Origin of the sequence: Streptomyces sp. NPDC008150 (genome assembly GCF_042956945.1) — a bacterium.
Classification (GTDB): Bacteria; Actinomycetota; Actinomycetes; order Streptomycetales; family Streptomycetaceae; genus Streptomyces.
Map to the genome: position 1 here is coordinate 1 of NZ_JBIBHJ010000022.1, position 57249 is coordinate 57249.

Consider the following 57249-nt stretch of genomic DNA (forward strand, 5'->3'; position numbering starts at 1 on the left):
ACGCAACTCCGCCTCACCGAGAACCGTTTCGGTACCCGAACCGGCGTCGAAACCGGCCCCGCTGCTGGTGCCCTGCTGCTCTGCCTGGGACATGGATCTGATGCCTCCGCATCTCGTCGGGTTCGGCGACCCGCCAGGGAGGCGGCACGACCGTCGGACGGCACCTCGCGACGCGCCGCCTGCGCGGTACGGGTCCCCCGGAACGGCCGGGCCGCACGTGCGTGATGCGGCCCGGCCGTACGGGTGTCGCGAAGAGGCCGCCGTCCGGTACCAGCGTGTCGGCGGGGACGGGGAGGCGACAGGGACCGCAGGTCCCCGGGGAGGGGCCGTTCGGCCCAACGAGGAGGCGCGGCGGGCCGGTTGACCGGTCAGTCGGCGAAGGTGCCGGTCAGCCGCTGCGGGGTGATCCTGACGACCACGCGCACCACCTCGGGGGGCAGTTCCCGGTACTCCTGCCCGGCTCCGGGCCCTTCGTACTGTTCGGCCAGTGCGACGGCGAGCTCGCGGCCGGGGTCCTCCGCGACCGTCGCGGTGCCGCGCACCTCCACGTACCGGAGCGGGTCGGCAGGGTCGTAGACCGTCAGGCTGACCCGCGCGTCGCGCTCCACGTTGCGGATCTTGCGGCGGCCGGCCGCCGAGGAGAGCACCAGATCGTCACCGTCCAGGGCGACCCAGACGACCGAGGTCTGCGGACTGCCGTCGGGGTTGGTGGTGGCCAGAACGGCGGGATTCGCATCGTCGAGGAGCTTGCGGGCTGCGTCGTTCAACCGAATCGTCACGCCCGCGACCCTAGCCAGGCCGGACACGGACGTCGACCCGCGGAACCGGCCCGCGGCAGACCGCGGGCAGGGGATCGCGCGGTGGACGCCATCACCGGCACCACGGCTCCCGGCGCCGCGTCCGCCGCCGCCGCCGCTCGGGACACTCCCGGTCGGATCAGGGCCGGTCGGCCCTGGTGGGGCGGGGGCCCGGCGCGCGATGATCGACCCCGGGGGCGGCCGGGACCGTCCCGGCCTCCGGAGAAGGACAAGGGACCGCCATGACCACCGGGACACGCACCTCCACGGCTCGGGAACCGATCCGTGTCTTCCTGCTGGACGACCACGAGGTCGTCCGGCGCGGTCTCTCGGACCTCCTGGACTCCGAGGACGACATCTCCGTCGTCGGCGACGCCGCCAACGTCGAACAGGCCCTCGTACGGGCTCCCGCGGTGCGCCCCGACGTGGCGGTCCTCGACGTGCGCCTGCCGGACGGCGACGGCATCACCGTGTGCCGGGAACTGCGCGACCGCATACCGGGCCTGGCCGTGCTGATGCTGACCTCCTTCGACGACGAGGACGCCCTCCTCGACGCGATCATGGCCGGTGCGTCCGGCTACGTGCTCAAGCAGATCAAGGGGTCCGACCTCGTCTCGGCGGTACGCACGGTCGCGTCCGGGCAGTCGATGCTGGACCCCGCGACCACCGCGCGGCTGATGCGCTCCCTGCGCACCGAGCCCGCCGAACCCCCGGCGGAGGCACCCGAGTTGGCGGGGCTGTCGCCCCGGGAGCGGGAGATCCTGGTCCTGATCGGGGACGGTCTCACCAACCGCGAGATCGGCAGCAGGCTGTACCTGTCGGAGAAGACGGTCAAGAACCACATCTCCCGGCTGCTGGCCAAGCTCGGCGTCCAGCGGCGGGTGCAGGCCGCGGTGATCGCCACGCACCTGGACCTGCCCGGACCGACGTCCACGGACCGTCCGGCACGTTGACCCGCGCGGTACGGCCGGCGGGGAGTCCCGCGCGCCGCGCCCGCCCTACCTACCCTCGTGCTTCACCGGCACCCGCCACACCAGGGTGGTGCCGCCGCCGTCGCGGTCGGCCCTGTCGAGCACGTCGAGGCCGCCGCCGAGCCGCTCGGCCCGCTCCGCCATGTTGCGCAGGCCGCTGCGCCGGCCCCCGGGCGGGACGCCGCAGCCGTCGTCCGACACCGTGAGCCGTACCTCGCGGCCGTCGGTCTCCAGCACGACGTCGGCGCGCCCGGCTCCGGCGTGCCGGGCGATGTTGGTGAGGGCCTCGGACAGCACCGCGATCACGTCGTCGCCGACCCGGCGGGGAACGTCGGTGTCGACAAGTCCCTCCATCCGCACGCTCGGTGCGAAGCCCAGCACGGACGCCGCCTCGCCGGCCAGCCGTACGACGCGGGCCCGCAGTCCGCCTCCCGGTGCTCCGTCGCGGGCGCGCAGGCCGAAGATGGTCGACCTGATGATCTTGATCGTCTCGTCCAGGTCGTCCACCGCGCGCTCCACGCGCTCGGCCGCCTCCTGGTGCTCGATGAAGCGGCCCGCGCTCTGGAGTGTCATGCCGGTCGCGAAGAGCCGTTGAATGGCCAGGTCGTGCAGGTCGCGGGCGATCCGGTCCCGGTCTTCGAGGACCGCGATCTGCTCGGCGTCCTTGCGCCGCTCGGCCAGTTCCATCGCGATGGCGGCCTGCGCGGCGAACCCCTGGAGCGGCTCGATCTCCTTGTGCGTGAACTCCGGACGGCCGGCGGCGCGCACGAGCAGCACGACACCGCGCGCCCCTTCCCCCGTGCCGATGGGCACGGCCACGGCCGCGCCGAGTCCGTCGACGCGGGGCGCCGACGTCGACGCCCGTTCGTCCGCGCCTACGTCCGCACTCGTGACGGGGACGCCCCCGGAGAACGCTTGGCCCACGAAACTCCCGGCCACGGGCAGGACGAGCCCGCGGCACACCTCGGCGCCCTCCCCCGCGGCGAGTTCCACCCGCAGTGTCCCGGTGTCCTCCAGCGGCACGGCGACCACGGCGAGGGCGGCACCGGTGATGTTCCCGGTCCATTCCGCGATCAGGCCGAGCGCTCGGGCGCCCTCGTCGCCGGACATCAGGCTGTGGGTGAGTTCCGCGTTGGCGCGCAGCCACCGTTCCCGCAGCCGGGACTCCTCGTACAGGCGGGCGTTGTCGATCGCCACGCCCGCGGCGACCGCCAGGGTGGACAGCACCGACTCGTCCTCCTCGTCGAACCGCGCCCCGCCCGCCTTCTCCGTGAGGTACAGGTTGCCGAAGACCTGGTCCCGGATGCGGATGGGGACGCCGAGAAAGGTGTTCATCGGCGGGTGGTGGGGCGGGAAGCCGTACGAGGCGGGATGGTCGGAGATCTTCGACAGCCGCAGCGGCTCGGGCTCGCCGATCAGCAGACCCAGGATGCCGTGTCCCTCGGGGTAGGGGCCGATCCGCGCGATCTGCTCGTCGCCGACGCCGATCGTGTGGAACGCGGACAGCCGCCTGCCGTCCGGCCCGATCACCCCCAGGGCCGCGTACCGCGCGTCGACCAGTACGGCCGCCGCCTCCACGATGCTGTGCAGGGCCTGTTCCAGGTCGAGTTCACGGCCGACGGCGAGCACCGCCTCCAGCAGACTGTGCACCCGGTCGCGGGTGCCGCGCGCCGCGTCGAGCCTGGCCTGCACCTCGGCCAGCAACTCGTCGAGCCTCAGTTGCGGCAGACGTACGCGCGCGTCCCCGGCCTGTTCGTCGCGCTCCACCGGTCGGTCCTCCACGTCATGCCGCACACCTGTGCGCCTCGGGCCGTGCGCCCGCGCGCCCCGGCCGACGGTCCCGGCCGGGGCAACGGTATCGCCCCGGGTCCGGCCGTGAGGAGCGCGGGGCGGGCCGGGGGCGCGGGACAACAGCCGTCACCGCCGCTGTCACGTCGGGCGTTCGACACCCAACGCCCCTTTCCCGCCGACGAGTTGGCAGCCGGTGACCAGCTCGGGCTCGATCCGGACGAGGACCTCCCGCGGCCGGGGCGCCCCCGACGCGGGACCGGTACGGGCCGGCCGCTCCCGTTCCGTCGCGTCCCGCACGACGGTCGCCCGGCCGGTGACGACGACGCTCCATCCGGAGTGGTCGGCGACGTCGATCTCGTCCGCCTCGAAGGCGACCACGACGCCGTCGATGGCGACGACCAGCTCCGATGTCGCCGACGTGCGCAGCAGCACCGCGCCGTCGCGGTCCACCCCGAAGCCGACCGGCAGCACGGCCGGCAGGGCGCCGCGGGTGTACACGACCCGGCCGACGGACACCCGCGCCAGCAGACGCAGACAGTCCGGCGGCGCGAGCTCACGGAATCCGTCGTTCCCGTACATCGGTGTCGGCGGCCCGTTCAGGCGTGCGGGACGACCGCGACCGGCGCGACCGCGTGGTGCAGGACGGCGTGCGCGACAGGGCCGACGCGCGGTCCCACCGGGTGGCGCCCGACCCTGCGGCCCACGACGACGAGCGAGGCGTCCCGCGACGCGTCGGCCAGATGCTGCCCCGCCGACCCGCACCGCGCCTCCCCGATCACGTCGACGGTCGGGAACTTCTCGCGCCACGGCGCCAGTTGGGCATCGAGTTCGGCCGCCTGCGCGGTGGACAGATCCTGCCCGATCCCGGCGTAGAGCGCGTACGCGTAGGAGGGCGGCGGGTTCCAGCCGTGCACGACCCGCAGGGACGCCCCGCGCAGTTCGGCCGCCCGGAACGCGAAGGAGACGAGTTCCCCGGCCGGGTCGGCGCCGGGCAGGCCGAGGACCACCGGCCGCGGCACGGCGCCCCCGGCCGGAGTGACCGCCGCGGCGGTGACGTCGGCCGCGGGGCCGCTCGTCCCGGTCGCCGCCGCGTCGCCGCGGCCGGTCTCGGCCGCCCGGCCCCCGGCCCGGACCAGCACCACGGGAACGGGTGCGCGGGCGACGACGGCCAGGCCGACGGAACCGACCAGGTAGCCGCCGAGGCCGCTGAGGCCGCGCGAGCCGAGGGCCAACAGCTCGGCGTCGCGGGCGAGTTCGGCGAGGACGTCGGCGGGCCTGCCGGAGACCAGGTCGGCGTCGATCCGCACGCCGGGGTGCCACCGCTGGATCTCGGCGGCGGCCTCGCCGTGCACGCGCTCGCTCCACTGCCGGTCCGTCTCGTGGCCGTGGAGCGGCGCGTGGGACACGGGGCCGGGCGCCGCCTCCCACACGTGGACCAGCCTCAGTGTCAGGCCGCGCAGTCCCGCCTCGCGCGCGGCCCACTCCGCCGCGGCCCGGCTCTCGGCCGTGCCGTCGAGGCCGGCAATGACGGTGCGGTTCATGATCTCCACCTCCGGTGGGTTGCTGTGTCTGGAGCGTCGCGGCCGGCGGATCCCGGGGGCAGGGGCCGCAGGTCCCCCGCCTGGGCCCGACCGGCCCAACCCGCGCGCCGCGCGCGGCGGTCGGCCGGGTCAGTGCAGCCAGACGTGGTCGCGGACCAGCGGGAGCCGGGTCCAGAACCGCCCGAGGCCCCAGGTCGCCCCGGCACCCACCGCCGCCAGCACGATCAGCACCAGCGCGTACACGAGGTGGTAGTCGGCGAACGGATTGCTGGACATGCTCGGGGCGCCGTCCGACAGGTGCTTCGCCGGCGGCCACTCGGCCAGCCACATCATGGCCATCAGCACGGTCCCGGCGAGTGCGGCGGGCCACAGGGCGACGCCCGCCGTCACGGCGAGTCCGACCCCCAGCAGTCCGAGCATGAACAGCCAGTCCGTCCAGCCCGCCCCCGCCCAGTCGTGGAAGGTGGACTCCATCGGCCCCGCGGCGACCGAGCCGAGAAAGCCCTTCGCGGGCGAGCCGCCGTCGACCCATCCCCTGCCCGACGCGGTCGAGTAGCCGAGGCCGAAGGTCTTGTCGAGGAACGCCCAGAGGAACACGAAGCCGGTGACCAGCCGCAGCGACGCGAACAGGGCGGCCGGTACGGCGCGGAGGGAAGTGTCCGCGGCGTCCCGTGCCGGTTCCTCCGGAGCGGACGTGGAGGTGTCCCGGTTTCCGCCCGCGGACGGCGGGCGGAAGCCCGAACGGTCGCGAGGGTGCTCGTGCAGGGTCATGACGGTGATCCCTTCGAGAGGCCGACGGTGCTGCCGGGCCACTGCCCGGCACGCATCACTCTGGCCGCGCACGCCCGCCGCCGGACGATGCCGAAGGGTCACTCCCGGGTGGGCCGAACGTCCCTTCCTCCGGGGCGGGTCGGGCCCGGCCGGGGCCGGGCGGCCCATGGCCCGCGACGGCACGGCGGCACAGCCTGGGAGAGCCACCGGCCGAGAGGCGGGGGCACTCCGGAAGCCGACGCGGCCGTGGCCGCCGGCACGAACCTCAGGTCATCCCCTGGAGGACGACGATGATCGCTCCCCCCGCCCCGAGCATGCTCAGGGCACTGCCCGCCAAGCACCGGGAACGGCTCGTGCGGGTCGCGCGCGAGGTGTCCTTCCCGCAGGGAACACGCCTCTTCGAGGAGGGCCGGCACGCGGACCGGTTCTGGGTCGTGCGCACCGGCACGGTCCAGCTCGACATGCGTGTCCCGGGGCGCCGGGCGGCCGTCGTCGAGACTCTCGGCCACAACGAACTCGTCGGCTGGTCGTGGCTGTTCGCGCCGCACCGCTGGCACATGGGCGCCGAGGCGACGTCTCCGGTACGGGCCTACGAGTTCGACGCCACGGCGGTGGCGGCCCTGTGCCGGGACGACCCGGAGCTGGGCCTCGACGTCGCCCGCTGGGTCGGCGAGGTGCTCGCCCACCGCCTGCGCTCGGCCCGCAGCCGGCTGCTCGACCTGTACGCGCCGTACGGGAGCGGGGACCCGCGCTGACGGACGCGGGCGTGAACGACGGCGAGCGGGGTCCGGCGGGAAGTCCTCCGGTCCGCGGACCGGGCACTTCCCGCCGGACCCCGCTCGGCCCGGATCCCGTCTACAGCCTGCCGGCTCCGGTCTCAGCCACCGCTCTTGCGACGGAAGGAACGCTGGCTGGCGGCCGGTCCGTGCGTACCGCGGACCTTCGAGGCGGAGCTGTTGGCGACCTGGTCGGCGGCGGCGGCCTGCGCACCGCGCTTGCGGTCCAGCGCCTCGCGGAACTTGCGCTTCAGGTCGTACTGGCCGTCCTCGTCCGGCGTGAGAGCGGTGCTCTCGCCGTCGGTGCGGTCCGGCGAGAGAGCGGTGCTCTCGGCGTCGACCTGCTCCGAACCTTCGGGTGCGGGAGTCTCTGCGGTCATGGTGACCTCCTGGGTTCGGGCTGTGGAGACCCCAGCTTGTCACGCCGGACGCCCTCCCAGGCACCCGCGTCCACGGACAGGGGCACGCCCGCACGCGCGGGCGACCGGCGGTGCGTTGCCCGCCGTGCTTCACGACCCCGGTCCGGCGCTCACCGGTCGAGGCTCAGCGCTCCGGGCCGTTCACCCGGATCAGGGTCTGCTGACCGTTGGCGACGAGTTTCCGCGCTCCGTCGGCCTGCACGGCGAACACCTCCAACTGGGCGACGGAGAGGGTGCGTCCGGCCTTGAGGACGGTCCCGACGGCCTCGACGTGGTCGCCGGTCGCGGGCGCCAGCAGATTGATCTTGTACTCGACGGTGAGCACCTCGGTGTTCTCGGGGAACAGCGTGTAGGCCGCGTAACCGCCCGCGCTGTCCGCGACGGCGGTGGTGGCGCCGGCGTGGAAGTAGCCGTGCTGCTGGGTGACTTCGGGCCGTGCGGGAAGCACGATGTGCACGCGGCCGGGCTCGATCCGGGTGATCCGCGCCCCGAGATGACGCATCAGCCCCTGCCGGTCGAAACTGTCCTGGATGCGTTTGCGCGTCGCGGGGTCGGCGGCGGTATCGGCAGGTTCCTGCGGCGTCAGGTCCGTCACGTGCACTCCGTAGATAGTCGGGCCGCCCGTCTCGGGCGGGCCGGGCACTCCGGCAGAGGAAGCCCGACCGCCGTCGATCATCATGGCACCGGACGCACGGAAACGGGCCCCCGGGCCGCGCGGCGTCAAGTGTGCGCGATCCGGTCGGCCGGCGGAGCGTGCTCGGTGCCGCCACCGGGTTCCCGCTGCCCGTCGGGGACGTCAACAGGGCTTCGGTGGCGGCGCGTTGAGACGCTGTCCGCTCCCCGGCCGATCAGGCCCGGCCCGCCGGGTCCCGTCGGCCCGGCTCGTTGCGCGCGCGCCCCGGCGCGACGGGGCCGCGCCGCAGCGGGGCGCCGCCCCGGGACGGCGACCGGTCGCGGCCCACGAGGCCGAACAGGAAGCCCGCCGGGATGCTGATCAGCCCCGGCGTCTGGAGCGGGAGCCAGTGGAAGTCGCGGTCGGGGAAGATCGCGATGGGCGAGCCGGAGACGGCGGTGGAACCGGCGAGCAGCAGCACGATCAGCGGCAGGGTCCCGTAGACGGTCCAGCGCGTCCCCGTGGCGGTGTGGCCGGGCAGGAAGAGCGCGTAGAGCAGGACCGGGGCGAGCACCGAGGCCGCGACGGTGAAGGACAGGGAGATGAGGGTCAGCCTGCCGCGGTCCTGGAGCAGCACCGCCAGGGCGACGGCCACCGCCCCCACCACGACGATGCCGGCGCGGGCCCGGCGGATCTCGCCCCCGGGCGTCCGGCCCGCGCCCCCGTGCGCGGGCCGGGTGCCGAAGTCGCGGGCGAGGCTGGAGGCGGCGGCGAGGGTGATGCCCGCGACGGCGGCGAGGGTGGTCGCGAAGACGGCGCAGGCGACGGTCGCGAAGAGCATGCTGTGCCGGGCTCCCCCGGCGGCCGGGTCGAGTGCCCCGGTCACCATCAGCAGGGCGGTGGCCCCGCTGGGGTCGGCGGCCCGGACCAGGTCGCGGCCGAGCAGGGCGCAGGCGCCGAGCCCCGCCACGACCACGGTCGCGCACACCAGCGCGACCGGGCCCACCGCCCAGCCGACGACGCGGCGGGCGGTGCGGGCGTCGCGCAGCGGGTGCAGGCGCATGGTGAGGTGGGGCAGGCAGGCGGCGCCCAGCAGCAGGGTCGCCTCGAAGCTGATCAGGTCGAGCCGTCCCGCGAGCGAGTGCCCGAAGTGCAGTCCGGGCGACGTGTAGTCGGCGCCCGCGCCCGAGTGGTCCCGGGCCGCCGAGAAGAGGGCCGCGGGTGACCAGCCGTAGCGGGCGAGGACGAGCCCGGCCAGCAGCAGCATCGCGGCCAGGACGACGCCGACCTTGAGGATCTGCACGTACCCGGTGCCGCGCATCCCGCCGAAGGCGGCGTAGCAGACCATCAGGGTGCCGCCGGCGACGGTGCACGCGGTGAGCGCGCCGTCGGGGAGGCCGAACATCGCGGCCATGACCCGGCCGGCGGTGGTGAGCTGCACCAGCAGCAGGGGCGTGAGCACGACGAGGGTGGCGACACCCAGGGCCCGGCGGACGGTCAGGTCGCCCAGCCGGTCGGCGAGGAAGTCCCCCAGGGTGAACACCCCGCTGTGGCGCAGTTGTTGGCCCATGAGGCGCATGAACAGGTACAGCGAGACGACGGTGGCCGCGGCGAAGAGGACACCGTCGGTCCCGTCGAGCGCGACCGCGCCCGTGGTGCTGAGCAGTGTCGCCGCGGAGAGGTAGTCGCCCGCGATGGCGATCCCTCCGCCGACCGGGCCGAACGCGGCGCTGCCGCCGGCGTAGAAGTGCTCGGGGTCGTCCACGTCCGCCGCCGCGAGGCCGCAGAGCAGCAGGGACACGGCGACGAAGGAGAGGAAGACCATGACGGCGAACGGCTGTCCGTCGCCCCCGGTCATGACCGACGCTCCGGTGCGGCGGAGGTGTGCGCGGGTGCCGGTACCGGCGGTGCGGCGGGGGCGGGCGGTGGCGGCGAGACGGGAAACATGGCCGTAACCGCATCAGTCACTCGCTGCCACGTACAGGCAGCGGGCCGTGTCCGGTGCCCCAACACAGGTGAGACGGGGGCCGGTTGTGCGGTCGCACAGCTCCACCGGCCGGCCGGGCGGTCTCCGTGGAACCTCTTCTCCCCGTCCTGCGGGCCGACGCCCGCGACCACGCACCCCCATAAGCCGGGAATGCCCGACTCATGGGGATAGATTCCCTTTTGGTGCGAGGCCGGGGTCCGTCCGGTGGAGCACCTGGACCAGGACGAGGGAGACGGCGTGAGCGGTGCGGACAGCGGAGGCGGCGACACGGCGGCGACCGCCGACGGCGGGGATCACACGGCCAAACTCTCGCTGCCCACCCTGACCACGATGGTGGTCGGCTCCATGGTGGGCGCGGGCGTGTTCTCCCTGCCCGCGCGGTTCGCCCAGGAGACCGGTGTCGCCGGGGCACTCGTCGCCTGGGTGGTGGCCGGGGCCGGCATGCTGATGCTCGCCTTCGTCTTCCAGAACCTCGCGGTGCGCCGCCCCCGCCTCGACGCCGGTGTGTACGCGTACGCCAAGGCCGGCTTCGGCGAGTACCTCGGCTTCTTCTCCGCCTTCGGCTACTGGGCCAGCGCCTGCGTGGGCAACGTGACGTACTGGGTGCTGATCATGTCGACCGTCGGCGGGATCTGGCCCGCCCTCGGGGAGGGCGACACACTGCTCGCCGTCGTGCTGTCCTCGGTCGGGCTGTGGGCGGTGTACCTGCTCGTGCGGCGCGGCGTGAAGGAGGCCGCGGCGATCAACCGCATCGTCACCGTCGCCAAGATCGTCCCCATCGTGGTGTTCGTGATCCTGGCGCTGGTGTACTTCCGGCCGTCGGTCTTCGCGGACAACTTCGCCGGGGCCGCCTACAGCGGGTCCCTCTTCGACCAGATCAGCGGCACGATGCTGGTGACCGTCTTCGTCTTCCTCGGGGTCGAGGGCGCCAGCGTCTACTCGCGGCACGCACGCCGCCGCGAGGACGTGGGACGGGCCACCGTCATCGGCTTCCTCAGCGTCTTCGCCGTCTTCGCCTCGGTCACCATCGTCTCCTACGGCATCCTGCCGATGGGCGAGATCGCCGACCTGCGCCAGCCCTCCATGGCGGGCGTCCTCCAGGAGGCGGTGGGCACCTGGGGCGAGGTGTTCGTCAGTGTCGGGCTGATCGTGTCCGTGCTCGGCGCCTACCTCGCGTGGACGCTGATGGCGGCCGAGGTGCTGTTCGTCGCCGCCAAGGACCACGACATGCCGCGCTTCCTGGCCCGCTCCACCGACGCGGACGTTCCGCTGCCCGCCCTGCTGATGACGACCGTCCTGATGCAGATCGTGCTGGTCGTCACCCTGTTCTCGGACGACGCGTTCAACTTCGCCCTGGACCTCACCAGCGCGCTGAGCCTGATCCCCTTCCTGCTGGCGGCCGGCTACGCGCTCAGGATCGCGGTACGCCCGCAGCCGGAGGACGCCGAACGCGAGCCCTCACGAGCCGAGTTGACCGCCGCCCTCCTCGCCACGCTGTACACGCTGTTCCTGCTGTACGCCGCCGGCCTCAGGTTCGTCCTCGTCTCCTTCATCGTCTACGCGCCCGCGACCGTCCTGTTCGTGATGGCCCGGCGCGAGCAGCACCGGCGGCTGTTCTCCCCCCGCGAACTCGTCGTCCTCGGCGTGTCCCTGGCCGGCGCAGCGGTCGGGCTGATCGCCCTCGGCGTCGGCTGGATCAGCCTCTGACCACCGTCCGTCCCCCCACCTGGAGAGGCCCTATGACCACGAACACCACCGCGGCGGCCGCCCACGGCGTCCACTCCGAGGTCGGCACCCTGCGCAAGGTCCTGGTGTGCGCCCCCGGGCTCGCCCACCGGCGCCTCACCCCCACCAACGCGGGCGACCTGCTCTTCGACGACGTGTTGTGGGTGGACCGGGCCCAGCAGGACCACGCCGACTTCGTCGCCCAACTGCGCGCCGCCGACGTCGAGGTGGTCGAGCTGCACGAGCTGCTCGCCGAGACGCTGTCGGTGCCCGGGGCGCGGGACTGGCTCCTCGACCGGAAGATCGTCGCCAACCAGGTGGGCCCGGGGCTCGTCGAGGGCACCCGCGCCTACCTGGAGAGCCTGACCGAACGGCGCCTCGCCGATTTCCTGATCGGCGGCCTGTCCACCGGCGACCTGCCCGCCGACTTCCGCTCCTCCTACCTGGCGCTCGCGCGTGAGTCCGCCGGCTCCGGCGAGTACCTGATGCCGCCGCTGCCCAACACCCTCTACACCCGCGACACCACGTGCTGGCTCTACGGCGGGCTCACCCTCAACCCGCTGTACTGGCCCGCCCGGCACGACGAGACGCTGCTGATGAAGGCGGTCTACACGTTCCATCCCGGCTTCGCCGGCTCGAAGGTGTGGTGGGGCGACCCCGAACTCGACTGGGGCAGGGCCACGTTCGAGGGCGGCGACATCATGCCCGTCGGCAACGGCGTCGTCCTCATGGGCATGAGCGAACGCACCTCCCGCCAGGCGATCACCCAGGTCGCGGCGGCCCTCTTCGAGGGCGGGGCCGCCCGCGAGGTGATCGTCGCGGGCATGCCGCGGCTCCGCTCGGCCATGCATCTCGACACCGTGTTCACGTTCGCCGACCGGGACGTCGTCACCCTCTACCCGAAGATCATGGAGGCGGTCCGCGCCTTCACCCTGCGGCCGAGCGACAAGGCCCCCGGGGTCGAGGTCGTCGACGAGGGGTCCACGCCGTTCGTCGACGTGGTGGCGCGCGGCCTCGGCCTGGACCGGCTGCGGGTCGTCGCGACCGGCGGTGACGTGTACGCCTCCGAGCGCCAGCAGTGGGACAGCGGCAACAACGCGGTCGCCCTGCGCCCTGGCGTGGTGTTCACCTACGACCGCAACACCCAGACCAACGCCCTGCTGCGCAAGGCCGGGATCGAGGTCATCGAGATCGTCGGCGGCGAACTGGGCCGCGGCCGGGGCGGCGGCCACTGCATGACCTGCCCGATCGTGCGCGACCCGGTCGACTACTGACGGGCCGCCGGGCGACTCCGTCGACGGGCGTGCTGGGGCGGTTCCGTCAACGGGGCGGCGGGACAGGCCCGTTGACGCCTCCGGTGGCGCGGTTCGCGGCGCGGGCCGGTCGGTCGGTCGGCCAACCGACCGACTGGAGAACGGTCCGGCCCCTCCGACCCGACCGGACCGGGCACGGAATGTCGGGTCGGACGGGACGACCGCCCCCTAGCCTGGTGATCGCCGAAGAGGAAGGCCGGCAGGGGGGAACAGGTGCTGGACCGTCTCAACCAGGCCGTGGAACACATCGAGGAACGTCTGGAACAGCCGCTCGACGCACGGGAGTTGGCGCGCATCGCGGGCACCTCGGAGTACCACCTGCGCCGGATGTTCTCCGCCCTCGCGGGCATGCCGCTGTCGGAGTACGTCCGGCGGCGCCGGCTCACCGTCGCGGCCGCGGAGGTGCTCGCGGGACGGGAGTCCCTGCTGGACGTCGCGGTGCGGTACGGATACGGCTCGGGCGAGGGGTTCGCCCGCGCGTTCCGCGCCGTGCACGGGGTCGGTCCCGGCGAGGCCCGGCGCACCGGTGCCGCGCTGGTCTCGCAGCCCCGGCTGACCTTCCGCCTCACCGTCGAAGGGAGTGGCAGCATGCGTTATCGCGTGGTGGAGCGGCCGGAGTTCACCGTCGTGGGCCTCAAGGCCCGTGTGCCGCTGGTGCACTTGGGACCCAACCAGGCGATCGTCGACTTCGTGCGCGGCGTCGACCGGCAGGTACTCGAACGTCTGGAGAAACTGTCGGACCAGGAGCCGCGCGGTGTCGTCGCGGTCTGCGACGACCTCGACCCCGGTCGCGCCGAAGGCACCGAACTGGACTACTACCAGGGGGTGATCACGTCGTCGGCCGCCCCCGCGGGCACCACGGCGCTCCGCGTCCCGGCGGGCACCTGGGCGGTGTTCACCACCTCCGGGCCGGCACCGAACGCGATCCAGGAACTGTGGCGGGACGTGTTCACGCAGTGGTTCCCGTCGAACCCGTACCGCAGCCGCCCGGGGCCGGAGATCCTGCGCGTGGTTCCGTCACCGGACGGCGCGGAGGCCGACGCGGAGTTGTGGCTTCCCGTGGAGTCATGACCGGTCGAGCCACCCGGCCGCCCCCGGCGGGCGCGGCCGTCACCGTCAATCCGCTTCCGCGCGGTGGGCCCGCACGATCAGGTCCGCGGTCTCCTCCCCGATCCGCACGAGGTCGGCCTCGGTGAGCGGGACGGTGCCGTGCAGCGAACGGACCCGCCCCTCGGTGGCCACCAGGAGTACGAACTGACGCGCGGTCGTCTCGGGTTCGGGGACCGACAGCTCGCCGCGGGCGTCCTTCTCCACCAGGTAGTCGACGACGTCCGCCATGACCTCCCGCGACGCGTTGTCCCGCCACAGATGCTGGAGTTCGGGGTGCCGGGTGATCTCGGCGACGGTCATGCGGTGCAGTGCCGCCGACTCGGGCGCGAGAACGGCGCGCAGGACACGGACGGCGGCGTCCACGAGGTCCCGGCGGACGTCACCGGTGCGTGGCATCGGGCTCTTCCACAGCTCGTGCCCGTCGGCGTCGTCCAGCACCGCCTGCGCCTCGCGGGCGGCGGCGAGGAAGAGCTTCTCCTTGTCCCCGAAGTGCGCGTAGACCGTCTGCTTGCCCACTCCGGCCGTCGCGGCGATCACGTCCACGCTGGCGCCCGCGTACCCCTCCCGCAGGAACACGGTGAGCGCGGCACGCAGGATCGCCTCGCGCTTGGCCCCGGAGCGGCCGCGCGCGCCGGCCCTCGGTCCGGGCCGGTCCGCCCTGCCCTTGTCCGTACGGGCGTCCGAGTCGATTCCGGTGCCGGTGCCGGTCTCGGTGCCGGTGTCACTGTCGGTCATGGGCCGGAGTCTACTCCTGGACAAGACGGAACCGTTCGGTCTAGCTTGAGGTCAAACGAGACTGGACGGTCTAGTTTTCGTCGAGAGGGGGAGGATCATGGACGACGTTCGTATCCGGCCGGAGGACGCCGCGGCCGCACCACCCGGCCCGGCCCGCAGGATCGTCGCCGTGAGCGTCGTGATGGCGGCCGTGGTGATGGATCTCCTGGACACCTCGGTCGTCAACGTCGCGCTGCCGACGCTGCGGACGGACCTCCACGCGGGGAGCGCGGCCTTGCAGTGGCTGGTCGCCGGGTACTCCCTCGCCTTCGCCGTGCTGCTGGTGACCGGCGGGCGGCTCGGGGACGTGTACGGCTACCGGCGGGTGTTCGCCTGCGGGGTGACGGGGTTCATGGCCGCGTCGGCCGTGTGCGCCCTGGCCACCGACGCGGGCGTGCTGGTGGCGGCCCGCGTGCTCCAGGGCGCCGCCGCCGCGCTGATGGTGCCGCAGGCGACCTCACTCATCCAGTTGATGTACCGGCCCCAGGAACGGTCGAAGGTCATGGGACTGTTCGGCGCGCTCGCGGGACTGGCCGCCGCGCTGGGCCCGCTGCTCGGCGGCGTGATCCTGCGGGCCGACCTGCTCGGCGCCGGCTGGCGGCCGATCTTCCTGGTCAACGTCCCGGTGGGCGCGGCGGCCCTGGTGGCCGCCCGGTATCTCCTCCCGTCGGGCGCATCGACCGGTCCGCAGCGCACGGACCCGCGCGGGACCGCCCTGGTCGTGCTCGGGCTGACGCTGCTCGTCTTGCCCCTCGTCGAGGGACCGGCCGAACACTGGCCCGCGTGGACGTACCTCTGCCTGGCCGCATCGCTGCCGGTGCTCGGGCTGCTGGTGCTGGACCAGCGTGCGCGTGAGCGGCGCGGCGTACCCGGGCTGGTGCACGTGCCGTTGTTCCGTCAGCGGTGCTTCGGCATCGGGCTCGTCCTCAGCCTCCTCGCGGAGGCGGTGATGAGCGGCCTGATGATCACGCTCACGCTGGTCCTCCAGGAGGGGCTGGGTCTGTCGGCGTTCACCGCCGCGCTCGCGACGCTGCCGATGATCGCCGGGATGGTCCTCGGTGTCGCGGTGCTGGCGGAGTCGCTGCTTCCCCGGCTCGGCCGCGGCGTTCTCCCGGTGGGCAACGCCGTCCTGGCGACGGGCCTCGCCGGGGCCGCCTGGACCCTGCACCGCTTCGGGGAGGGCACCGGCGTGTGGGAGCTCACCCCGTGGCTCGTCGCGATCGGCACCGGCCTGGGCCTGATCATGGGGCCGCTGTTCGCGATCACCCTGCAGAACGTGGACGCGGCGCACGTCGGCTCGGCCTCGGGCGTGCTCGAATCGGTGGAGCAGCTCGGCGGGGTCCTGGGCGTCGTCTCGATCGGCACCGTCTTCCTGCACCGCGTGGACGGCGGCGACGGCGGCGACGGCTTCGCGGGCGCGTTCGGCTGGGGCGTCGGCGCGGCACTGGCGCTGCTGGTGGTGAGCTGCGCGGTGGGGTTCGCGCTGCCCCGGCGGCTGCGCACCGAGAGCGAGATACCCGCCGGAGCCCTGTGACGGGCGGGCGGGCGCGGTGCGGGGACGGGCTGTCCCGCGAGTACCCGGGGGCACTCGCGGGACAGCCTCGTCGCGCGGGCGGGACGGTGTCGCCGAAGGTCAGGAGGCGACGAACGTGGCGATCTGGCCGAGCACCGAGGTGTCCGTCAGGTAGCCGATGTGGGTCTGGCAGGCCACGTTGTTGTTCGTCGCGCCGTCCAGCTTGGTGCTGGTGTACGGGATGATGATGCCGTCGCACGCCGAGTACCAGGTGGCGTACTTGGTGTCACCGGGGGTCTCGTCACCCGCCGTGGTCTGCGCGATGAACGACGACCCCGGGTACATCTGCTGGCAGGTCGTGTAGATCAGGCAGGCGCCCGCGTACGTGGTCCCGTGGTTCGCGCCGGCGATCGAGGCGAGGTGGCTGACGCTCGTGTTGCCGCCGAGCACCTTCAGGTAGTAGTCGCTGACCAGGCCGCCCATCGAGTGGTTGACGATCGCGACCTTGCTCGCACCGGTCTGCGCCTTCACGTTGTTGACGTAGGTCGCGAGGCCCTGGGCGTTGGTGATGTTGTTGCCGTAGGAGTTGTACTCGTAGGCGAAGAGCCTGGAGCTGGACCAGCCCCTGGCCTGGAAGACGGCCTTGGCGGTGGTCCAGTTCGACGCGTTGCCGGTGTAGCCGTGCACGAAGACGACCGGTGTGCTGGTCCCCAGCGTCTGAGCGGTGCTGGACGCGGTCGAGGTGGCCGCGGTCGAGATGCCGACCGCACCGGCGCTGGGTGCCGCGGAGAACAGGGTGAGCGCGACCGTGGCGGCCGCGAAGACGCCCAGAAGCCGGCGCGGTGAACGAAGACGCATGGAGCCCTCCTGACGGGGATGCGGGTGCCTGACCCGACCAGAGTCGTGGGGCGGGGCGCTCGTGCCACCGGTGAAACCACCAGTGTTCGCGGCGGGGGCGGCGCCACTCGCCGCGGGCCCCGGCGTCTCCTCCCGGCGACACCCGCCGCTCCCCCATCGTCCCCCGGTGCCCGGCGTCGCGCAGGGGCCCGGAGCTGAGGGCGGTCCGGCCTCCCGGGATGCGCCGAGGACGGGTTTCCGTCCCGCCGCGCGCGACGGAAGGGCTGTCGCACGACGCGACCGCGGCGCCCCGCCCACGGTCGCGGTGTCGCCCCGGGCCCCGCCGCCCTACTGCCGGCCGGCCGGCACCGTGGCCCGCAGCACCAGGGCCGCCTGGTCGTCGTCCATGTCCGCGTGGCCGGTGAAGGCGCGCACCGCGTCCACGAGGGTCGTGATGACCTCGGACGCGGTGTGCTCCCGCGCCGAACCGGTCAGGGTGTCGGCGAGCCGCTCCTCGCCGAACTGCTCGCCCGCGCCGTCGCGTGCCTCGGTGAGGCCGTCCGTGTAGAGGAGCAGGCTCTCCCCCGGACGCAGCCGGAACCGCAGGGTGGTCAAGCGCGGTTCCGGGGTGACACCCAGCAGGGAGCCGTGGCACTCCAGGGGGCGGGCCACGTCGTCGGCGTCGACGAGCAGCGGCAGGGGATGCCCGGCCCGTACGAGGCTGATGTCCAGGCCGCCCTCCGGGTCGGGGACGAGCGTGCCGTGGACAAGGGTGACGAAGCCGCCCGCCTGGCTGTCGGGCCGGTCGAGCAGGGCCGTGTTGACCGCGCGCACGACCGCCTCGGGCCCCGGGAGCAGGCGGGCGACGGCGCGGGCGGTGTGCCGGACGAGGGCGGTGGTCGTGGCCGCGGTGGCGCCCCGGCCGCACACGTCGCCGAGCATGAAGGCCCAGGCGCCGTCCTTCAGCGGGAAGACGTCGTAGAAGTCCCCGCCGATCTCCAGCCCCTCGCCCGCGGGGTGGTAGTAGGTCGCCACTTCGGCGCCCGGCAGGGTCGGCACCTCGGCGAGCAGCAGCCCGGCCTGGAGGTCGCGGCTGAGGGCGACCCGTTGCGTGTACTGGCGGGCGTTGAGCGCGGTCAGCGCCGCGCGGCGGGCGAGCTCCTCGGCGAGCGCGACGGTGTGGCCGTCGAAGGCGCGCTCCCCGGTGGTGAAGAGGGTCATCGTGCCGAAGGGACGCCCGCGCTCCAGCAGGGGGACGCAGAGGTAGCCGGTGACCTTGAGTTCCCGCCAGGGGCCGGGGCTCTCGGGTGCGCGGCGGGCGACCTCGGTGCGGCCGGAGGCCAGGACGCGGGCGACGATGTCGTCGGCCACGTCGTGGTCGGGTGTGTGGGCGGCGAGCAGGCCCTCCTCGGCACCGGTGGGAGCGGCGGTGGCGAGGCGGCGGACGCGGCCCGCGTCGAAGACGTCGATGGCGCACAGCGGCGCCAGGGCGGGGGCGGCCGAGTGGGCCAGCCGCCGCAGTGTCTGGAGGTAGTCGAGACCGGAGGACAGCGGGGTGCTGGCCTCCAGCAGGAACGCCAGGTCGTCGCGGGCCGCCTTCTCCCGCGCCTCCGCCAACTGCCGCCCCTGCTCGGCCCGGTGGCGCTCGACGGCCAGCGCCGCGGTGCCCGCGAACATCCTGGCCAGGGCGAGGTCGGACTCCTGCGGGGCGCGCGGGACGCGGTGGTACATCGCGAACGTCCCGAGCAGTGAGCCGTCGCGCGCGAGGATCGGCGTCGACCAGCAGGCGGCCACCCCGGCCCGGTCCGCCAGCTCACGGAAGTCGTCCCAGTACGGGTCCGTGGCGATGTCCGTGACGATGACCATCCTGCGCCGGTGGGCGGCGGTGCCGCACGAACCGACGCCGTCGCCGACGGCGATCCCGTCGATGGCCCGGTTGTAGAAGGACGGCAGGCTGGGGGCGGCGCCGTGCCGCAGGTGCCGTCCGTCGGAGTCGGCGAGCAGGACGGAGACGAGCAGGTCGTACGGGGCGAGGTCCTCGATGGTGCGGGCCATGCCCTCCAGCACGACCTCCAACGGGGCCTGGCGGGCGATCTGTTCGAGCAGCGCACGGTGTTCCGCCGTCAGCCGCTGCGCCTGCTTGATCTGGGTGGTCTCCACGCCCAGCATGCGTACGCCGGTGACGTTGCCGCCCGCGTCGAGCCGGGGTTCGTACGTGAGGTCGAAGAAGGCCTCGCGCGCGGTGGCGCCGTCGCCGAGGACCACGCGCGCGTCCCGCGCGACGTGGCGCCGGCCGCCGCGGTAGACGCGGTCCAGTGCCGTGAGCAGTCCCTGCTGGGCGAGTTCGGGGACCAGCTGTCCGATGGGCACTCCGACGCGTGCCCGTTCCTTCCCGCCGATGGCGGCGAAGAACGCGGCGTTGGCCGCCTCCACGACGTGCGCCGGGCCGGCCAGGGAGGCGAACACGGCCGTCGAGTGGCCGAAGAGGGCACGAAGGTCCTGTTCCCCGTCTGCCTCCGAATGCCGGACAGAACCGTCCTCGGAGACCGGAACCTGCCTGTCAGGAACGCCGGCCACCTTGTTACCTTCCCGTCGACGAACTCGGCGAGTTCGCGAGAACACATCATAGGGACCGCCCTCCCGAGGGGCGTTCCCGGTCGGCCGGTCGGCCCGCGAAGGGTGTGCGGAACGGCACTCCCCCGCCGTCGCCTGGCCCGCGGGCCTCCGTACGGGTGCGCCGGAAGGACCGGCCGCGGGGCTGCCTTCAGAACCCCACTGGTCCCCCCTGTCCGCGTTTCGGTCAAGTACGCCCCCGACGAGGGGCCGAACCCCGTTCGACGGACTCGCCGGGACGTCAGGCCCCGGTTGCCGCGCCGCCCGGACCGCCGGCCCCGTCGAAGAGGTCGAGCTGGACGACGATCCGCTTGCCGACGGGTTCGCGCTGTATGTCCACGTGGCGGGCGACCGCGGTGACGATCTCCAGGCCGTGCTGGCCGATCCGGGCGGGGTCCGCCGCGCGGGCCTGCGGGAGCAGCGGTTCGCTGTCCCAGACGGCCACCTCCACCACGGGCGGCAGGAGCCGCAGCCGAAGCAGCGCCGGTCCGGGCGCGTACTTGCGGGCGTTGGTCACCAGTTCGCTGACGACCAGCTGGGTCAGTTCCACCGTGCGGTCGGAGACCGGAACACCGTGCTCGGCGCGGGCCTTGACCAGGAAGGCGACCGCCACGTCGCGGGCGGCGGCGATCGCGGAGCCCTGCCCGTCCAGCGCGAACTCCGTCTCGACCGGGTCGGTGCGGGGCAGCCCGGGGGTGTCTCCGCCAGGTACCGCTTCCATCGGGTCCGCCTTCTTCGCTTCCAGTCCGGTCGCCTGGTCACCGTGGGTACCACGCACTCCCGACCGTACCTTTTACCGGACGGTTCCAGAGCCCCGGGCCCGGGACAGGGCCGGCAGAGGGCCCGGCGCCGCCCGTCCCGGGCCGTCGGCGCCGGGCGCGGGACGGGCGGCGCCGGGCACGTCAGGGCGTCATGAGCCGCACCTTCTGCACCTTGCCCATGTCGTTGCGGGGCAGCTCCTCGACGAAGCGGACCTCGCGGGGACGCTTGTGGACCGACACCTGGCGGGCCACGTACCGCACGAGTTCGTCCGCCCCGGCCGCCGCCCCGTCCGCCGGCACGACGAACGCGACCACCCGCTGGCCGAGGTCGGCGTCGGGCAGGCCGACGACGGCCACCTCCGCGACGGCGTCGTGCCCCAGCAGGACGGCCTCGATCTCGCCCGCGCCGATGCGGTAGCCGCCGGACTTGATCAGGTCGGTGGACTTGCGCCCGACGATCCGGAACTGTCCGTCCGCGTCCCGGGCCGCCACGTCACCGGTGTCGAACCAGCCGTCCGGGGTGCGCTCGCCGGAGCGCCCGAGATAGCCGTCGAAGAGCGTCGCACCGCGCACCTGGAGGTCCCCGGACGTCTCGCCGTCCGCGGGCACGTCCTGCCCGTGGTCGTCGCGCAGCCGTGCCTCCACCCCGTGGATCGGTGCGCCGACCCAGCCGGGCCTGCGCGGATCGGCGGCCCGCTGGGCGAGGGTGATGAGGGTCTCCGTCATGCCGTAGCGCTCGACCGGGACCTGCCCGGTGAGCGCGGCGAGGTCGTGCGCCACCGGAACCGGGAGCGGGGCGCTTCCCGAGACGAGCAGCCGTGCCGTACCGATCTGCCGGGCGCTCGCCGGGTCGGCGGCCACCCGGGACCACACCGTCGGCACGCCGAACAGCAGGGTCCCGCCGTGCGCGGCGACCGCCTCGGCGTACGCGGCGGGCCGTGGCCGCACGGTGTGCACCAGCGGGCTGCCGGTCCGCAGGGCGCCCAGGACGCCGAGGACCAGGCCGTGGACGTGGAACAGCGGCAGCCCGTGGACCAGTACGTCCTCCGGGGTCCAGGCCCAGGCCTCGGCGAGTCCGTCGAGGCAGGCGGCGACGGCGCCGCGGGACAGTACGGCCCCCTTGGGGAGGCCCGTCGTGCCCGAGGTGTACATGATCATCGCGGTGTCGGACGCGCCGGGCCCGGCGAACGACGCCGACGAGCGTGCGGAGAGGTCGACGGGCTCGCGGTCCAGGTCGAGCCCTTCGACCGCATCGCCCAGCCACAGCGCGGAGTGGGAGTCGCGCAGCACGTGGTCGCGTTCCGCGGGCCCGGAGTCCGGGGCCACCGGCACGACGGGGACGCCCGCGATCAGGCAGCCGAGGACGGCGACGACGGTCCGCGGATCCGGCCGCGCGTCGACCGCGACCGCGGGGGCGCCGGTTACCCGGGCGGCGACGGCCGCGGCCGCGGCGAAGAGCTCCTCGCGCCCGAGGGACACGTCGCCGACCGTGACCGCGACACCGCCGGGTCCGGCGTGCGAGGGGAACAGGTCCGGAGCCATCGTCATCGTCCGCTCTCTCTCGTCCTCGTTCGTGCGCGCCGCTGTCGCCGTCGGGCCCCCACCGGGCCGCCGGGCGTGCCCCGATTCAAGCGCACGGGCATGGAGCCGCGGGCCCCGGCCGCTCGTTCCGGCGTTCTCGGCGTGGCGCGAGGGGCTGCGCACGGGGGCGCGCGGCGGCACTCCGCGGGCGGGCGCCCGCCGGGGCTCCCCGGGGTGTCCCGTCCCTCGGGTGTACCATCGTTCTGTTAACAGAACGATGGTGGAGGGTTACCCGTGAGCGAGACGCTGGGCGCGCGGCTGAAGCGCCTTCGGGCCGAACAGGGCTGCTCGCTCTCGGAGTTGGCGCGGCGCAGCGGTGTCGGCAAGGGCACCGTCTCGGAGCTGGAGAACGACCGGCGGGGCGCACGGCTCGACACGCTGTTCGCGTTGACGACCGCACTGCGGGTTCCCCTCGGCGCCCTGCTGCCGGACGTCCCCGACGGGGACACCGCGCCGGTCGTGGGCGACTCGGTCGCCGCGACCCTGCTCGCGCGCTGGCCGTCGGAGCGGCAGCTCGTCGAGGTCTTCCGGGCCACGCTCACACCGCACCGGCAGGACTCGGCGGCCCACGCCCCGGGCGTGCTGGAGACCGTGACGGTGGTCTCCGGCCGGGTCCGCGTCGGCAACACCGGGGACGAACGGGAACTGGGCGAGGGCGAGAGCCTGCGTTACCGCGGCGACCTGCCGCACCGGTTCACGAGCCTCGGCGCACCGGCGGACGTCGTTCTGCTCATGCACTACCCCCACCCGGAGCAAGGAGAAGGGACCACTCGGGATGACGACTGAGCAACAGGACGGCGACGCGAAGCTGCCCGCCCGCAGCCTGATCGTGCGGCGGCACGTGACCGAGGCCGGGGTCGCCACGGCGGTGCGCGAACTGCCCGACTCGACCCGTACCGCCGCCGAGGCCGCCTCGGCCCTGGAGTGCGAGGTGGGCGCCATCGCCAGCAGCCTGGTGTTCCTCGCGGACGGCGAGCCCCTGCTGGTCATGACGAGCGGCCGGCACCGGGTCGACACCGACATGCTCGCGAAGGCCGCGGGCGCCGAAGCCGTGTCCATGGCCCCGGCCAAGCAGGTGCGGGCCGTCACCGGTCAGGCCATCGGCGGGGTCGCCCCGGTCGGGCACCCGGCGCCGCTGCGCACCCTGGTCGACGAGGCGCTGCGCGCGTACGGGACCGTCTGGGCGGCGGCCGGGACGCCGCACACGGTGATGCCGCTGACCTTCGACGACCTCGTCACGCTGACCCGCGGCCAGGTGTGCCGGGTCGCCGCGGACTGACCCGCCCCGGGCGGCCCGCGCCTCGGGTACGGGCCACGGGCGCCGCCCCGGTGTCAGCTCAGCCGTTCCTTCATCGCGAGCAGGTGGGTGCGGCTGAGTTCGCCCGCGGCGACCCGGTCGCCCGCGGCGATGGCGTCCACCAGCCGCACGTGGGGCTCGTGTTCGGCGTCGCCGCCGAAGGCACCGTGGATGCGGAGCATCTCGACCATGGCCTGCCGGCCGCGCGGCACGAAACCGTCGAACAGCTCGGTGAGGATCGGGTTGTGCGCGGCGACGACGACGCTGCGGTGGAAGACCATGTCGGCGTCGACGTGCTCCTCGACGGACGCGCGGGCGTCCGCGCGCCCGGTCAGGGCCCGCCGCATCGCGCGCAGCTCGGCGGGGGTGCGGCGTTCGGCGGCGAGGGTCGCGGACTCGACCTCGATCGCGACGCGCGCCTCGATGACGGAGACGATGTCGGCGCGGCGCAGCACCGTGTTCCAGTCCTCGGGGGCGTCGAGGGCGGTGACGAACACGCCCGCCCCCTGCCGCGAGGCGAGGACGCCGCGCCCCGCGAGCTGGCGGATCGCCTCGCGCACCGTCGAGCGGCCCACTCCGAGCTGCGGGGCCAGCGTGGTCTCGCCGGGCAGCTTCTCGCCCAGACTCCACTCCCCCGCCCTGACGCGCTCCAGCAGCAGCCGGGCGGCCTGGTCGGCCAGGGGTTCGCGCTGAACCTGAACCACGCGTGTCTCTCCTCCCGCTTCGGCGGGAGCCAGCTCCGGCCCCCGCACCAACCTAACCGCACGAGGCGACCTATCCGCCCTTTCGCCCCACTCCTCTTCTCCTCTACTTGTCGGAGGAGTTGTGTTACGGTCGCCTCGTGATCGCCTTCGCGCTTCTCCTCCTTCGGCGCCACGGCGGGGCCTAGCCGGACCGGCACCCCGCCGTGGGGTTCCGACACGCGCCGGTCCCTCCGCACGAGGAAAGCCGAAGAAGGTTCCGCGTTCATGAGCAGCACACCGTTCTCCCGCATGTCCCCGCCCGCCGGTCCGGTCCCGGCGGACGCGCCCGCCTGGAACAGGCAGCGGCACTCGCAGATGCCCTCGCACCGCTACCGGGACGTCCACTCCCGGGTCGCCGTCCCGCTGACGGAGCGGGAGTGGCCGCAACGGCGGCTGACGGCCGCGCCGCTGTGGGTGCCGGTCGACCTGCGCGACGGCAACCAGGCCCTCGCCGAACCGATGGACCCGGACCGCAAGCGCCGGTTCTTCGAGCTCCTGGTCGCCATGGGCTACAAGGAGATCGAGGTCGGCTACCCGTCCGCCTCACGGACGGACCACGACTTCGTCCGCCTCGTCGCCGAGACGGACATCGCCCCCGACGACGTGACGATCGTGGTGTTCACCGCGGCCCGCCGCGACCTGGTCGAACGCACCGTCGCCTCGATCCGCGGCATCTCCAACCCCGTGGTGATCCACATGTACACCGCCACGGCGCCCACCTGGCGGGACGTCGTCCTGGGCCACGACCGGGACGCGCTGAAGGAGCTGATCCTCGCCGGCGGCCGCGACGTGCTGGAACTCGCGGGCCATCTGCCCAACGTGCGCTTCGAGTTCTCGCCCGAGGTGTTCAACCTGACGGAGCCCGACTACGTGCTCGACGTCTGCGACGCGATGACCGACCTGTGGCAGGCGACCCCCGACCGCCCGGTGATCCTCAATCTGCCGGCCACGGTGGAGGTCGCCACGCCCAACGTGTACGCCGACCAGATCGAGTACATGCACAGGAACCTGGCCCGCCGCGACTCGGTCGTCCTCTCGGTGCACCCGCACAACGACCGCGGCACCGGCGTCGCGTGCGCCGAACTCGCCGTGCTGGCGGGGGCGCAGCGGGTCGAGGGGTGCGTGTTCGGCAACGGCGAGCGGACCGGGAACGTGGACATCGCGACGCTGGCGCTGAACCTGCACGCGCAGGGCGTCGACCCGATGATCGACTTCTCCGACATCGACGGGATCCGCCGCACCGTGGAGTTCTGCAACCGCGTCGAGGTCCACCCCCGGCACCCGTACGTCGGGGACCTGGTGCACACCGCGTTCAGCGGCACCCACCAGGACGCGATCAGGAAGGGCTTCGCGGAGCACCGGGCACGTGCCGTCGCCGAGGGCCGGCCGGAGGGCGAGCTGGAGTGGCGGGTGCCCTACCTGCCGGTCGACCCCGCCGACCTCGGCCGCAGCTACGACGCCGTCATCCGGGTCAACTCCCAGTCGGGCAAGGGCGGCATGGCGTACCTGCTGGAGTCGGAGTACGGCATCGAGCTGCCCCGCCGCCTCCAGATCGACTTCGCGCGCCACGTGCAGCTGCACACCGACACCACCGGGAACGAGGTGACCGCGGCGGAACTGTGGGACATCTTCGGGACGGCCTACCTCGGCCCGGCGGCCGGCCGGGAGGACGGCTCGGCAGCCGTCGCGCTCAGCGGGTACCGCACCTCCGAGGCCGCCGGCGGCACGAGCACGTCCGTCACGATCGCGACCGGCGGCATGGAGCACACGAGTACGCACGACGGGGTCGGGCCGGTCGAGGCGCTCACCCGGGCCCTCGCCGGGCAGGGACTGGCGATCGAGGTGCTCAGCCTGCACCAGACCAGCGCGGGCACCGGGAACGACAGTGACGCGCTGACCCTCCTGGAGTACCGGGACGGGCCCGCCGTGCGCTGGGCCGCGGGCCGGGACCGCTCCGTGCTCGCCGCCAGCCTCGCGGCGGTGATGCGTGCGGCGAACACGGTCTCGGCGGCGGTGACGGCCGTCGGCTAACCGGTACCGACCCGCCGTTTCAACTCCTACCCCAGCGGGCCGTACGGCGAAAGACGCCGTGCGGCCTGCCGCTTCCTGGCGGATCTCATGACGAACTTGTCTGAGGAGCTGAGGTGTCCTAGCGTAAGACCCGCCACGATCCACCGCTTTCACCCCAGCCGAAGGGCCACCGGACGACCATGAGCAGCAATCCGCCCGAGACGAATCCACCCGGCCCCCGGGGCAGACGAGCCGAGTTCTGGGCGCTCGTGACGACCCACGGCGCCAACGACTTCTACAGCGGCGCGGTCATCGCCATGGAGCCGTACCTGATCTCCGAGCGGCACTACGACTACGCGGCGGTCGCCGGCATCACCCTGGCCGCGACCTCCCTGTCGAGCGTCGCGCAGCCCGTGTTCGGGTTCCTCAGCGACCGGTTCTCCCTGCGGCCCTTCATCCTCGTCGGGCTGCTGGCCGCCGCCGCGGGTGTCGCCCTCAGCGGTCCGGCCGCCGGCACCTACTGGCTGACCTGGCTGCTCGTCGCCGTCTCCGGCATCGGTGTCGCCGCCTACCACCCGCCCGCGACGATCGACGCCAAGGACGCCGGCGGGGGCGGCAACCGCTCGATGAGCGTCTTCTCCGTGGGCGGCAACATCGGCGTGGCGCTCGCGCCGCTCGCCGTCAGTGCCACCGTCGGCGTCTTCGGCCTGGGCGCGACACCGCTGCTGGCGATCCCCACCGTCGCGGCCGGCGCCTTCTACGCCGTCGTCGGCCGCAGGGCGGTCAGGACGGTCCCGCACCAGCGCCACGGCGCCGCCGCCACCGGTGCCGCGCCGGCCGTGCGCGAGACCGACGACTGGCGCCGGTTCGCGTGGCTGCTGGTGGTCATCTCGTTCTGGTCGATCACCTACGTCGGCACCCAGTCGTTCGTGTCGCTGTACTCCACCCAGCGCTTCCACGCCGGCGCGGCCACCGCGTCCCTCGCGCTCACCGTCTTCCCGGCGGCCGGGGCGGCCGGGACGCTGGGCGGCGGCTGGCTCGCCGACCGGTTCGGACGGCTGCGCACGATCCGCGCCGGTTACCTGCTCTCCGCGATCGCGGTCACCGCGATCGTCGCCGCGCCCAACACCGCGACGGTGGTCCTGGCCTCGGCGGTCCTCGGCTGCGCGATCTTCCTGCCCTTCGCGCCGCAGCTCACGCTCTCGCACGCCTACCTCCCCCGGCACGTCGGCACCGCGAGCGGCGTCACCCTCGGACTGGCGCTCTCCCTGGGCGGTTTCCTCACTCCCGCCCTCGGCCACCTCGCCGACGGCTCGGGCATCCGCACGGTCTTCGTCCTGATCGCCGCGCTGACGGCCGCCGGATTCCTCTGCTCGGTCCTCCTGACCGAGCGCCCCGCGACGGCCGCGCGCCCGGACGCGTCACGGACCCCGGAGAGCGCCGCCACGGAAACGGCCGCCGAAGCGGGTGCGGCACCGGCCGACCCGGTCCCCGCCGCTCCCGCCGGTCCCGGTCCGGGCGCCTGACCGGCCCACGGGGGCGCGGCACCGGCACCCTCCGCCGTCTCCTTGGTCGCGCCCCGACGGGCGCATCTCTGCGAGGATGAGACGCATGAGCGTGCTGCGCAGGAACCAGGTGAAGGTGTCCGGTCGGGCCTGCGCACCGGCGGTGATGCTGGCGCACGGATTCGGCTGCGACCAGAACCTGTGGCGCCTGGTGCTGCCGAGGCTGGAGAAGGACTTCACCGTGGTGCTCTTCGACCACGTGGGGTCCGGGCGCTCGGACCTCTCCGCCTGGAGCCGCGAGCGCTACTCCAGCCTCGACGGCTACGTCGACGACGTGCTGGACATCTGCGCCGAGCTGGACCACCTCGGGCCGGTGACGTTCGTGGGGCACTCGGTGAGCGCGATGATGGGCGTGCTGGCCGCGGTCAGGGCTCCCGAGCACTTCGCGGGCCTGGTCCTGCTCGCCCCGTCCCCCTGCTTCGTCGACGACCCGGCCACCGGTTACCGCGGCGGCTTCAGCGCCGAGGACATCGACGAACTGCTGGAGTCACTGGACGCCAACTACCTCGGCTGGTCGGGCGCGATGGCGCCGGTGATCATGGGCAACCCCGAACGCCCCGAACTGGGCGAGGAGTTGACCACCAGTTTCTGCGCCACGGACCCGGACATCGCCCGGGTCTTCGCCCGGGTGACGTTCCTGTCCGACAACCGCGACGACCTCGCGGACGTGCGGGTGCCCTGCCTCGTCGCCCAGTGCTCCAGCGACGCCATCGCACCGCCCGAGGTGGGCGCCTTCGTCCACGCCCGCATCCCGGGCAGCGAGTTGGTCACCCTCGAAGCGACCGGCCACTGCCCCCAGCTCAGCGCCCCCGAGGAGACAGCGGAGGCGATCGCCGCGTTCGCGGGAGCGCTGCGGTGATGTGCGCGACGGACGGCGGGGACGAGAAGCGGAGCGACGGTCAGGACGAACAGGCCCTGTTCTCGGCCTTGTTGGAGGACAGCGCCGAGGACCTGTACGAGAACGCCCCGTGCGGCTTCCTGTCGACACTGCTGGACGGCCAGATCGCCAGGATCAACACCACCCTCCTGGACTGGCTCGGCCGCCGGCGCGAGGACCTGGTGGGTCACCAGCACTTCTCCGACCTGCTCACCGTCGGCGGCCGCATCTACCACGAGACGCACTTCGCGCCGCTGCTCCGCATGAAGGGCGAAGTGCGCGGTGTCGCCCTGGAGTTGAAGGCCGCCGACGGCTCGCGGCTGCCGGTCCTGGTGACCTCGACCGTCAAGACCGGTGCCGACGGCGAGCCGTTGCTGATCCGCACCACCGTCTTCGACGCCCGCGACCGCCGCGCCTACGAGCAGGAACTGCTGCGCGCCCGCCAGGAGTCCGAGCGCGAGCGCGAACGCCTCCAGCAACTCACCCGCACGCTCCAGCAGACACTGCTGCCCCCGGCCCTGGCCACCGTGCCCGGCCTGGACGTCGACGCGTACTACCACACCGCCTCGACCGACGAAGTGGGCGGCGATTTCTACGACTTGTTCCCCCTGCGGGCCGGCACCTGGGGGCTGTTCCTGGGCGACGTCTGCGGCAAGGGGGCGGGCGCCGCGGCCATCACCTCGCTCACCCGCTACACCCTGCGGGCGGCGGCGGTCTACGACTCCGACCCGGCCGCCGTGCTGAAGAACCTCAACACCGTCCTCAACCACGAGTACAACGGCGCCGATCCCCGCTTCTGCACCGTCGTCTTCGGTCTCATCACCCCGGACGACGACGGCGACGGCTTCCGGATCACGCTGGCGAGCGGCGGACATCCGCCCGCCCTGCTGCTGCGCGCCGACGGCACCGCCGACTACGTGCACACCCCGGGCGGCCAGCTCATCGGCGTCCTGAGCGATCCCTGCATCGGCACGGTGGATCTGCGTCTCGAAACCGGCGACACCCTGCTGCTGTACACCGACGGCCTCACCGAGGCGCACACCGCGAACGGCGCCGACCGGCTCGGCGACGAGGCCCTCCTCGGTTTCGCCCGCTCGCTGGCCCCCACCGGCGCCCCGCGGGCGGTCGCGGCGGTGCGCGAACTGCTCGACGCCCTCGGCACCGGGGTGGACGACGACACGGCCGTCCTCAGCGTGGGCGCGCCGGCGGCCCCGGGACCGGACTCCCCCTCGGCCGCGCCGCCCGCCCCGCCCACCGCCTAGGGTTCCCCCGTGCCGACGCACAGCGTCGGCCAGGCAGCGATCTGGCGGGGTCGGTCCGGGCCGCCTCCGCCCCGGCGAGCGGCACCGGGTTGGCCGGCCGCCTGACGCGCGGCGGCACGCCGCCGGCCTGGCACCGCCCCTGCGGTGCGGCCACCTCGCGGAGCACCCACGGCGGCGCGGCGAGGAGATGCGAAAGCGCCGAGCCCGGCGCTCGTACGGGGTGACGACGTCGATGTCGACGGCAGCCGTCGCCCCCGTGCCGTCCGCGACGAGTCCCGCCGGCGTCGACCGCGGGGGCGAGGGAGGCAGCCGCCCCGACGGTGCGGCGCTCCGGGTCGCACGTGCGTGGCGGTGCTGCCCGAAGGCGGGCGAGGGCGGCGCCGGGCATCGTGTCGGTGCGGTGCGCTCGGCGCGAGGCGGGCCGCCGCGCCGCGGACGAGCGCGGGCAGGGCGGGACGGCCGCCCGGTTCACCCCGGCGTCGCAGGTACTTCGTCTCCGTGCTCCGGAACACCGGCGCCGCCGTCCCGCCCGCCCGGGAGCACCGGGCACGGCCGGGCCCGAGCGGCGCCCGCGAGGGCTGAGGACCGGACGGGGCGACGGGCGGGCCGGTCGCCGGGCGTACCGGGGCGGCGCCTGCTTCAGCTCGTCCGCGGGTACAGCGCCGCCACTCCCCCCGCGAGGTTCGCCAGGGTCCGGCGCGTGACCTCGTCGGCGAGGATCTCCGTCTCCCCGGCTTCGAGCGCGTCCAGCGCCAGGGCGGCGACGACCGCGGGGTCGATCTTGGGCGCGTCGACGTGGGCCGCCATGTCGGTGTCCATGTAACCCACGTGCAGGGCGGCCACCTGCGTGCCCTGGGCCGCGAGTTCGTTGCGCAGGGCGTTGGTCAGCGACCACTCGGCCGACTTCGCGGCGGCGTAGGCGCTCAGGCCCGGGAAGCTCAGCCACGAGAGCACCGACAGGACGTTCAGGATCGCGCCGCCGTCGCCGCTCTCGGCGAGCTGCGGGGCGAAGGCCCGGCTGACGGCCAGGGTGCCGAAGTAGTGCGTCTCCATCTCCAGCCGGATGTCGTCGAGCGATCCGTCCGTCACGGACGCCCCGGTGTACGAGCCTGCGTTGTTGATGACCAGCGAGACGCCGGTCGCCACCTCGGCCGCGGCAGCCACGGACCGGGGATCGGTGACGTCGAGCGCCACGGGCACCACCCCGGGCAGATCGATCGCGTCCGGGTTGCGCGCACCGCCGTAGACCTTCGCTCCGCGTGCCACGAGCTGCTCAGCGAACAGCCTGCCGAGCCCCCGGCCCGCGCCCGTGACCAGAGCGGTGCTTCCGTCGATCCTCATCGTTCCTCCTGGCTGGTTTGGTTCTTACAACCTAGCCTCTTGAGTCGCTTTGAACAACTCAGCAGTGACGCGGAAATCTCGTGTGCGGGAACGCGGACCGGGGGCGTAGCGTGCCCCGGTGCCCACACTGCGACCGCTCCGCCCCGAGGACGCGCCGGCCCTGCTCGCCTTCGAGCGCGAGAACCGGGCCTACTTCGCGGCAGCCGTCTCCGACCGCGGGGACGAGTTCTTCTCCCGGTTCGACGAGATGCTGCGCGACCGGCTGGCCGAGCAGGAGGCCGGGATCTGCCGCTTCCACGTCGTGGTGGGCACGGGCGGCGAGGTGCTCGGACGCGTCAATCTGGTGGACGTCGCGGACGGCACCGCCTCGCTCGGGTACCGGATCGCGGAACGTGCCACCGGCCGCGGGATCGCCACCCGGGCCGTGCTCGACGTGTGCGCCCTCGCCGCCGGCAGCTACGGGCTGACCGCCCTGCGGGCCGCCGCCGCCCTCGACAACGTGGCGTCCCGGACGGTCCTGACCCGCACGGGCTTCACGGTCACCGGCCGGACGCGACTCCCCGGCCGCGCCGCCCTGACGTACGCGCGCGACCTCACGGACCTCGCTCCCCCGCACACCGCCCGCTGAGCCGCCGGACCGGCGACCCGAGGACCGCGAACCACCCGGCAGCCGATGCCGCACCGAATGCCGGGCGCGGCAGCCCCCTTCGCGGACGAGTGTTCCGCCGTGCGACAACTCCCGCCGCCGCGGGGCCGGTTGTACCAAGCCGAGCCGGGCGGGACCGCGCCCGGTACCGGCTCCGGAACGCCGTCCGGCCCGGGGGCATACTCATGCCCATGAGTTCACTGCGCGCGCGTGCGGACGACCCGGGATCGACGGCCCCGGAACGGCGCATCGACGAGGTCCGTGCGGCGGCCGCCGCCGTCTTCGAGCAGCGCGGTTACTCCGGGACGACCATGGCGCTGATCGCCGACGAGATCGGGGTGCTGCCCGGGAGTCTGTACCACCACTTCCGTTCGAAGGAGGAGATCGCCGTCGCGATCCTCCAGCGCTTCGAACAGGACCTCGGCACCGCGAGCGTGAAGCCGGCGCGCGCCGCCGACGCGGACCCCGAGCAGCGGCTGCGCCTGCTGATGCACGAGGTCGTCTCGCTCAGCCTGCGCAACCGGGCCGCCGTCCGGCTCCGGGTGTTCGAGCCGCCGGCGGTGACCACGGAACGGCTGCGCGACGCGCGCCGGATCCATGCTCCGGCGCTGGAGCAGGCGTGGAGGACCACGGTCGACGACCTCGCGCGCGACCGCCCCGACCGCGCGGGCGACGCCCGGCTGCTGCGGTTCGCGGTCAAGAGCCTCGCCCTGGACGCCGGGGCCCAGTTCCCCGACGACCCGGACCCCTCCTCGATCGCCGGGCTGCTCGCCGATCTGCTGCTCACCGGCGTCGCCGCCGGCTGTCCCGACGACGAGGACCTCGACCGCTCCGACGCCGTGCGGGCGGCCGACGACGCGATGGCGACGTGGCCGCGGCGCCCCGCGACGACCGCCGGGAGCGACGTGCGCGGCCGGATCATCGCCGCCGCCCGGACCGCCTTCGCGCGCCACGGCTTCGAGGCGGCCACCATCCGCGACATCGCCGGACTGGCCGAGGTCAGGATGGCGACGCTCTACCGCCGGGTCGAGTCCAAGGAGGCGATCCTCGCCGACGTGGTGGCCGGCTTCTCCACCGACCTGGGGCGCGCCGTCCGGGCCGCCCTGACCAACGGCGACTGCCCGGTGGCCTCGCTCGACGCGCTGGCCAAGGTGCTCACGCGGGCCCGCCGGGGCTTCCGCGAGGAGTCCGACATCATGCGGTTCGGATACGCCCTGGACTCGCACGCCGCACCGTTGCGGGCGTACGCGGCGGAGACCGACGACCGGCTGCGGCTGCTGGAGGGCTTGCTGGCGGACGGGATGGCGCGCGGCAGCCTGCGCCGGCTCGCCGAGCCGCAGGCCGCGGCCCGGCAGGTCCGGGTCTGCCTGTGGCTCCCGTACCAGGACTTCGGCCGTACCAGCGAGCGGCGTGCGCACGCGTTCCTGCGGCGCACGCTGCTGCGGGGCTTCGTGAACGGCTGAGGCGGCGAGGGCCGGCCCCGAGGGGCGCGCGGGCGGCCCCCCTTGGCACGAGGTCCGGCCCGCCCCGGACGGGTCAGCGCCAGCCGAGTTCCGGCGCGACGTGGGTCAGGATGCTCTCGATGACGTGCGCGTTGTAGTCGACGCCGAGCTGGTTCGGCACGGTGAGCAGCAGGGTGTCGGCCGCGGCGACCGCCTCGTCACCGGCGAGCAGCTTGACCAGCACCTCGGGCTCGGCGGCGTAGGACCGGCCGAAGATGCTGCGCGTCGTCGGGTCGATGTAGCCGATGTGGTCCTGCGAGTCGCCCTCGCGGCCGAAGTACGCACGGTCCCGGTCGTCGACGAGGGCGAAGACACTGCGGCTGACGGACACCCGGGGTTCCCGTGTGTGGCCCGCCGCACGCCACGCCTCGCGGTACGCGTCGATCTGCTTGCGCTGCTGGATGTGCAGCGGTTCGCCGCTCTCGTCGTCCTTGAGGGTGGAACTCTGCAGGTTCATCCCCAGGCGCGCGGCCCACACCGAGGTGGCGTTGGAGCCCGACCCCCACCAGATGCGGTCCCGCAGCCCCTCGGAGTACGGCTCGATCCGCAGCGGCCCGTCGGGGTTGTCGAACATCGGCCGGGGGTGCGGCTCGGCGAACCCCTCGCCCTTGAGCGTTTCGAGCAGGACCTCGGTGTGCGCGCGGGCCATGTCGGCGTCCGTGCCGCCCTCCGGCGGCCGGTACCCGAAGTGGCGCCAGCCGTCGATCACCTGCTCCGGGGATCCCCTGCTGATGCCGAGCTGCAGCCTCCCGCCGGATATCAGGTCGGCGGCTCCGGCGTCCTCGGCCATGTACAGCGGGTTCTCGTACCGCATGTCGATCACGCCGGTGCCGATCTCGATCCGGCTGGTGCGCGCGCCGACGGCCGCGAGCAGCGGGAACGGGGAGGCGTGCTGCCGGGCGAAGTGATGGACGCGGAAGTAGGCGCCGTCCGCCCCCAGTTCCTCGGCGGCGACCGCGAGGTCGATGGCCTGGAGCAGGGAGTCGGACGCCGACCTGGTCTGCGAGTGCGGTGACGGCGTCCAGTGTCCGAAGGAGAGGAATCCGATGTTCTTCACACCTGTGTCAACGTCTCGGACTCGGGTTCATTCCGCCGTCCGTCCCGCCCCCGCGTGTGCTGGGTACCGGCCGGCGACGCAGACCGGACGTCCGCCCGCGGCCCGGCCGACGGTCCGGGGCCGGGCGCGCACCCTGCGCCACCACCTGGATCGGTATGGGGGACTCACGTAGGGTCGACTCCATGGCCTCTTCCTGGATGCACGACTCCACGTGTTCGATCGCCCGGAGTCTGGGAGTCCTCGGTGAGAACTGGACGCTGCTCGTCCTGCGCGAGGCACTGACGGGCACGACCCGGTTCGCCGAGTTCCGTTCCGCCCTCGGACTCGCCGCCGACGTCCTCAGCCGCCGTCTGGCGACCCTCGTGGAGTACGGCGTGATGGTGCGGGAGCCGTACCGGGAGCCGGGCAGCCGCACCCGGTACGAGTACCACCTCACGGACGCCGGCCGTGAGCTGGAGGTGGTCCTGGGGGCGCTCCAGCAGTGGGGCGACCGGCACCTGCCGCGCGCGGAGGGACCGAGCGTGGAGCGCCACGCGCTGCGCACCGGACGCCCTGTGCACGTGGCGTTCGTCGACGACCACGGTTACGAGGTGCCCTGGGCGGACGTCCGTGCGGTCAGGACGGCCGCGTACCCCGTGTCCCCGTCCGGGCCCGCGGACACCGGGACGGCGGCGGAGTCCGCGGGCTGAGGGGGCTCGCCCGCGGCCCGCGCACGGACAACTGCCCTACGGGGCCGGGGAACGGCTCGGGGGCGAGCGACGCCGGGCGTCAGACCGTGCGGGCGCCCGTGGAGGAACTCGGTTCGGTGGAACGGCCGTTGGCGTCTCCGCCGGCCGCCGTGCCGCTGCCACCGGCCTCCTCGTCGCCCTCGCCGCCGATCCGGGACAGGTCCCGGTACCGCGTCTCCCGGGCCACGCCCACCGCGATCAGGGTCAGGACCACCGCCCCGATCACGTACAGCGCGACGGGAGTCGAGCTGTCGTAGTCGGAGAGCAGGGCGGTGGCGATGAGCGGGGCGGGCGCTCCCGCCGCCACCGAGGCGAACTGGGCGCCGATCGAGGCTCCCGAGTACCGCATCCTGGTGCCGAACATCTCGGTGAAGAAGGCTGCCTGCGGTGCGTACATGGCGCCGTGCAGGACCAGTCCGACGGTCACCGCGAGGACCAGACTGCCGAACGTCGCGTTGTCCGCGAGGGCGAAGAACGGGAACATCCACAGGCCCACACCGGCCGCGCCGAACAGGTACACGGGCCGTCGGCCGATCCGGTCGGAGAGCGCGCCCCAGGCGGGGATCGTGGCGAAGTGCACGGCGGAGCCCACGAGTACGGAGTTGAGCGCCGTCTGCTTGGACACGTCGGCCGCCGTCGTGGCGTAGACGAGGACGAACGCGGTGATGACGTAGTAGCTGATGTTCTCCGCCATGCGGGCACCCATCGCCACGAGCACGTCGCGCCAGTGGTGGCGCAGCACCGCGACGAGCGGCGGCTTCTCCGGCTCGGTCGCCCGCCGGGACTCGGCACGCTCCAACGCCTGCTTGAACACCGGTGATTCGTCGACGGAGAGCCGGACCCACAGCCCGACGACGACGAGCACACCGGACAGCAGGAACGGAATGCGCCAGCCCCACGACGTGAAGGCGCCGTCCGAGAGCACGGCGGTGAGCAGCGAGAGCACACCGGCGGCGAGCAACTGCCCGGCGGGCGCGCCGGTTTGGGGCCACGACGCCCAGAAGCCGCGGCGCCGGGGGTCGCCGTGCTCGGACACCAGCAGCACGGCACCGCCCCACTCGCCGCCGAGCGCGAATCCCTGGACGAGACGGAGCGCGGTCAGCAGCACCGGGGCCGCAGCGCCGACGGTGGCGTGGGTGGGGAGCAGGCCGATGGCGAAGGTGGCTCCGCCCATGAGCAGGAGGCTCAGGACGAGGAGCTTCTTGCGTCCGACGCGGTCGCCGTAGTGGCCGAAGACGAGCGCCCCCAGCGGGCGGGCGGCGAATCCGACGGCGTAGGTCAGGAACGACAGGAGCGTGCCGACCAGGGGGTCGGAGCCGGGGAAGAACAGCTTGTTGAACACCAGCGCGGCGGCCGAGCCGTAGAGGAAGAAGTCGTACCACTCGACGGTGGTGCCGATGAGGCTGGCGGCGACGATGCGCCTGAGGTGGGACGGAGCCGGCGGAGCGGTCGCGGGGGTGGGCATCGGCACCACTTCCTGACGGTGGAGGGGACGTTCACGTGTCGCCACACCGTAGGAAGACGCAGGTCAGAGGCGTATGTGCGGAACCACCACAGTTCGGGGCGCCGAAGTGCGCGTGTGCACCATGCCGTCGGCCGCGCCGAGGAGGGCACCGCCGGCCTCGCAACGGCCGGGACGTGCGCGGGGGTTCGGGGCGCGCCGGGGAATCGGACGCGGTCTCCGCGTCCTGCCGTCCGGGCGACGTGCCGTGTCCGGCCCGCGGCCGGTCGCCCGGCCCGTGGTCGGGCGGGGCGCGGCGAGGTGGTGCGTCAGGGCTGCCGGCGGCGGGAGCGGCCCGTGGCTTCTGGCGAAGCCACGGCCAGCAGGTGGAACCGGCCTGTGCGAGCAGCCTGTGGAACTAGCCCGCCTCGCCCGGGGACCAGCCCGTGACGGACGTCGGTCCGTCGTCGAGCGGGAGGGTGTCGTCCTCCCCGAAGTCGGGGGCCTGGAAGGGGTTCGGCGTCGGCCGCGGCGAGGCCGCGACAGCACTTCGGGTCGCCCCTTCCGGAGCGGAGAAGAGCGAGGTCAGGTCGATGAGGGGGTCTCCCGTTCGTTACAGGTCACTGCGGGTTCTGCCGTGCCTCGAACGGGCACGGCGCTCCTACAGCTTGCTCAGCTTGGTGTACGGGCTCAGGATCCGCTGCTGTGCCGAGCCGAAGTCGACAAGGGCGGCGATGCCCTCCTCGACTCCGATCACGCGACCGAGGCCGTACATGTCGTGCGTCACCTGGTCGCCCACCGCGAACTGCTTGGGGGGCGGTGCGACCGGGGGCTTGAAGGGGCTGGTGGGCAAATAGCGCTTCGGTGCCGCTGGCTTAGTCATCTCCGTCAGTATGGCACCTGCGTGTCTCCCTACGATGTGACCTTCCGCTCCGCTCTGCCCGCGACGGCCCGGCAGGGCCCCGGCGGGGGACGCCCCGGACCCCGCCATACCGCCCGCCACCTGCCGGTTGTCCGACACGGTGACGGGCGGGCGGTGGCTATTTCGTTACCTCCGCAGACTTGTACGTGGTGGCACCCGGGGCGACGCAGGCGAACCAGTTGGCGGTGGGATAGCCGTGCACGGACCTGATGACGCCCTCGACGTTCTGCAGCGAGGAGTTCTCGGGCGCCAGGTCGGCCAGGGTCGTGCTGCCGTCCTTCCAGTGGCAGGCGACCTGCTTCACCGTCTTGGCGACACTCCCGACGACCAGGCGCAGGGGGTCCCCCTTCTTGCCGAGGGGCTGGGGGACGACGTCGATGCCGTTCCCCTTCGGACCGGGCAGCTCGGCGGCGGTGCCGAAGGTCACCAGCTCCTGGACGCTCGGGCCGTAGGCGCGGACGACGAAATAGCTCGTCCTGCCCACGAGGTCGGAGAGCCCGCCCGTCATCGACGGGGTGAGTCCCCATTCGTCCATGGCCTTGAGCTGGCGCGCGGCCTCGGCACGGTCGCGCGGGGCCGACCACACCTGCACCTTCACGGCCCACCCCTTGCCGGCGTAGGTACCGAAGCCCACTTCGGAGATCTGCGGATCCGTGACGGAGCGCGTGTCCGGGGCGGACGGCTTCGCGGGTTGCGCCGCGTGCTCGCCGCCGGGCAGTCCGGCGACCGCCAGTGTCCCGGCGAGCGCCGCCGCGGCCAGACCGACCGCCCCGACGGCCGCCCGGCGCCGTGTCCGACGGGCGCGCCCGGCCCGTACGACGGCCTGGACGGGAGCCGGGCCGGAATCGAACCCGTCCGCGGCGTCCGCGAGAAGGAGGCCGATGTCCCGTTCCGTCACGTCGTGTTCCTGCCTGTCCGCGCCCATCACATCCGCCCTTCCCGCACCGGCCGTGCCGCCAGCGCGGGTATCGCCCGCAGCTTCGCGATTCCCTTGGCCGCGTTGCTCTTCACCGTGCCGACGGAACAGCCCATGGCCGCCGCGGTCTGCGTCTCCGTCAGGTCCTCCCAGTAGCGCAGGACCACTGCCTCCCGCTGGCGCGGGGGCAGTTGGGCCAGCGCGGCGACCAGTGCGCTGCGGTCGTCGGCCCGAGCGATGCGGTCGTCGACGTCCGCCGTCTCGTGCACCAGCCCCGAGTCGTCCCTGGGCGCCAGGAACTCCTTCAGCCTTCTCCTGTGCTTGCGGGCATGCGCGTTGACCATGATCCGTCGCGCGTACGCCTCGGGATCGTCGGCCTCGGCGACCCTGCGCCAGGCCACGTAGACGCGTTCCAGCGTCGACTGGGCCAGATCCTCCGCCGCGTGCCGTTCTCCCGTGAGAAGGAACGCGGTGCGCGTCAGGCGAGGCCAGCAGCTCGTCATGAAACCCCGGAACTCCGCGTCCCGGTCCTTGCCGTACCCCATGAACACCTCCTGGACATCAGAAAGAGTCCACGGGCGCCCAGGACCGTTGCCCCGTTCCACGGACTTCGGTGAGATTCTTCCGCGAGGCCGTCGGGCGGCACGGAGGGGGGCCCGTGCGACGGTCGTCGCTCGGGCCCCGGAGGGGAGGGTGCCGGAGGGGAGGGTGGCCGTGCGGCTCTAGGGGTGCTGTCCGGGGCCGGTGACCTGGGGGCGGATGGGGGTCGGGGAGAGCGCGGTGTCCTCCTCCCCCGGTTCCAGCAGGGTGGCCGCCGCGCCGACGATGAGGGGGTCGGGTTCACCGACGACGTCCGGGTCCTTGGCCGTGTAGTCGACGCGGCTCAGGAGGCTGCGCATGGCTTCGAGCCTGGCCCTGCGCTTGTCGTTGCTCTTGACCACGGTCCAGGGGGCGTGGTGGGTGTCGGTGGCGCGGAACATGTCGACCTTGGCCGCGGTGTAGTCGTCCCAGCGGTCCAGGGAGTCGATGTCGGTCGCGGAGAGCTTCCACTGGCGGACGGGGTCGACCTGCCGGATCGCGAACCGGGTGCGCTGCTCGGTCCGGGACACCGAGAACCAGAACTTCACCAGGACGATGCCGTCGTCGACGAGCATCTGCTCGAACGTCGGGCACTGCCGCAGGAAGAGGCGGTACTCGTCCTCGGAGCAGAAGCCCATGACGCGCTCGACGCCGGCGCGGTTGTACCAGGAGCGGTCGAAGAAGACGATCTCGCCCGGCGCCGGAAGGTGTTCCACGTACCGCTGGAAGTACCACTGGCCGCGCTCGCGCTCGGTGGGCTTGTCCAGCGCCACGATGTGCGCACCACGGGGGTTGAGCCGCTCGGTGAACCGCTGGATGGTGCCGCCCTTGCCCGCCGCGTCGCGCCCTTCGCAGACCACGACCACCCGCGCGCCGGTCTCGCGGACCCAGCGCTGCATCTTCAGCAGTTCGATCTGCAGGACCCGCTTGCGGCGCTCGTACCGCTTGCGCCTGACCCTGTCCTTGTACGGGTAGTTCTCGCGCCAGGTGCTGATGGGCTGCCCCGACATGTCCAGCAGTATCGGCTGCTCCGGCCTCGACTCGTCCACCGTCAGGCCGTCGAGCAGGCTGCTCTCCACTTCGTCGCGGTCCATCGCGCACCTTTCCGCCGGTCCCACACGCGGGTCGTACGGCCCACCCGCGTCACGCTCGCGGTCCGGGGCCGGACCTCCCGGTACCCGTTCGCCGTCCGCTCATGGCCACGCACCGCCTGCCACCGCCGGACACGGCGCACTGTTCATCCTCCCGCCTCGCGCCGTTCCCCGCCGCCGCAGAGGGGCGGATCCGGCCGCCCGCCGCGCCACGCCCTCTGGTCAACCGTGCCCGGTACGGGTTTGGATGGCGGCCATGACGAAGCAGAGGTCGCGCGGCAGGCGCCGGGCACGTGCCCTGCGGCGGCGGGCGGGCGCACCCAGGCGGCGGTCGGACGGGCCGGCGGCGGAACCCGTCCGCCGGAGGCGTTCGCGGCGCGGGCTCGTCGTGTTCTGGGCGGTGTCGGTCCTCGGCTGGGCCGGGCTGGTCGCCTGGCCGGCGAGTGCCGGGGAATGGATGCTCACCTGGATCGCCGCGCTGGCCGCCCCCGCGGTGATCGCGTTCGCCTACGCCTGTGTGTACCCGGACGTCCGGGGGACGCAGAGCGATCCGTTCGGCGGCACGTGGGGCGACTGACGCCGCACCGGCGGCCGGGCCGGGCTTCCGGCAGGCTGCCTTGATCGGGTGAACCCGTGTGCGAACGCCGGGTCCGAAGCGGCCGTCTCCGTGACACACCGGGGGACGAATGGCACATTTCTCCGGTGATCAATCATTTGGGACAAGGGGAAAATATCCCCGCCTCGCCTCTCGCACCACGCGCCGCAGCCCTCCACTCCCACCCCCGGGACGAGGTGGGCGAGGGTGTCGACCTGCCGCAGCAGGCGACCGCTCCGCGCTGCGCCACGGTCGCGGTGATCGGTCTGGGCTACGTGGGCCTGCCCACCGCACTGTCGCTGCACGCGGCGGGCCACACGGTGGTCGGCGTCGACGTGAGCGGGCGCAGACTCGCGGACGTCTCCGAGCTGCGGGTGGACCTCGCGCCCGCGCAGCGGGAGCTGCTGGTCACGGCGCTCGGCCGCGAGGACTTCCGGCTCTCCCGCGACCCCGCCGAGGTGGCGGACGCCGACGCCGTGATCATCTGTGTGCCGACGCCGGTGGACCGCCACCACGTGCCCGACCTGACCGCGCTGTCGGCGGCGTGCGCCTCGGCCGTCGAGCACGCCCGGCCGGGCCAACTGCTCGTGCTCACCTCGACCAGTTACGTCGGCACCACGCGTGACCTGCTGGTCGGCCCCCTGAGCGAGCGGGGCCTGGAGGCCGACACCGACGTGTTCGTGGCGTTCGCCCCCGAGCGCATCGACCCGGGCAACCCCGCGCACTCCCCCGACCGCACCCCCCGGGTGGTCGGCGGCGCCGGACCGCGCAGCACGCAGCTTGCCGCGTCGCTGCTGGCGGGCACCGCCCCGTCGATCCACCGGGTGGACAGCCCGGAGACGGCGGAGATGAGCAAACTGTGGGAGAACACCTTCCGGGCGGTGAACATCGCGCTCGCCAACGAACTCGCCGACGCGTGCGTGGAGTTGACGCTCGATCCGCGTGAGGTCGTCGAGGCGGCGGCCACCAAGCCGTACGGTTTCCTGCCGTTCTATCCCGGTCCGGGCGTCGGCGGTCACTGCATCCCGTGCGATCCGCACTACCTGCTGTGGCAGTTGAAGGCCCTGCGGTCCGCGGCCCCCCTGGTCGACTCGGCCATGTCCGCCATCGCCGCGCGGCCGGGTGCCGTGGTCCGCCGCGCCCGTGAGGCGCTGGCCGAGCGGGGCGTCACTCCGGCCGGGGCCCGGGTCCTGGTGCTCGGGGTCGCCTACAAGCCCGCCGTGGCCGACGTCCGGGAGAGCCCGGCCCTGGAGATCATCGACGGCCTCTCGGCGCTGGGCGCCGACGTCGCCTACAGCGACCCGCTGGTTCCCGAACTCGACCGCGCCGGGGCCGTCCGCCGCAGCCTGGCCGCGCCCGAGGACCACGACTGGGACCTGATCCTGGTGCACACCGACCATCCCGGCACGGACCTGTCCTGGCTTTCGGACCGGCCCGGCGTGCTGGAACTGACCCACCGCAGGCCGGCCGCCGCGGGGGCCGCGTGAGCACGGAGACCCGCGCACCGGACAACGCCCGCCTGCTGCCCGCACAGAGCAGCCGCACGACGCCGCCCACCGCGCTCCGGCTGCGCCTGGGGCGGCTCGGCGTGCCCGACCGGCTGCCCCCGGGCGTCCGGCGCGGTGTCGTCCGGGTGTGGGTGCTGCTGTGCCTGATGCCGCTGCTGCTGCTCCTGGCCCGCCAGACGGTCCGGCTGCCGCAGGAGATCTCGCTGCCCGTCCTGTACGGCGTGGTCGTCCTGGCCGGCAGTACCGCCATGCTGTACGTCGCCTACACCCGCTACGACGACCCCGCCGAACGCGAACTGCGCTCCCGCCCCGGCCCGGACGAGGACTTCCCCGCCCTGCCGGAGCACCCCCGGGTCAGCTTCCTGCTCGCCGTCCACGACGAGGCCGACCGCATCGAGGACTGCGTACGGTCCATGACGTCGGGGGACCACCCGGACACCCAGGTCATCGTGGTGGACGACTGCTCGACGGACGGCACCACGGAGATCCTGCGCCGCCTGGCGCGCGAACTCGACGTCACCGTCGTCGAGTTGGCGCGCAACGTCGGCAAGAAGCACGCCCTGGTCGAGGCCTGTGCGCGGGCCGACGGGGACGTCCTCGTCTTCACGGACTCGGACTGCGTCCTCGCGCCCGACGCCGTCGGCCGGTGCGTGACCGCCCTGGTACGGCACCCCGAACTCGGGGCGGTCAGCGGTCACTGCCGCGCGCTCAACGCCGGATCGAGCCTGCTCGCCCGCGTCCAGGACACCTGGTACGAGGGCCAGTTCAGGATCGCCAAGGCCGCCGAGGCGTCCTTCGGTTCGGTCACCTGCGTGTCGGGACCATTGGCCGCGTTCCGCCGCGACGCCGTCTACAACTACCTGCCCGCGTGGGCGGAGGACCGGTTCATGGGCGCGCCGTTCCGCTTCGCCACAGACCGGCAGCTCACCGGGTACGTGCTGGGGCAGTACTGGCGCGGCAGGGACCTCAAGCGCGCCCACCACGACTCGCCGTTCGTCGCGGGGCACGACTACCCGGAGCGCCGCTGGCGGGTGGGATACGTCAGATCGGCGCACGTGTGGACCGAAGTCCCGGCCGGCTGGCGGCCGTTCCTCAAGCAGCAGATCCGCTGGAAGAAGAGCTTCGTGCGCAACCTGTTCTTCACCGGCTCCTTCATGTGGCGGCGCGGCCCCGGTCCCGCGGCCCTCTACTACGGGCACGCCCTGTGGGTCGCGGCCGCGCCCGTGATGGCGGTACGGCACCTGCTGTGGGCGCCGTTGAGCGGCCTGGGCACGCTGACGCTGCTCTACCTGGCCGGTGTCGTGCTCAAGGGCTGCGTGTGGGGGCTGGCGTACCGGGCCGACCATCCCGGCGACGTCCGGTGGCGCTACCGGCCGCTCATGAGTCTGCTGTCGTCCACCGTCCTGGCGTGGCTGCTGCCGTACTCACTGCTGACCGTCCGCCGGGGCGTCTGGTCCAGGGGGACGCGATGAGGACACGGCTGCGGAACACGGGCCGAGCGGTGTTCGCCGGCCTCGTCCTGTGCGCGGTCCTCGCGCTGTACCTGCTCGTGCTGACCCGGGGAAGGCCACTGTGAACACCCCTTCGAAGGGCTCCCGCCCCGCCCGCCTGGCGCTCGCCGCCGTGGCCGCCGGTCTGTTCTGTCTGCCGTTCGCCGCGGCCTGGGAGTACCAGCACTACCGGCAGGCCGTGGAGCGTCAGGCCACCGCCGCGACGGGCGGCCCCGGCGCGGACGGCAAGGAGGCGGCCGGTCTCGCGCGCCGCGTGTCGTCCCGGCTGCCGGACCGGGCCGCGCCCGTGGTGCTCGCGTACCACGACGTGCGGCCCGGCGAGGGGGGCCGCTACACGGTGACCCCGGCGCGCTTCGACGCGCAGCTCACCGCGCTGCGGGCCGCCGGGTACAGGACCCTGAGCACCGCGCAGTTCGTGCGCGCCCTGCACGGCGGGGCGGTCCCCGGACGGTCGGTGTACCTGACGTTCGACGACGGCGCACAAGGTCTGTGGCGGTACGCCGACCCCGTTCTCGCGAAGCACGGAATGCGGGGCGCGGCCTATCTGATCACCGGCAACGTCCGCCGCCGGCACGGCTATTACCTGTCCTGGGACGAGGTGCGCCGGATGGCGCGCTCGGGGCGCTGGGACTTCCAGGACCACACCCACCGCACCCACCGGCGGCAGGCCGTCGACGCGGCCGGGCGGCCCGGTTCGGCGCTCGCCTCGCGGCTGTGGCTGCCGGACCTGCGGCGCACCGAGACCCCCGCCGAGTACCGGCGGCGCGTGGCGGCGGACCTGGACCGTTCCATCGCCGAGTTCACCGCGCACGGGCTGCCCCGGCCCGCCCTGTTCGCCTATCCGTTCTCGGAGTCCGCGGGCAGCAGGGAGCTGCGGGCGGGCGGCTCGTCCCTGGAGGCGCTGCTGCGGGCACGCTTCACGGCCTCGCTGACGAACGTGAGCTCCCGCCCGCTGCCCACCGGCCCGAGGGCGGCGGCGGCCCACCAGGTCGAACGGCTGGAGGTCGGCGCCCGCACCACGGTGGCGGACCTCATGGAACGCCTGGCCGACTGCACCCCGGTCGCGCCGGGCGCCGACCCGGCCCCGCTGAAGACCCCGGCCCGCTGGCGCTTCCCGACGAACCTGCCGGGCGCGGGCGTCGGCGTCCTCACCGGCAGGGGCCCGTACCCCCGCCCCCATCGCTACGTGTCGGGGGCGTTCCGCCCCGTCGGGTCCGCCGACTGGACCGCCTACACCGTCGACGCGAGCGTGCGCGGGCTGCACGGCACGCACGCGAGCATCGCCGTGACCACCCGGTACGCGAGTCTGCGCCCCCTGACGGCGTCCGTCAGCCGGGGCTGGCTCCAGGTGAACGAACAGCGCGACGGCCGGGTGCGCACCGTCGCCCAGCACCGGCTTCGGGCCGCCTCCGCCCACCGGCTGCGGATCACGGTCTCGCCCACGTCCACCGTCGTGCGGGTCGACGGCGGCGACGTGTTCACCCTGCGCCTCTTCGGCCGCCCGGCGGGCGAGGTGAGCGGCGGCATCGGTGCCGGACTGACCAACGGCGGCTCGGGCGAGTGGCCGTCCTTCGCGAAACTCGACGTGCGGGCGGTGGACGGCGGATGACGGCGGACGAGGGGCGGGTACGGAGCGCTCGCGGGCGGACCGGGGCGACGACGACGCGGCGCGCGCTCGTCACCGCGGCGCTCACCGCCGGTCTCACGGTCCCGTGGGGTGGCCTGTTCGGCGCCTCCCGGCCCGAGCGGCGCGTCGCGAGGAACGGCCGCGCGGGGAGCCCGGCGGACCCGGCCCCCTCCGGCCCGGACCTCGCCGGCCCGGACCCCTCCGTCGCGGCCACCCCGGCCGCGACGGCCTCCGGTACTTCGCCCTCGGGTCAGACGCCGCTGCTCTTCCGGGCGCGCTTCCCGGGCGGCGACGGCCTGGTCACCAACGAGTACGCCTACCGGCACCCCGACGCCGCGGACGCCCGGGTCGACCCCGACTGGTCGGTGACCAGCGGGTCCCTGTTCGCCCGGTGGACGTTCGGCTGGACGGGCGCCCCCGACGGCGCGGCCCCGGGTCCGACGTCCGTCCCGCACACCGGGTCGGCCGTCTTCCGGCTGGTCACCCGGCGCCGCGACTTCGGGGACACGACGGTGAGCCTGCGGGCACTGGTCGAACCGCCGGTCGCCACCACGCGCACCCCCGCTGTCGACTGGGACGGCGGCCATCTCTGGCTGCGCTACCACAGCGCGCAGGAGTTGTACGCGGTCAGCTTCCGCAGGCGCGACGGTCTGGTGGTGGTCAAACGCAAGCTGCCGCCGCCGGATTCGACGCCCGGGGCCGCCGGTGTCTACACGACCCTGGCGACGGCACACCACCCGGTCGCCTACGGCTCCTGGCACCGCGTGTCGGCCTCCGCGACGAACACGGCACCGGGGTCGGTCCGGTTGCGGCTGACGCTCGACGGAAGCACGGTGCTCGACGTCGAGGACCACTCCCCCGGCACCCTCGTGGCACCGGGAGGCGTGGGCCTGCGTGCCGACAACAGCGCGGTCGTCTTCTCCCACTTCGACGCGCGGCCGGTGCGGGAGGCGGCCCCGCTCCCGGCGGCCGACGCGACACCGACACCGACACCGACAGGGGCGGCGGTTGCCACCAACTCACCGGCCGCCGACGCCTCTTGACCGGCCGGGCGACCGGCAGTGCGGGGCATTCCCGCCCGGGGGTTCTGCGAGTGAACGAAGTGACGTACGGCGAAAAGGAGTTGGGTGAAGGGAGGGCCGTTGATAGCGTGCCGCGAGCCGTGACGTCGTACGAGGAGGTGAGACCCGTGAACGCTGTATCGACATGGGTGCACCCCCTTTCTCCCACGGTCCGCGACTGACTCCGACGTCGCCGGGAGCGCCCCCACCGCAAGGCACTCCCGAAGGGCAACACATCATGAGTTCCGCACACTTCACCGCCGAGACGTCGGCGGACGGCGTCGTCGAGCGCGACTTCACCGTGGCCGGCGTTCCCGGTGCGCTCTGGTCACCGGCGGCCTCCTCCGGACGCGCACCCCTGGTACTGATGGGGCACGGCGGCGGCAATCACAAGAAGTCCCCCGCTGTTCGCGGCCGCGCGCGGCTCCTCGTGGCCGACGGCGGATTCCACGTCGCGTGCCTCGACGCACCCGGCCACGGCGACCGGCCCCGCACCGACCACGACGAACGGGAGATCGGCGTCATGCAACGGGCCATGGCGGACGGCGATCCCGTCGGCCCGGTCGTCGTGCGCTACAACGCCCACCTCGCCGAGCGCGCCGTGCCGGAGTGGCGAGCGGCGCTGGACGCCCTCCAGGAACTCCCGGAGATCGGCCCCGGCGGCCCCGTCGGCTACTTCGGGCTGAACATGGGGACGGCGATCGGGGTCCCGCTCGTGGCGGCCGATCCCCGGATCACCGCCGCGGTCTTCGGTCTCTTCTGGGGCGACAGCCTCGCGGAGACCGCCCAACGGGTCACCGTGCCGGTCGAGTTCACACTCCAGTGGAACGACCAGCACATTCCGCGCGCGTCCGGTCTGGCCCTCTTCGACGCATTCGCCTCGAAGGAGAAGACCCTGCACGCCAACGCGGGCAGCCACAAGGAGCTGCCGCGGTTCGAGGCCGCGAGCGCGGTCCGCTTCTTCGTCCGGCATCTCGGCGGAGCCGCGCCGCGGACGTGACGACGGCCCGGGGCCGGCCCCACGTCGGGTGCCGGTGTGCGGACCGCGCCGGTCCGCACACCGGTCTCCCGCCGGCCGCCGGGTCAGCTGTTCGCGTACGGGGCGGTCTCCCGGCCCTCGGCCGTGGTCCGCGTGTCCTGCCGGTCGGCCTCCGGCGCCGAGGTGCGGCGGGCCGGCCGCAGGAGCAGCGCGACGACGACGGCGGCCAGGGCCGCGGTCACCGCACCCCCGAGGAAGGCGAACCGCATGCCGTCGAGGAAGGCGTCCCGTGCCTGTTCGGCGACGGGGCCGCCGATGGCGTGGGCGGCGCCCAGCGACGACCGGGCGGCCTCGGCGACGGGGGCCGGGACATGCGTGAGGTGGAGGTTGTCGCGGTAGGTGGCGCTGAGCATGCTGCCGAGGACGGCGATGCCGAGGGCGCCGCCGAGTTCGCGGGACAGGTCGTTCACGGCCGACCCGACGTTCTGGAGGGCGCTGGGCAGGGCGTCGGTGATCGCCGTGGTCCCCGGGGTCATCGCGAGGCCCATGCCCGCGCCGAGCGGCACCAGCCCGGCGACGATCAGCCAGAACGAGCTGTCGGCGTCGAGGCGGGACAGCACGACCATCGCCGCGGTGACGGCCACCAGGCCGACGGTCCACGGTGCGCGGTTGCCGAACCTGCTCACCAGGCGCGGCGAGAGCCGGGAGGCCGGTCCCAGCGTCGCCGCCATCGGGATCATGGTGGTCGCGGCGACCAACGCGCTGTCGCCGCGCGCCAGTTGGAGGTACTGCATCATCACGAAGATGAAGCCGAAGAACACGAAGAACTGAAGCGTGATGGACAGCGAGCCCGCCGCGAACTGCCGGTTGCGGAACAGCCGCGGGTCGAGCAGCGGGTGCGCACGGCGCAGCTCGTAGCCGACGAAGCCAGCCAGCACCACCAGGCCGAGGGCGATGCCGCCGAGGGTGAGGGGGTCGGCCCAGCCGCGGGTCGGCGCCTCGATGACGGAGTAGACCAGCGCCACCAGACCCACGACGGCGATCAGCGCTCCGCCGACGTCCAGCCGGGGCCGTTCCTTCGCCGCCGACTCGGGGACGAAACGCAGGGTCCCCGCGAGGGCCACGACGGACAGGACCACGTTGAACCAGAACACCGACTGCCAGGACCACTGTTCGAGGAGCAGCCCGGTGACGAAGACGCCCACGATGGCGGAGGCGCCCGCGACGGCCGCCCAGACGCTCACCGCACGGGCCCGCTGCTCGCGCGGGAACGTGGTGGTGATCGTCGACAGGGTGGCCGGCATGACGAGCGCTGCGCCCAGGCCGAGGACGCCGCGCAGCACGATGAGCGCACTGGGGCTGGTGGTGAAGGCCGCCGCGACGGAGGCCCCGCCGAAGACGGTGAGGCCGGTGATCAGGGCCCTGCGGCGGCCGAACCGGTCGCCCAGCGCACCGGCGGGCAGCAGCAGGGACGCGAAGACGAGGCTGTAGGCGTCGATGATCCAGGACAGGTCGGTCTGGGTGGCGTGCGTCTGCCGGGCGAGGTCGGGAAGGGCCACGTTGAGGGAGGCCATGGCCGCCACCACGGCGCCGAGCGCCAGGCACGTGACGGCGAGAACACTGCGGTGACGCGGTTCGGGCGGAGCGGCCTTGACGGCGGGCGAGGACATCGGTTCCTTCTTCCACTGGGGCTTCCACCGGGACTCTCACCCGGCTTCGGTCGGGCGGGCGGTCTGCCCGACGGCCAACGCCAGGGTCGCCCTCGGAACCCCCGCGTCGCCAGGCCGATGAATTCTGCGCGGGCGCGTCCGTCGGCGGCCCCACCGTGGCAACCTCCGCTCGCATGTGCCTCGGAGCTGCGACGAAGCACGTCACCGTGGATGACATCGGATCCGCCGGACCTCGCAAGAACCACGAATTACCGCCACCGGACGCGATGCGATGAATTCCCCCCGCCCTCACCCTCGCGCTCGTCCTCTCCCTCGCCCCCGTCCGCCGTGGTCGAACCCCTTCCGGACGGCCGGCGCCCTACCCTCACCGTGTGACGAAAGACGGTTCCGCACGAGGGCGCCGGCCGGGCCGCCCCGAGACGCGCCAGGCGATCCTGGCCGCCGCACGCCGGCGCTTCCTGGCCGACGGCTACCGCTCGGTGACCATGCGGTCGATCGCCGCCGAGGCGGACGTCGATCTGGCCCTGCTCAGCTACTACTTCGGCTCCAAGAAGGGCCTGTTCGGAGCGGCCCTCGCCCTGCCCGCCAACCCCGCAGAGCTGCTGGCCGCACTGCTGGACAGCAAGGTCGAACGCGACGCGTTCCCCGAGCGGGCCCTGCGGCAGGTCATGTCGGCGTGGGAGGCGCCCGAGTCCGGCGCCGCACTGGACACCATGCTGCGCGGCGCCTTCCACGACGAGTCGATCGCGGCCCTGGTCAGAGAGGGAGTGGAGCGCGAACTCGTGGACCGGCTCGCGGAATTCGCGGGCGGCCCCGACGCGCACCGCCGCGCGGTGGCCTTCTCCTCGGTGCTGGCCGGCCTCATCACCACCCGCTACCTGTTGCGCCTCGAACCCGTGGCCTCCATGGGGCGCGAAGAGCTGCTCCGCGTGTTCACCCCACAGTTGCGTCTGGCGCTGGGCCTGCCGCCGCACCGGCGCGCGGAGGGTGACCGGCGCCCCCGTGGCCGATGACACCCGGCGTCGGCGGCGGTGTCGCGCATCCCAAGTTACCTGTGGGGCGCGGGAGTTGGCGCCCCCCTCTCAAGCGCTGCCAACTCCCCCTGCGACGAATGCGGTTGCGCCGAGGCCCTGTGTCCCGGACCATCCGGTCCCGTGACGTCGCCCGAGAACACAGCCCCTGACTCTGCACCTGCCCCAGCCCCTGCCCCTGCCCCGTCCGCCGGCAACTCCCCTCCCGGCGGCCCCCGTCCGGTCGCGCTGGTGACCGGTGTCGGCCGCACGGCGGGCATCGGGGCCGCCGTCGCCCGTCAACTCGCCCTGTCGGGCTGGGACATCGCCTTCACGTACTGGAACCCCTATGACCGGCGCATGGAGTGGGGCGCCGAGCCGGGGGCGACGGACGCGATCGCTGCCCGGCTCGGGCAGGCGGGTGCGGCGAGCGTGTCGGTGGAGGCCGACCTCGCGGACATCCGCACGCCCGAACGCGTCTTCGACGAGACCGCTCGGCGGCTCGGCACGGTCACGGCCCTGGTGATGTGCCACTGCGAGTCGGTCGACTCCGGCCTGCTCGACACCACGGTCGAGAGCTTCGACCGGCACTTCGCGGTGAACGCCCGGGGAACCTGGCTCCTGATCCGTGAGTTCGGCCGCCGCTTCGACGGCGCCCGCGGCACGGGCCGTATCGTCGCCCTCACCAGCGACCACACCGTGGGCAACCTCCCCTACGGCGCGAGCAAGGGTGCCCTGGACCGCATCACGCTGGCCGCCGCGCAGGAACTGGCCCACCTCGGGGTCACCGCCAATGTGGTCAACCCCGGCCCGGTGGACACCGGTTGGATGACGAGGGAGGTGCGCGACGCCGTGCGCGCGCGGACCGCCCTCGACCGGCTCGGCACCCCGCAGGACACCGCACACCTCATCGGCTTCCTCTGCTCGCCCGAGGGCCAGTGGATCAACGGTCAGCTTCTGGGGAGCAACGGCGGGCTCACCTGACGGACACCGCGACACGCCAAGGACGCGTTCCCGCCCCCGTACGCGCGTACGCTCGCCGGCATGCCGACCGACTACTTCGCAGACGACCCCCGTTCCCAGCTGGAGCGCATGATGGCGGGCGACCTGTACATCGCGGACGATCCCGAGATCGCACGGCGCCAGCAGGAGGCCGTACGCCTCGCCTCCCGCTACCAGACCGCCTACGCCGAGGAACCCGACGCGGCGCGGCCCCTGCTGGCCCAACTCCTCGGCTTCCTGGGCGAGGAGGCGTACGTGAGGCCGCCGCTGTACGTCGACTACGGCAGCAACATCAGCATCGGGGCGCGCACCTTCGTCAACTACGGACTGACCGCGCTGGACGTCGCGGCCATCACCGTCGGCGAGGACTGCCAGTTCGGCCCGCATGTGCAACTCCTCACGCCCACGCACCCGTTGGAGCCGCAGCCTCGGCGCGACAAGCTGGAGGCGGCGAGGCCGATCACCATCGGCGACAACGTGTGGCTGGGCGGCGGCGCGATCGTCCTGCCGGGGGTGACCATCGGGGACGACTCCGTGGTCGGCGCGGGTGCGGTCGTCACCAAGGACGTCCCGGCGGGTGTCTTGGTGGTCGGCAACCCGGCCCGCCAGGTCCGCACGCTCTGAGCGCCGCAGGCGGGCGGGAGGCGTCCGGGGGCGCGCACCGGACGCGACCGGACGGATGTCCTGCGGTGTTCGTGGCGTAGGACGCGGTCACCCGGTTACCCGGTGCCCATGGCGAAACTGCATCTTCCAGGGGGAAAGCGTCACAGCACCGGCGAGGGGACCGAGCCGGACGAACCCGGCCCGGGTCCCGAGGTCGAGGAGGCGGCACCGGACACCCCGGCGCAACTGCCGCCCCGGGCCTGGGGCGCCGTGCTCAAGGGCTCGCTCCGCGAGTTCCAGGAGGACGAACTGGCCGACCGCGCCGCGGCATTGACGTACTACGGGGTGCTGTCGCTGTTCCCCGCGCTGCTGGTGCTGGTGTCGCTGCTGGGCATCACCGGCAAGTCGGCCACGGACAAGGTGCTGTCCAACATCCAGAAACTGGCGCCCGGATCGGCCCGGGACATCATCACGCGCGCGGTGGAGCAGCTCCAGAACAATTCGGGCACCGGCTCGGTCATGGCGATCGTCGGCATCGTCCTCGCGGTGTGGTCGGCGTCCGGATACGTGGCCGCGTTCATCCGCGCCGCGAACGCCGTCTACGACATGCCCGAGGGCCGGCCGGTCTGGAAGGTGCTGCCGGTCCGCGTCGGCGTGACCGTCGTCCTCATGCTGATCGCGGTGGCCAGCGCGCTGATCGTGGTGTTCAGCGGCGGTCTGGCCCGCCAGGCCGGCGGGGCGCTGGGCTTCGGCGACACCGCGCTCACGGCGTGGTCGATCGCCAAGTGGCCGGTGCTCATCGTGCTGGTCACCGTGATGATCGCCATCCTGTACTGGGCGACGCCGAACGCCAAGGTGAAGGGGTTCCGCTGGATCACGCCGGGCAGCTTCCTGGCGCTGCTGATCTGGCTCGCCGCGTCCGCCGGCTTCGCGTTCTACGTCGCCAACTTCGCTTCGTACAACAAGACCTACGGGACGATGGCGGGCGTCATCGTGTTCCTCGTCTGGCTGTGGATCAGCAACCTCGCCGTCCTGCTCGGCCTGGAGTTCGACGCCGAGGCGGTGCGCCAGCGGGCCATCGCGGGCGGACTGCCGGCCGGGGCGGAGCCGTACACGCAGCCGCGCGACACCCGCAAGTGGAGCGAAGCGGACCACCGCCGCCTTGACGAGGTGTGACCCGGCGGCACGGCGCGAGCACCACGTGTGACAGGTGAGGGTGCGCGGGAGGGCCTGGAAAGGTCGCGGGAACGGCCGGGAACAGGGGCCTCCCGCCACTCTCAACCTATAGCGCACCGGGGGGCTTGCGGCAAGGCCCCCGCGATGCCGGAGAATCGCTGGTCAGAACCAGCATCTGCGGAATCGGGAGATCCATTCAGTGCGAGCGTTGCCGTCCGAGCACGAAGAGCGGGGTCGCTGACGTGAACCCCTCCACCACCAGTGCGTTCGATCTTCCCGACCGTCTCGCGGCCAAGGCCGACCCGGCCCTCGTCGCCCGCGACGAGCGGCACTTCGCCGCCGTCGCGGAGAGCCTCGACGCCTCGATCGCCGAGGTGTCCGACCGGCTCGCCGCCGAACTGCGCGGGCCCGGCGGCGTCGGCCGGGAGGCCATGGACCGCGACGCCGAGGTCCACCGGCTGGCCGGACGCCTGCGCGCACTGCGCCGCTTCGGCCTCGACCTCTGCCTCGGCCACATCGTCGGCGCGGACGACGACGAACCCCTGTACATCGGGCGCCTCGGGCTCACCGACAGCACGGGCCGGCGGCTGCTGATCGACTGGCGCTCCCCCGCGGCCGAACCGTTCTTCGCCGCGACCCACGCCCACCCGATGGGACTGGCGAGCCGCCGCAGGTACCGGTGGACGGGCGGCCGGATCAGCGACTACTGGGACGAGGTGTTCACCGCCGAGGGCCTCGACGGGCACGCCGCGCTGGACGACCACTCGGCCTTCGTGGCGAGCCTGGGCGCCGACCGGTCGGCCCGGATGCGGGACGTGCTGGGCACCATCCAGGCCGACCAGGACGCGATCGTCCGGGCCGGTTCGCGGGGCGCCCTCGTCGTCGACGGCGGCCCCGGCACCGGCAAGACCGTCGTCGCCCTGCACCGCTCCGCGTACCTGCTCTACGCGGATCCCCGGCTGGGCCACCGCAGGGGCGGCGTCCTGTTCGTCGGGCCGCACCAGCCCTACCTGAACTACGTGGCCGACGTGCTGCCCAGCCTCGGCGAGGAGGGCGTGCGCACCTGCACCCTGCGGGACCTGGTCGTCGAGGGTGCCTCGGCGACCACGGAGACGGACCCGGAGGTGGCCCGTCTCAAGTCCTCCGCGGACCTGGTCAAGGCGATCGAGACGGCCGTCAGGTTCTACGAGGAGCCGCCCGCCCAGGGCATGAAGGTCACCACGCCCTGGACCGACGTGTGGCTGAGCGCGGAGGACTGGGCGGAGGCCTTCGAGGCGCCCGAGCCGGGCACCCCGCACAACGAGGCCCGCGACCAGATCTGGGAGGAGCTGCTCACGACCCTGCTCGAACGGCAGGACGGCGACGTGCCGCCCGACCAGTTCCGCAGGGCGCTGCGCGGCGACAACGAACTCGTCAGGACCCTCAACCGGGCGTGGCCCCTGCTGGAGGCCGCCGACCTCGTCGGCGACCTCTGGACCGTGCCCGCCTACCTGCGCAAATGTGCCCCGTGGCTCGGCCCCGACGCCGTACGGCTGCTCCAGCGCGAACAGCCGCAGGCGTGGACGGTGTCCGACCTGCCGCTCCTGGACGCGGCGCGGCAGCGCCTCGGCGACCCCGAGGTGTCCCGGCGCAAGCGGCGGCACGACGCCACGGTCGCGGCCGAGCGCACGCGCATGGCGGGTGTCATCGACAGCCTGGTGGCGGCCGACCCGGACGGCGAGGGCGCGGTGACGATGCTGCTCGGGCAGGACCTCCAGGAGAGCCTGGTCGACGAGAGCGCGCTGCCGGTCGCCGACCCGGAGCCGCTGGCGGGACCGTTCGCCCACGTCGTGGTGGACGAGGCCCAGGAACTGACCGACGCGCAGTGGCAGATGCTGCTGCTGCGCTGTCCCTCGCGGAGTTTCACCATCGTCGGGGACCGCGCGCAGGCCCGTCACGGGTTCACCGAGTCGTGGGAGGAACGGCTGCGCAGGGTCGGGCTCGGGCGGGTCGAAGTGGCCTCCCTGAGCATCAACTACCGCACGCCGGAAGAGGTCATGAAGGAGGCCGAGCCGGTCATCCGCGCCGTGCTGCCGGACGCCAACGTGCCGACCTCCATCCGCGGCGGGGGCCTGCCCGTCGTCCACGGCTCCGTCGCGGACCGGGACGCGATCCTCGACGACTGGCTCGCCACGCACGCGGACGGTGTCGCCTGCGTCATCGGCGATCCGACGTTCCGGGGCACCTCCCGCATCCGGTCGCTCACGCCGGAGCTGTCGAAGGGGCTGGAGTTCGACCTGGTCGTCCTCGTCGACCCGGAGGCATTCGGGCAGGGCGTGGAGGGCGCGGTGGACCGCTACGTCGCGATGACCAGGGCGACACAGCGACTCGTGATCCTCACCGGGTCCTGACCGCGGACGGCGACGGACGGCGACGGGCCGCGGCGGGCGGGGCGGCGGGAGGCGGGAGTTCGCGCCGCCCTCCGCCGCCCCACCCGCCGCGGCACGCACCGCCACCGCGCCCCACCTGGGCGGATCGGCCGCTTCCTGTCACGAGGCTGAGAGAAACCGGCTTTTCTGAACATCTCCTGTGAAGTCACCAAAATTGTTGACGATCCCGTCGACGGGCTTTTACGTTCGCTGGTGCAACCGATGCGGCAGTGAACTGCCACGGCGAGGAGACAGACACGTGAGGCACAGGGCAGTGAAGCGAAGGACCGTCGTCATGGGTATCGGCGTGACCGCCGGTGCCGTGGCGGTGGGCGGCGTCGCCACGAACGCCAGTGCGTCGGAACGCGGCGCCTCGGACTCCTCGGGGGCGGCGGACTCCCTCGTCTTCGACCCGGACGACTTCACCGAGGTCACGGAGAGCATCGCCGACGCCGCGGGCGACAAGCACACCGTCGTCTACCGCTTCTACAAGCCGCGCGACTACGTCACCAACCCCTCGGACAGCACTCACCAGAGCCTCGTCGTGAGCGTCCCCGTGAAGATCGACGGAAAGGCCGTGGACGCGAGCCGCGCTCCCGTCGTCTTCGCCAACTCCGTCGGCGCCTACATGCCGTCGTCCGTCGCCAAGGCCACCGGCGTGGGGCAGAACGAGCTGGAGATGACCGGGATGGCCGCGCCGGGCGGGGCACCCGGCGGCGCGCCGGCCGGCGGCACCTCGGCGGGCGGCCCGTCCGGCGGTACGGGGGCCGTCAACGGCATGGTCAACCTCGCGAAGCTGGCGGTCGTGGCCGGGTACGTGGCCGTCGAGCCCGGCGCCCGCGGTCGCAGCCTCACCGACTCCTCCGGGGCCTACTACGGGACGGCGCCGGCGGCCATCGTCGACCTGAAGGCCGCGGTGCGGTACGTGCGGTTCAACCGGGGCCGCATACCCGGTGACACCGACCGCATCGTGTCCACCGGCACCAGCGCGGGCGGTGCGCTGTCCGCGCTGCTGGGCGCGTCCGGCGACAGCCCCCTCTACGACCGGTACCTGGAGGAGGCCGGCGCCGCACCCGCGAGTGACGCCGTCTTCGCGACCGCGACGTGGTGCCCGATCACCGACCTCGAACACGCCGACGGGGCCTACGAGTGGATCTGGGGCACCAACGCCACGCAGAGCACCGGCAAGACCGTCGACCAGACCGTGTCGAAGGCGCTCCGCACCCAGTTCGCGGAGTACCAGGCGGGCCTCCGGCTGCGCGGCCTCGACGGCTACGGCCCGCTGACGGCGCGCAACTACGACGACTACCTGCTGCGGACGTACTTCCAGCCTTCCGCGACCAAGTACCTCGCCGCCCTGTCGGAGACCGACCGCGCCGCGTACCTGAAGAAGAACACGTTCATCACCTGGTCCGGCGGCCGGGCGACGTTCGCGTGGGAAGACTTCCTCACCCACGTGGGAGCGCGGAAGAAGACGGCGCCCGCCTTCGACGCGTTCGACCTTTCCGCGGGCGAGAACAACGAGTTCGGCGAGGACACGACCAAGGCCCGCCACTTCACCGCCTACAGCCTCGCGAACGACACGACCGGCGTCACCGGCAAGCGGCTCGCGAGCGACATCCCCGAGCTGCTCCGCCTCATGAACCCCATGCACCACATCGAGGAGCGCAACCGGAACCGCTCCCGTCACTGGTGGATCCGGCTCGGCACCAGCGACAGCGACACCTCCCCCACGGTCTCCGCGAACCTCGCCGCGGCCCTCGACAACCTGGGCGACGACGTCAACCACGAGTACTACTGGGACCAGGGCCACGCGACGAACGTCGACCCCGGGGACTTCATCTCGTGGGTGGCCAGGGTGTGCGGGTACCGGAAGCGGTAGCGGACGTACTGACCGCGGGCCCGGGGGGCGGCCGGAGCCCCTCCCGGGGGCGGCAGGGGGCGCGGGTTCGGCCGGTTGTCGGTGGCGTCTGCCAGTCTGGGCGCGCCTCGACTTCCTCCGTACCCGACTCGGACCGCCCGGGAGGCGTTCACCGATGACCGACGCACCAGCACCGCGGCACTACTCCCTCCGGTGGGAGGACGGCTCCCGTCCCGAGCCCCCGGCCACGGGGGACGAACGCGAGACGCTGACCGCCGTCCTCGACTGGCACCGCAGGACCTTCGAGCTCAAGTGCGCGGGCCTGTCGCCCGAACAGCTCGCCGAGCGCGCGGTTCCGCCGTCGGCGC

General features: G+C 73.4%; 50 protein-coding genes (1 of these 50 only partly in view). 28 read left to right on the top strand and 22 right to left on the bottom strand.

Going from position 1 to position 57249, the window contains the following annotated elements; genetic code table 11:
• Positions 1–368 precede the first annotated feature (368 nt).
• On the bottom strand, positions 369–779 hold the full coding sequence (locus ACFZA0_RS35160; RefSeq protein WP_391024547.1) for a TIGR03618 family F420-dependent PPOX class oxidoreductase: 411 nt from the start codon (positions 777–779) through the stop codon (positions 369–371).
• A gap of 260 nt (positions 780–1039) precedes the next feature.
• Here ACFZA0_RS35160 and ACFZA0_RS35165 point away from each other — a divergent pair, with 260 nt between their 5' ends.
• Positions 1040–1750 carry a response regulator gene (locus ACFZA0_RS35165; protein ID WP_391024548.1) on the top strand — a complete coding sequence of 237 codons (711 nt, stop codon included), beginning with the start codon at positions 1040–1042 and terminating at the stop codon, positions 1748–1750.
• Between the two features lie 45 nt (positions 1751–1795).
• Here ACFZA0_RS35165 and ACFZA0_RS35170 read toward each other — a convergent pair whose 3' ends face one another.
• The 4 genes from ACFZA0_RS35170 to ACFZA0_RS35185 all read right to left on the bottom strand — a co-directional run bounded on the left by ACFZA0_RS35170 (position 1796) and on the right by ACFZA0_RS35185 (position 5871).
• Positions 1796–3550, bottom strand: a complete 1755-nt coding sequence (locus tag ACFZA0_RS35170) for a GAF domain-containing protein (RefSeq protein ID WP_391024550.1) — start codon at positions 3548–3550, stop codon at positions 1796–1798.
• Between the two features lie 147 nt (positions 3551–3697).
• On the bottom strand, positions 3698–4138 hold the full coding sequence (locus ACFZA0_RS35175) for a pyridoxamine 5'-phosphate oxidase family protein (protein WP_391024551.1): 441 nt from the start codon (positions 4136–4138) through the stop codon (positions 3698–3700).
• A gap of 17 nt (positions 4139–4155) precedes the next feature.
• The gene (locus tag ACFZA0_RS35180; RefSeq protein WP_391024553.1) at positions 4156–5100 is read right to left on the bottom strand and encodes a universal stress protein; all 945 of its coding nucleotides are present in this window, start codon (positions 5098–5100) and stop codon (positions 4156–4158) included.
• A gap of 129 nt (positions 5101–5229) precedes the next feature.
• Positions 5230–5871, bottom strand: a complete 642-nt coding sequence (locus ACFZA0_RS35185) for a hypothetical protein (protein ID WP_391024555.1) — start codon at positions 5869–5871, stop codon at positions 5230–5232.
• Positions 5872–6161: 290 nt separating this feature from the next.
• On the opposite strand from ACFZA0_RS35185, the gene ACFZA0_RS35190 reads away from it, so the two are divergent.
• Positions 6162–6626: a cyclic nucleotide-binding domain-containing protein gene (locus tag ACFZA0_RS35190; RefSeq protein ID WP_391024557.1), complete on the top strand. Its 465-nt coding sequence runs from the start codon at positions 6162–6164 to the stop codon at positions 6624–6626.
• A gap of 122 nt (positions 6627–6748) precedes the next feature.
• Here ACFZA0_RS35190 and ACFZA0_RS35195 read toward each other — a convergent pair whose 3' ends face one another.
• From ACFZA0_RS35195 to ACFZA0_RS35205, 3 genes are all read right to left on the bottom strand, one after another.
• Positions 6749–7027: a DUF5302 family protein gene (locus tag ACFZA0_RS35195; protein ID WP_391024558.1), complete on the bottom strand. Its 279-nt coding sequence runs from the start codon at positions 7025–7027 to the stop codon at positions 6749–6751.
• 163 nt (positions 7028–7190) lie between these two features.
• Complete coding sequence (locus ACFZA0_RS35200) at positions 7191–7568, bottom strand: hotdog fold thioesterase (protein ID WP_391024692.1); 378 nt, start codon at positions 7566–7568, stop codon at positions 7191–7193.
• Positions 7569–7914: 346 nt separating this feature from the next.
• Positions 7915–9537, bottom strand: a complete 1623-nt coding sequence (locus tag ACFZA0_RS35205) for a cation acetate symporter (protein ID WP_391024560.1) — start codon at positions 9535–9537, stop codon at positions 7915–7917.
• 366 nt (positions 9538–9903) lie between these two features.
• Between ACFZA0_RS35205 and ACFZA0_RS35210 the strand changes: the two genes are divergently transcribed.
• From ACFZA0_RS35210 to ACFZA0_RS35220, 3 genes are all read left to right on the top strand, one after another.
• Positions 9904–11373 carry a basic amino acid/polyamine antiporter gene (locus ACFZA0_RS35210; protein WP_391024562.1) on the top strand — a complete coding sequence of 490 codons (1470 nt, stop codon included), beginning with the start codon at positions 9904–9906 and terminating at the stop codon, positions 11371–11373.
• A gap of 32 nt (positions 11374–11405) precedes the next feature.
• Entirely contained in the window at positions 11406–12665 is a 1260-nt protein-coding gene (locus tag ACFZA0_RS35215) for an arginine deiminase (RefSeq protein WP_391024564.1), read from the top strand.
• A gap of 252 nt (positions 12666–12917) precedes the next feature.
• Positions 12918–13775, top strand: a complete 858-nt coding sequence (locus tag ACFZA0_RS35220) for an effector binding domain-containing protein (RefSeq protein WP_391024565.1) — start codon at positions 12918–12920, stop codon at positions 13773–13775.
• Positions 13776–13820: 45 nt separating this feature from the next.
• Here ACFZA0_RS35220 and ACFZA0_RS35225 read toward each other — a convergent pair whose 3' ends face one another.
• On the bottom strand, positions 13821–14549 hold the full coding sequence (locus ACFZA0_RS35225; protein WP_391024567.1) for a TetR/AcrR family transcriptional regulator C-terminal domain-containing protein: 729 nt from the start codon (positions 14547–14549) through the stop codon (positions 13821–13823).
• A 97-nt stretch (positions 14550–14646) separates the two neighbouring features.
• Between ACFZA0_RS35225 and ACFZA0_RS35230 the strand changes: the two genes are divergently transcribed.
• The gene (locus ACFZA0_RS35230) at positions 14647–16122 is read left to right on the top strand and encodes an MFS transporter (RefSeq protein WP_391024569.1); all 1476 of its coding nucleotides are present in this window, start codon (positions 14647–14649) and stop codon (positions 16120–16122) included.
• Between the two features lie 99 nt (positions 16123–16221).
• Here ACFZA0_RS35230 and ACFZA0_RS35235 read toward each other — a convergent pair whose 3' ends face one another.
• The 4 genes from ACFZA0_RS35235 to ACFZA0_RS35250 all read right to left on the bottom strand — a co-directional run bounded on the left by ACFZA0_RS35235 (position 16222) and on the right by ACFZA0_RS35250 (position 21854).
• Positions 16222–16959, bottom strand: a complete 738-nt coding sequence (locus ACFZA0_RS35235; RefSeq protein ID WP_391024571.1) for an alpha/beta fold hydrolase — start codon at positions 16957–16959, stop codon at positions 16222–16224.
• Between the two features lie 327 nt (positions 16960–17286).
• The gene (locus ACFZA0_RS35240) at positions 17287–19515 is read right to left on the bottom strand and encodes a SpoIIE family protein phosphatase (protein ID WP_391024573.1); all 2229 of its coding nucleotides are present in this window, start codon (positions 19513–19515) and stop codon (positions 17287–17289) included.
• A gap of 277 nt (positions 19516–19792) precedes the next feature.
• Positions 19793–20272 carry an ATP-binding protein gene (locus tag ACFZA0_RS35245; protein ID WP_391024574.1) on the bottom strand — a complete coding sequence of 160 codons (480 nt, stop codon included), beginning with the start codon at positions 20270–20272 and terminating at the stop codon, positions 19793–19795.
• 181 nt (positions 20273–20453) lie between these two features.
• Positions 20454–21854, bottom strand: coding sequence for an AMP-binding protein (locus ACFZA0_RS35250; RefSeq protein ID WP_391024694.1), 1401 nt, complete (start codon positions 21852–21854; stop codon positions 20454–20456).
• A 273-nt stretch (positions 21855–22127) separates the two neighbouring features.
• Here ACFZA0_RS35250 and ACFZA0_RS35255 point away from each other — a divergent pair, with 273 nt between their 5' ends.
• The gene (locus ACFZA0_RS35255; RefSeq protein WP_391024576.1) at positions 22128–22679 is read left to right on the top strand and encodes a helix-turn-helix domain-containing protein; all 552 of its coding nucleotides are present in this window, start codon (positions 22128–22130) and stop codon (positions 22677–22679) included.
• Positions 22669–23172: a YbaK/EbsC family protein gene (locus tag ACFZA0_RS35260; RefSeq protein ID WP_391024578.1), complete on the top strand. Its 504-nt coding sequence runs from the start codon at positions 22669–22671 to the stop codon at positions 23170–23172. Before ACFZA0_RS35255 ends, ACFZA0_RS35260 begins: the two co-directional genes overlap by 11 nt.
• Positions 23173–23225: 53 nt before the next feature.
• Here ACFZA0_RS35260 and ACFZA0_RS35265 read toward each other — a convergent pair whose 3' ends face one another.
• A complete protein-coding gene (locus ACFZA0_RS35265; protein WP_391024580.1) occupies positions 23226–23894 on the bottom strand; it encodes an FCD domain-containing protein in 669 nt (222 codons plus the stop codon).
• A 264-nt stretch (positions 23895–24158) separates the two neighbouring features.
• On the opposite strand from ACFZA0_RS35265, the gene ACFZA0_RS35270 reads away from it, so the two are divergent.
• The 4 genes from ACFZA0_RS35270 to ACFZA0_RS35285 all read left to right on the top strand — a co-directional run bounded on the left by ACFZA0_RS35270 (position 24159) and on the right by ACFZA0_RS35285 (position 29647).
• On the top strand, positions 24159–25964 hold the full coding sequence (locus ACFZA0_RS35270) for a 2-isopropylmalate synthase (RefSeq protein ID WP_391024581.1): 1806 nt from the start codon (positions 24159–24161) through the stop codon (positions 25962–25964).
• A 179-nt stretch (positions 25965–26143) separates the two neighbouring features.
• The gene (locus ACFZA0_RS35275) at positions 26144–27469 is read left to right on the top strand and encodes an MFS transporter (RefSeq protein WP_391024583.1); all 1326 of its coding nucleotides are present in this window, start codon (positions 26144–26146) and stop codon (positions 27467–27469) included.
• A gap of 85 nt (positions 27470–27554) precedes the next feature.
• Positions 27555–28367, top strand: a complete 813-nt coding sequence (locus ACFZA0_RS35280; RefSeq protein WP_391024585.1) for an alpha/beta fold hydrolase — start codon at positions 27555–27557, stop codon at positions 28365–28367.
• On the top strand, positions 28367–29647 hold the full coding sequence (locus ACFZA0_RS35285; RefSeq protein WP_391024586.1) for a SpoIIE family protein phosphatase: 1281 nt from the start codon (positions 28367–28369) through the stop codon (positions 29645–29647). The genes ACFZA0_RS35280 and ACFZA0_RS35285 overlap by 1 nt, the downstream gene beginning before the upstream one ends.
• A gap of 639 nt (positions 29648–30286) precedes the next feature.
• On the opposite strand, the gene ACFZA0_RS35290 is transcribed toward ACFZA0_RS35285, so the two are convergent.
• On the bottom strand, positions 30287–30988 hold the full coding sequence (locus tag ACFZA0_RS35290; RefSeq protein ID WP_391024588.1) for an SDR family oxidoreductase: 702 nt from the start codon (positions 30986–30988) through the stop codon (positions 30287–30289).
• Between the two features lie 118 nt (positions 30989–31106).
• Here ACFZA0_RS35290 and ACFZA0_RS35295 point away from each other — a divergent pair, with 118 nt between their 5' ends.
• Positions 31107–31616 (top strand): GNAT family N-acetyltransferase, encoded by a 510-nt coding sequence (locus ACFZA0_RS35295; RefSeq protein WP_391024590.1) that lies wholly within the window; start codon positions 31107–31109, stop codon positions 31614–31616.
• 209 nt (positions 31617–31825) lie between these two features.
• Positions 31826–33097 (top strand): TetR family transcriptional regulator, encoded by a 1272-nt coding sequence (locus tag ACFZA0_RS35300; protein WP_391024591.1) that lies wholly within the window; start codon positions 31826–31828, stop codon positions 33095–33097.
• 73 nt (positions 33098–33170) lie between these two features.
• Here the strand turns inward: ACFZA0_RS35300 and ACFZA0_RS35305 are convergent, their stop codons facing one another.
• Complete coding sequence (locus tag ACFZA0_RS35305; RefSeq protein ID WP_391024593.1) at positions 33171–34193, bottom strand: LLM class flavin-dependent oxidoreductase; 1023 nt, start codon at positions 34191–34193, stop codon at positions 33171–33173.
• A 182-nt stretch (positions 34194–34375) separates the two neighbouring features.
• Between ACFZA0_RS35305 and ACFZA0_RS35310 the strand changes: the two genes are divergently transcribed.
• Positions 34376–34882, top strand: coding sequence for a winged helix-turn-helix transcriptional regulator (locus tag ACFZA0_RS35310; protein ID WP_391024594.1), 507 nt, complete (start codon positions 34376–34378; stop codon positions 34880–34882).
• Between the two features lie 79 nt (positions 34883–34961).
• Here the strand turns inward: ACFZA0_RS35310 and ACFZA0_RS35315 are convergent, their stop codons facing one another.
• From ACFZA0_RS35315 to ppk2, 5 genes are all read right to left on the bottom strand, one after another.
• Positions 34962–36386 carry an MFS transporter gene (locus tag ACFZA0_RS35315; protein WP_391024596.1) on the bottom strand — a complete coding sequence of 475 codons (1425 nt, stop codon included), beginning with the start codon at positions 36384–36386 and terminating at the stop codon, positions 34962–34964.
• Positions 36387–37023: 637 nt separating this feature from the next.
• Entirely contained in the window at positions 37024–37245 is a 222-nt protein-coding gene (locus ACFZA0_RS35320) for a hypothetical protein (RefSeq protein WP_391024598.1), read from the bottom strand.
• A 157-nt stretch (positions 37246–37402) separates the two neighbouring features.
• Positions 37403–38182: a hypothetical protein gene (locus ACFZA0_RS35325; RefSeq protein ID WP_391024599.1), complete on the bottom strand. Its 780-nt coding sequence runs from the start codon at positions 38180–38182 to the stop codon at positions 37403–37405.
• A 26-nt stretch (positions 38183–38208) separates the two neighbouring features.
• Positions 38209–38745, bottom strand: a complete 537-nt coding sequence (locus tag ACFZA0_RS35330) for a SigE family RNA polymerase sigma factor (protein ID WP_391024601.1) — start codon at positions 38743–38745, stop codon at positions 38209–38211.
• A 177-nt stretch (positions 38746–38922) separates the two neighbouring features.
• Positions 38923–39873, bottom strand: coding sequence for a polyphosphate kinase 2 (ppk2, locus tag ACFZA0_RS35335; RefSeq protein ID WP_391024603.1), 951 nt, complete (start codon positions 39871–39873; stop codon positions 38923–38925).
• A gap of 253 nt (positions 39874–40126) precedes the next feature.
• On the opposite strand from ppk2, the gene ACFZA0_RS35340 reads away from it, so the two are divergent.
• From ACFZA0_RS35340 to ACFZA0_RS35365, 6 genes are all read left to right on the top strand, one after another.
• Positions 40127–40447: a hypothetical protein gene (locus ACFZA0_RS35340; RefSeq protein WP_391024605.1), complete on the top strand. Its 321-nt coding sequence runs from the start codon at positions 40127–40129 to the stop codon at positions 40445–40447.
• 215 nt (positions 40448–40662) lie between these two features.
• The gene (locus ACFZA0_RS35345) at positions 40663–41952 is read left to right on the top strand and encodes a nucleotide sugar dehydrogenase (protein WP_391024607.1); all 1290 of its coding nucleotides are present in this window, start codon (positions 40663–40665) and stop codon (positions 41950–41952) included.
• Positions 41949–43445: a glycosyltransferase gene (locus tag ACFZA0_RS35350; protein WP_391024608.1), complete on the top strand. Its 1497-nt coding sequence runs from the start codon at positions 41949–41951 to the stop codon at positions 43443–43445. Before ACFZA0_RS35345 ends, ACFZA0_RS35350 begins: the two co-directional genes overlap by 4 nt.
• 100 nt (positions 43446–43545) lie before the next feature.
• On the top strand, positions 43546–45093 hold the full coding sequence (locus ACFZA0_RS35355; RefSeq protein ID WP_391024610.1) for a polysaccharide deacetylase family protein: 1548 nt from the start codon (positions 43546–43548) through the stop codon (positions 45091–45093).
• Positions 45090–46154 (top strand): hypothetical protein, encoded by a 1065-nt coding sequence (locus ACFZA0_RS35360; protein ID WP_391024612.1) that lies wholly within the window; start codon positions 45090–45092, stop codon positions 46152–46154. The genes ACFZA0_RS35355 and ACFZA0_RS35360 overlap by 4 nt, the downstream gene beginning before the upstream one ends.
• Before the next feature lie 256 nt (positions 46155–46410).
• A complete protein-coding gene (locus ACFZA0_RS35365; RefSeq protein ID WP_391024614.1) occupies positions 46411–47172 on the top strand; it encodes an alpha/beta hydrolase in 762 nt (253 codons plus the stop codon).
• A gap of 83 nt (positions 47173–47255) precedes the next feature.
• Here ACFZA0_RS35365 and ACFZA0_RS35370 read toward each other — a convergent pair whose 3' ends face one another.
• Positions 47256–48821, bottom strand: coding sequence for an MFS transporter (locus tag ACFZA0_RS35370; protein WP_391024616.1), 1566 nt, complete (start codon positions 48819–48821; stop codon positions 47256–47258).
• A 371-nt stretch (positions 48822–49192) separates the two neighbouring features.
• Here ACFZA0_RS35370 and ACFZA0_RS35375 point away from each other — a divergent pair, with 371 nt between their 5' ends.
• The 7 genes from ACFZA0_RS35375 to ACFZA0_RS35405 all read left to right on the top strand — a co-directional run.
• Positions 49193–49834, top strand: a complete 642-nt coding sequence (locus tag ACFZA0_RS35375; RefSeq protein WP_391024618.1) for a TetR family transcriptional regulator — start codon at positions 49193–49195, stop codon at positions 49832–49834.
• Positions 49835–50080: 246 nt separating this feature from the next.
• Positions 50081–50815 carry an SDR family oxidoreductase gene (locus ACFZA0_RS35380; protein WP_391024696.1) on the top strand — a complete coding sequence of 245 codons (735 nt, stop codon included), beginning with the start codon at positions 50081–50083 and terminating at the stop codon, positions 50813–50815.
• Between the two features lie 60 nt (positions 50816–50875).
• Positions 50876–51457: a DapH/DapD/GlmU-related protein gene (locus ACFZA0_RS35385; RefSeq protein ID WP_391024620.1), complete on the top strand. Its 582-nt coding sequence runs from the start codon at positions 50876–50878 to the stop codon at positions 51455–51457.
• A 108-nt stretch (positions 51458–51565) separates the two neighbouring features.
• A complete protein-coding gene (locus tag ACFZA0_RS35390) occupies positions 51566–52612 on the top strand; it encodes a YhjD/YihY/BrkB family envelope integrity protein (RefSeq protein ID WP_391024621.1) in 1047 nt (348 codons plus the stop codon).
• 242 nt (positions 52613–52854) lie between these two features.
• Positions 52855–55002 carry an RNA polymerase recycling motor ATPase HelR gene (gene helR / locus ACFZA0_RS35395; protein WP_391024622.1) on the top strand — a complete coding sequence of 716 codons (2148 nt, stop codon included), beginning with the start codon at positions 52855–52857 and terminating at the stop codon, positions 55000–55002.
• A 313-nt stretch (positions 55003–55315) separates the two neighbouring features.
• Complete coding sequence (locus ACFZA0_RS35400) at positions 55316–56902, top strand: subtype B tannase (RefSeq protein ID WP_391024624.1); 1587 nt, start codon at positions 55316–55318, stop codon at positions 56900–56902.
• A 154-nt stretch (positions 56903–57056) separates the two neighbouring features.
• Positions 57057–57249, top strand: partial view of a DUF664 domain-containing protein gene (locus ACFZA0_RS35405; RefSeq protein WP_391024626.1) — the beginning only. The gene runs 356 nt beyond the window's last position; the window shows 193 of its 549 coding nt (coding positions 1–193); the start codon lies at positions 57057–57059; its stop codon lies beyond the right edge, outside the window.

Coding starts and splice junctions, on each gene's coding strand:
- ACFZA0_RS35165 (WP_391024548.1), top strand. CDS start 1,040: ATGACCACCGGGACACGCACCTCCACGGCTCGGGAACCGATCCGTGTC.
- ACFZA0_RS35175 (WP_391024551.1), bottom strand. CDS start 4,138: ATGTACGGGAACGACGGATTCCGTGAGCTCGCGCCGCCGGACTGTCTG.
- ACFZA0_RS35180 (WP_391024553.1), bottom strand. CDS start 5,100: ATGAACCGCACCGTCATTGCCGGCCTCGACGGCACGGCCGAGAGCCGG.
- ACFZA0_RS35185 (WP_391024555.1), bottom strand. CDS start 5,871: ATGACCCTGCACGAGCACCCTCGCGACCGTTCGGGCTTCCGCCCGCCG.
- ACFZA0_RS35190 (WP_391024557.1), top strand. CDS start 6,162: ATGATCGCTCCCCCCGCCCCGAGCATGCTCAGGGCACTGCCCGCCAAG.
- ACFZA0_RS35195 (WP_391024558.1), bottom strand. CDS start 7,027: ATGACCGCAGAGACTCCCGCACCCGAAGGTTCGGAGCAGGTCGACGCC.
- ACFZA0_RS35200 (WP_391024692.1), bottom strand. CDS start 7,568: ATGCGTCATCTCGGGGCGCGGATCACCCGGATCGAGCCCGGCCGCGTG.
- ACFZA0_RS35205 (WP_391024560.1), bottom strand. CDS start 9,537: ATGACCGGGGGCGACGGACAGCCGTTCGCCGTCATGGTCTTCCTCTCC.
- ACFZA0_RS35215 (WP_391024564.1), top strand. CDS start 11,406: ATGACCACGAACACCACCGCGGCGGCCGCCCACGGCGTCCACTCCGAG.
- ACFZA0_RS35225 (WP_391024567.1), bottom strand. CDS start 14,549: ATGACCGACAGTGACACCGGCACCGAGACCGGCACCGGCACCGGAATC.
- ACFZA0_RS35230 (WP_391024569.1), top strand. CDS start 14,647: ATGGACGACGTTCGTATCCGGCCGGAGGACGCCGCGGCCGCACCACCC.
- ACFZA0_RS35235 (WP_391024571.1), bottom strand. CDS start 16,959: ATGCGTCTTCGTTCACCGCGCCGGCTTCTGGGCGTCTTCGCGGCCGCC.
- ACFZA0_RS35245 (WP_391024574.1), bottom strand. CDS start 20,272: ATGGAAGCGGTACCTGGCGGAGACACCCCCGGGCTGCCCCGCACCGAC.
- ACFZA0_RS35250 (WP_391024694.1), bottom strand. CDS start 21,854: ATGGCTCCGGACCTGTTCCCCTCGCACGCCGGACCCGGCGGTGTCGCG.
- ACFZA0_RS35260 (WP_391024578.1), top strand. CDS start 22,669: ATGACGACTGAGCAACAGGACGGCGACGCGAAGCTGCCCGCCCGCAGC.
- ACFZA0_RS35270 (WP_391024581.1), top strand. CDS start 24,159: ATGAGCAGCACACCGTTCTCCCGCATGTCCCCGCCCGCCGGTCCGGTC.
- ACFZA0_RS35275 (WP_391024583.1), top strand. CDS start 26,144: ATGAGCAGCAATCCGCCCGAGACGAATCCACCCGGCCCCCGGGGCAGA.
- ACFZA0_RS35280 (WP_391024585.1), top strand. CDS start 27,555: ATGAGCGTGCTGCGCAGGAACCAGGTGAAGGTGTCCGGTCGGGCCTGC.
- ACFZA0_RS35285 (WP_391024586.1), top strand. CDS start 28,367: ATGTGCGCGACGGACGGCGGGGACGAGAAGCGGAGCGACGGTCAGGAC.
- ACFZA0_RS35290 (WP_391024588.1), bottom strand. CDS start 30,988: ATGAGGATCGACGGAAGCACCGCTCTGGTCACGGGCGCGGGCCGGGGG.
- ACFZA0_RS35300 (WP_391024591.1), top strand. CDS start 31,826: ATGAGTTCACTGCGCGCGCGTGCGGACGACCCGGGATCGACGGCCCCG.
- ACFZA0_RS35310 (WP_391024594.1), top strand. CDS start 34,376: ATGGCCTCTTCCTGGATGCACGACTCCACGTGTTCGATCGCCCGGAGT.
- ACFZA0_RS35315 (WP_391024596.1), bottom strand. CDS start 36,386: ATGCCCACCCCCGCGACCGCTCCGCCGGCTCCGTCCCACCTCAGGCGC.
- ACFZA0_RS35320 (WP_391024598.1), bottom strand. CDS start 37,245: ATGACTAAGCCAGCGGCACCGAAGCGCTATTTGCCCACCAGCCCCTTC.
- ACFZA0_RS35330 (WP_391024601.1), bottom strand. CDS start 38,745: ATGGGGTACGGCAAGGACCGGGACGCGGAGTTCCGGGGTTTCATGACG.
- ppk2 (WP_391024603.1), bottom strand. CDS start 39,873: ATGGACCGCGACGAAGTGGAGAGCAGCCTGCTCGACGGCCTGACGGTG.
- ACFZA0_RS35340 (WP_391024605.1), top strand. CDS start 40,127: ATGACGAAGCAGAGGTCGCGCGGCAGGCGCCGGGCACGTGCCCTGCGG.
- ACFZA0_RS35360 (WP_391024612.1), top strand. CDS start 45,090: ATGACGGCGGACGAGGGGCGGGTACGGAGCGCTCGCGGGCGGACCGGG.
- ACFZA0_RS35365 (WP_391024614.1), top strand. CDS start 46,411: ATGAGTTCCGCACACTTCACCGCCGAGACGTCGGCGGACGGCGTCGTC.
- ACFZA0_RS35370 (WP_391024616.1), bottom strand. CDS start 48,821: ATGTCCTCGCCCGCCGTCAAGGCCGCTCCGCCCGAACCGCGTCACCGC.
- ACFZA0_RS35385 (WP_391024620.1), top strand. CDS start 50,876: ATGCCGACCGACTACTTCGCAGACGACCCCCGTTCCCAGCTGGAGCGC.
- ACFZA0_RS35390 (WP_391024621.1), top strand. CDS start 51,566: ATGGCGAAACTGCATCTTCCAGGGGGAAAGCGTCACAGCACCGGCGAG.
- ACFZA0_RS35400 (WP_391024624.1), top strand. CDS start 55,316: ATGGGTATCGGCGTGACCGCCGGTGCCGTGGCGGTGGGCGGCGTCGCC.